The 57,671-nt window shown below is 60.4% G+C and carries 49 protein-coding genes and 2 pseudogenes (1 of these 51 cut by a window edge); 10 read left to right on the top strand and 41 right to left on the bottom strand.

Annotation, left to right across the window (positions count from 1 at the left end):
- Positions 1–651: 651 nt before the first annotated feature.
- The 6 genes from QRQ56_RS34460 to QRQ56_RS34435 all read right to left on the bottom strand — a co-directional run bounded on the left by QRQ56_RS34460 (position 652) and on the right by QRQ56_RS34435 (position 8,530).
- Positions 652–1,866 (bottom strand): ABC transporter substrate-binding protein, encoded by a 1,215-nt coding sequence (locus QRQ56_RS34460; RefSeq protein ID WP_438745907.1) that lies wholly within the window; start codon positions 1,864–1,866, stop codon positions 652–654.
- An 18-nt stretch (positions 1,867–1,884) separates the two neighbouring features.
- On the bottom strand, positions 1,885–4,206 hold the full coding sequence (locus tag QRQ56_RS34455) for an FAD-dependent oxidoreductase (protein WP_438745905.1): 2,322 nt from the start codon (positions 4,204–4,206) through the stop codon (positions 1,885–1,887).
- Positions 4,207–4,660: 454 nt separating this feature from the next.
- Complete coding sequence (locus tag QRQ56_RS34450) at positions 4,661–5,137, bottom strand: flavin reductase family protein (protein WP_438745928.1); 477 nt, start codon at positions 5,135–5,137, stop codon at positions 4,661–4,663.
- 88 nt (positions 5,138–5,225) lie between these two features.
- The gene (locus QRQ56_RS34445) at positions 5,226–6,341 is read right to left on the bottom strand and encodes an NADH:flavin oxidoreductase (protein WP_438745903.1); all 1,116 of its coding nucleotides are present in this window, start codon (positions 6,339–6,341) and stop codon (positions 5,226–5,228) included.
- 37 nt (positions 6,342–6,378) lie between these two features.
- Positions 6,379–7,326, bottom strand: coding sequence for an NAD(P)H-dependent flavin oxidoreductase (locus QRQ56_RS34440; protein ID WP_438745901.1), 948 nt, complete (start codon positions 7,324–7,326; stop codon positions 6,379–6,381).
- A 19-nt stretch (positions 7,327–7,345) separates the two neighbouring features.
- Positions 7,346–8,530 carry an acyl-CoA dehydrogenase family protein gene (locus tag QRQ56_RS34435; RefSeq protein WP_438745900.1) on the bottom strand — a complete coding sequence of 395 codons (1,185 nt, stop codon included), beginning with the start codon at positions 8,528–8,530 and terminating at the stop codon, positions 7,346–7,348.
- Positions 8,531–9,868: 1,338 nt separating this feature from the next.
- On the opposite strand from QRQ56_RS34435, the gene QRQ56_RS34430 reads away from it, so the two are divergent.
- Positions 9,869–10,072: a hypothetical protein gene (locus QRQ56_RS34430; RefSeq protein ID WP_438745899.1), complete on the top strand. Its 204-nt coding sequence runs from the start codon at positions 9,869–9,871 to the stop codon at positions 10,070–10,072.
- A gap of 237 nt (positions 10,073–10,309) precedes the next feature.
- On the opposite strand, the gene QRQ56_RS34425 is transcribed toward QRQ56_RS34430, so the two are convergent.
- Together QRQ56_RS34425 and QRQ56_RS34420 are read right to left on the bottom strand one after the other, a co-directional pair.
- Positions 10,310–10,654, bottom strand: coding sequence for a hypothetical protein (locus tag QRQ56_RS34425; RefSeq protein ID WP_438745926.1), 345 nt, complete (start codon positions 10,652–10,654; stop codon positions 10,310–10,312).
- 19 nt (positions 10,655–10,673) lie between these two features.
- The gene (locus QRQ56_RS34420) at positions 10,674–11,426 is read right to left on the bottom strand and encodes a hypothetical protein (protein WP_438745898.1); all 753 of its coding nucleotides are present in this window, start codon (positions 11,424–11,426) and stop codon (positions 10,674–10,676) included.
- A 395-nt stretch (positions 11,427–11,821) separates the two neighbouring features.
- On the opposite strand from QRQ56_RS34420, the pseudogene QRQ56_RS34415 reads away from it, so the two are divergent.
- A pseudogene (locus QRQ56_RS34415) lies at positions 11,822–12,952 on the top strand (transposase); the annotation flags it as partial.
- A 307-nt stretch (positions 12,953–13,259) separates the two neighbouring features.
- The gene (locus QRQ56_RS34410; RefSeq protein WP_438745896.1) at positions 13,260–13,988 is read left to right on the top strand and encodes an IS5 family transposase; all 729 of its coding nucleotides are present in this window, start codon (positions 13,260–13,262) and stop codon (positions 13,986–13,988) included.
- A gap of 302 nt (positions 13,989–14,290) precedes the next feature.
- Here the strand turns inward: QRQ56_RS34410 and QRQ56_RS34405 are convergent, their stop codons facing one another.
- From QRQ56_RS34405 to QRQ56_RS34365, 9 genes are all read right to left on the bottom strand, one after another.
- The gene (locus QRQ56_RS34405) at positions 14,291–14,809 is read right to left on the bottom strand and encodes a PaaI family thioesterase (RefSeq protein WP_438745894.1); all 519 of its coding nucleotides are present in this window, start codon (positions 14,807–14,809) and stop codon (positions 14,291–14,293) included.
- A 380-nt stretch (positions 14,810–15,189) separates the two neighbouring features.
- A complete protein-coding gene (locus QRQ56_RS34400) occupies positions 15,190–16,191 on the bottom strand; it encodes an AraC family transcriptional regulator ligand-binding domain-containing protein (RefSeq protein ID WP_438745892.1) in 1,002 nt (333 codons plus the stop codon).
- Between the two features lie 1,002 nt (positions 16,192–17,193).
- Entirely contained in the window at positions 17,194–18,750 is a 1,557-nt protein-coding gene (locus QRQ56_RS34395; protein WP_438745890.1) for a class I adenylate-forming enzyme family protein, read from the bottom strand.
- 10 nt (positions 18,751–18,760) lie between these two features.
- Positions 18,761–19,177 (bottom strand): Zn-ribbon domain-containing OB-fold protein, encoded by a 417-nt coding sequence (locus QRQ56_RS34390; protein WP_438745888.1) that lies wholly within the window; start codon positions 19,175–19,177, stop codon positions 18,761–18,763.
- A 1-nt stretch (position 19,178) separates the two neighbouring features.
- A complete protein-coding gene (locus tag QRQ56_RS34385) occupies positions 19,179–20,351 on the bottom strand; it encodes a thiolase family protein (protein WP_438745887.1) in 1,173 nt (390 codons plus the stop codon).
- 2 nt (positions 20,352–20,353) lie between these two features.
- Entirely contained in the window at positions 20,354–21,148 is a 795-nt protein-coding gene (locus QRQ56_RS34380; RefSeq protein WP_438745885.1) for an enoyl-CoA hydratase/isomerase family protein, read from the bottom strand.
- A 21-nt stretch (positions 21,149–21,169) separates the two neighbouring features.
- A complete protein-coding gene (locus QRQ56_RS34375; RefSeq protein ID WP_438745884.1) occupies positions 21,170–21,931 on the bottom strand; it encodes an ABC transporter ATP-binding protein in 762 nt (253 codons plus the stop codon).
- Positions 21,928–22,785 (bottom strand): ABC transporter permease, encoded by an 858-nt coding sequence (locus QRQ56_RS34370; protein WP_438745882.1) that lies wholly within the window; start codon positions 22,783–22,785, stop codon positions 21,928–21,930. The genes QRQ56_RS34375 and QRQ56_RS34370 overlap by 4 nt, the downstream gene beginning before the upstream one ends.
- A gap of 21 nt (positions 22,786–22,806) precedes the next feature.
- On the bottom strand, positions 22,807–23,796 hold the full coding sequence (locus tag QRQ56_RS34365; RefSeq protein ID WP_438745880.1) for an ABC transporter substrate-binding protein: 990 nt from the start codon (positions 23,794–23,796) through the stop codon (positions 22,807–22,809).
- Between the two features lie 209 nt (positions 23,797–24,005).
- Here QRQ56_RS34365 and QRQ56_RS34360 point away from each other — a divergent pair, with 209 nt between their 5' ends.
- Positions 24,006–24,962, top strand: a complete 957-nt coding sequence (locus QRQ56_RS34360; protein WP_438745879.1) for a LysR family transcriptional regulator — start codon at positions 24,006–24,008, stop codon at positions 24,960–24,962.
- A 2-nt stretch (positions 24,963–24,964) separates the two neighbouring features.
- On the opposite strand, the gene QRQ56_RS34355 is transcribed toward QRQ56_RS34360, so the two are convergent.
- The 9 genes from QRQ56_RS34355 to QRQ56_RS34315 form a co-directional block, all read right to left on the bottom strand.
- Complete coding sequence (locus tag QRQ56_RS34355) at positions 24,965–26,419, bottom strand: aldehyde dehydrogenase family protein (RefSeq protein WP_438745877.1); 1,455 nt, start codon at positions 26,417–26,419, stop codon at positions 24,965–24,967.
- 93 nt (positions 26,420–26,512) lie between these two features.
- A complete protein-coding gene (locus QRQ56_RS34350; protein ID WP_438745875.1) occupies positions 26,513–27,319 on the bottom strand; it encodes an enoyl-CoA hydratase/isomerase family protein in 807 nt (268 codons plus the stop codon).
- A gap of 30 nt (positions 27,320–27,349) precedes the next feature.
- Positions 27,350–28,894, bottom strand: a complete 1,545-nt coding sequence (locus tag QRQ56_RS34345; RefSeq protein ID WP_438745874.1) for an AMP-binding protein — start codon at positions 28,892–28,894, stop codon at positions 27,350–27,352.
- The gene (locus QRQ56_RS34340) at positions 28,887–29,405 is read right to left on the bottom strand and encodes a (2Fe-2S)-binding protein (RefSeq protein WP_438745873.1); all 519 of its coding nucleotides are present in this window, start codon (positions 29,403–29,405) and stop codon (positions 28,887–28,889) included. Before QRQ56_RS34340 ends, QRQ56_RS34345 begins: the two co-directional genes overlap by 8 nt.
- Entirely contained in the window at positions 29,402–30,217 is an 816-nt protein-coding gene (locus QRQ56_RS34335; protein WP_438745872.1) for an FAD binding domain-containing protein, read from the bottom strand. Before QRQ56_RS34335 ends, QRQ56_RS34340 begins: the two co-directional genes overlap by 4 nt.
- A complete protein-coding gene (locus QRQ56_RS34330; protein WP_438745870.1) occupies positions 30,214–33,228 on the bottom strand; it encodes a xanthine dehydrogenase family protein molybdopterin-binding subunit in 3,015 nt (1,004 codons plus the stop codon). Before QRQ56_RS34330 ends, QRQ56_RS34335 begins: the two co-directional genes overlap by 4 nt.
- A 143-nt stretch (positions 33,229–33,371) precedes the next feature.
- Positions 33,372–34,211, bottom strand: coding sequence for a helix-turn-helix transcriptional regulator (locus QRQ56_RS34325; protein ID WP_438745868.1), 840 nt, complete (start codon positions 34,209–34,211; stop codon positions 33,372–33,374).
- Positions 34,212–34,334: 123 nt separating this feature from the next.
- Positions 34,335–35,756: a UbiD family decarboxylase gene (locus QRQ56_RS34320; protein ID WP_438745867.1), complete on the bottom strand. Its 1,422-nt coding sequence runs from the start codon at positions 35,754–35,756 to the stop codon at positions 34,335–34,337.
- A 23-nt stretch (positions 35,757–35,779) separates the two neighbouring features.
- A complete protein-coding gene (locus QRQ56_RS34315) occupies positions 35,780–36,400 on the bottom strand; it encodes a UbiX family flavin prenyltransferase (protein WP_438745866.1) in 621 nt (206 codons plus the stop codon).
- A 158-nt stretch (positions 36,401–36,558) separates the two neighbouring features.
- Between QRQ56_RS34315 and QRQ56_RS34310 the strand changes: the two genes are divergently transcribed.
- Both QRQ56_RS34310 and QRQ56_RS34305 read left to right on the top strand, forming a co-directional pair.
- Positions 36,559–37,533: a LysR family transcriptional regulator gene (locus QRQ56_RS34310; RefSeq protein ID WP_438745924.1), complete on the top strand. Its 975-nt coding sequence runs from the start codon at positions 36,559–36,561 to the stop codon at positions 37,531–37,533.
- Positions 37,534–37,990: 457 nt separating this feature from the next.
- Entirely contained in the window at positions 37,991–39,031 is a 1,041-nt protein-coding gene (locus QRQ56_RS34305) for a Bug family tripartite tricarboxylate transporter substrate binding protein (protein ID WP_438745865.1), read from the top strand.
- Positions 39,032–39,479: 448 nt separating this feature from the next.
- Here the strand turns inward: QRQ56_RS34305 and QRQ56_RS34300 are convergent, their stop codons facing one another.
- The 14 genes from QRQ56_RS34300 to QRQ56_RS34235 all read right to left on the bottom strand — a co-directional run bounded on the left by QRQ56_RS34300 (position 39,480) and on the right by QRQ56_RS34235 (position 52,847).
- Complete coding sequence (locus tag QRQ56_RS34300) at positions 39,480–40,652, bottom strand: LPD7 domain-containing protein (RefSeq protein ID WP_438745863.1); 1,173 nt, start codon at positions 40,650–40,652, stop codon at positions 39,480–39,482.
- A complete protein-coding gene (locus tag QRQ56_RS34295) occupies positions 40,636–42,564 on the bottom strand; it encodes a type IV secretory system conjugative DNA transfer family protein (protein WP_438745861.1) in 1,929 nt (642 codons plus the stop codon). Before QRQ56_RS34295 ends, QRQ56_RS34300 begins: the two co-directional genes overlap by 17 nt.
- On the bottom strand, positions 42,548–43,579 hold the full coding sequence (virB11, locus tag QRQ56_RS34290) for a P-type DNA transfer ATPase VirB11 (protein WP_438745860.1): 1,032 nt from the start codon (positions 43,577–43,579) through the stop codon (positions 42,548–42,550). Before virB11 ends, QRQ56_RS34295 begins: the two co-directional genes overlap by 17 nt.
- Positions 43,576–44,721, bottom strand: a complete 1,146-nt coding sequence (virB10, locus tag QRQ56_RS34285; protein ID WP_438745858.1) for a type IV secretion system protein VirB10 — start codon at positions 44,719–44,721, stop codon at positions 43,576–43,578. Before virB10 ends, virB11 begins: the two co-directional genes overlap by 4 nt.
- 10 nt (positions 44,722–44,731) lie before the next feature.
- Complete coding sequence (virB9, locus tag QRQ56_RS34280) at positions 44,732–45,583, bottom strand: P-type conjugative transfer protein VirB9 (protein ID WP_438745856.1); 852 nt, start codon at positions 45,581–45,583, stop codon at positions 44,732–44,734.
- Entirely contained in the window at positions 45,580–46,251 is a 672-nt protein-coding gene (locus tag QRQ56_RS34275; RefSeq protein ID WP_438745855.1) for a virB8 family protein, read from the bottom strand. The genes virB9 and QRQ56_RS34275 overlap by 4 nt, the downstream gene beginning before the upstream one ends.
- 324 nt (positions 46,252–46,575) lie before the next feature.
- A complete protein-coding gene (locus QRQ56_RS34270) occupies positions 46,576–47,562 on the bottom strand; it encodes a type IV secretion system protein (protein ID WP_438745854.1) in 987 nt (328 codons plus the stop codon).
- A gap of 11 nt (positions 47,563–47,573) precedes the next feature.
- Positions 47,574–47,816 (bottom strand): EexN family lipoprotein, encoded by a 243-nt coding sequence (locus tag QRQ56_RS34265; protein ID WP_438745852.1) that lies wholly within the window; start codon positions 47,814–47,816, stop codon positions 47,574–47,576.
- Positions 47,813–48,535: a P-type DNA transfer protein VirB5 gene (gene virB5, locus QRQ56_RS34260; protein ID WP_438745850.1), complete on the bottom strand. Its 723-nt coding sequence runs from the start codon at positions 48,533–48,535 to the stop codon at positions 47,813–47,815. Before virB5 ends, QRQ56_RS34265 begins: the two co-directional genes overlap by 4 nt.
- Entirely contained in the window at positions 48,532–50,898 is a 2,367-nt protein-coding gene (locus QRQ56_RS34255) for a VirB4 family type IV secretion/conjugal transfer ATPase (RefSeq protein ID WP_438745848.1), read from the bottom strand. The genes virB5 and QRQ56_RS34255 overlap by 4 nt, the downstream gene beginning before the upstream one ends.
- On the bottom strand, positions 50,891–51,229 hold the full coding sequence (locus QRQ56_RS34250; protein WP_438745847.1) for a type IV secretion system protein VirB3: 339 nt from the start codon (positions 51,227–51,229) through the stop codon (positions 50,891–50,893). The genes QRQ56_RS34255 and QRQ56_RS34250 overlap by 8 nt, the downstream gene beginning before the upstream one ends.
- A complete protein-coding gene (locus tag QRQ56_RS34245; RefSeq protein ID WP_438745846.1) occupies positions 51,229–51,525 on the bottom strand; it encodes a TrbC/VirB2 family protein in 297 nt (98 codons plus the stop codon). Before QRQ56_RS34245 ends, QRQ56_RS34250 begins: the two co-directional genes overlap by 1 nt.
- A gap of 73 nt (positions 51,526–51,598) precedes the next feature.
- Positions 51,599–52,168: a type IV secretion protein gene (locus QRQ56_RS34240; protein ID WP_438745845.1), complete on the bottom strand. Its 570-nt coding sequence runs from the start codon at positions 52,166–52,168 to the stop codon at positions 51,599–51,601.
- 43 nt (positions 52,169–52,211) lie between these two features.
- Positions 52,212–52,847, bottom strand: a complete 636-nt coding sequence (locus tag QRQ56_RS34235; RefSeq protein WP_438745844.1) for an acyl-homoserine-lactone synthase — start codon at positions 52,845–52,847, stop codon at positions 52,212–52,214.
- 97 nt (positions 52,848–52,944) lie between these two features.
- On the opposite strand from QRQ56_RS34235, the gene QRQ56_RS34230 reads away from it, so the two are divergent.
- Positions 52,945–53,769: an autoinducer binding domain-containing protein gene (locus QRQ56_RS34230; RefSeq protein ID WP_438745923.1), complete on the top strand. Its 825-nt coding sequence runs from the start codon at positions 52,945–52,947 to the stop codon at positions 53,767–53,769.
- Between the two features lie 478 nt (positions 53,770–54,247).
- On the opposite strand, the pseudogene QRQ56_RS34225 reads toward QRQ56_RS34230, so the two are convergent.
- Positions 54,248–54,487 (bottom strand): annotated as a pseudogene (locus tag QRQ56_RS34225) (methyl-accepting chemotaxis protein); the annotation flags it as partial.
- Between the two features lie 251 nt (positions 54,488–54,738).
- Between QRQ56_RS34225 and QRQ56_RS34220 the strand changes: the two are divergent.
- The 3 genes from QRQ56_RS34220 to QRQ56_RS34210 form a co-directional block, all read left to right on the top strand.
- Entirely contained in the window at positions 54,739–55,665 is a 927-nt protein-coding gene (locus QRQ56_RS34220) for a DUF3991 and toprim domain-containing protein (RefSeq protein WP_438745842.1), read from the top strand.
- Positions 55,666–56,543: 878 nt separating this feature from the next.
- The gene (locus QRQ56_RS34215; RefSeq protein WP_438745841.1) at positions 56,544–57,131 is read left to right on the top strand and encodes a hypothetical protein; all 588 of its coding nucleotides are present in this window, start codon (positions 56,544–56,546) and stop codon (positions 57,129–57,131) included.
- Between the two features lie 290 nt (positions 57,132–57,421).
- On the top strand, positions 57,422–57,671 hold the 5' end (the start) of the coding sequence (locus QRQ56_RS34210; RefSeq protein WP_438745839.1) for an ArdC family protein. 677 nt of this gene lie beyond the right edge of the window; the window shows 250 of its 927 coding nt (coding positions 1–250); the start codon lies at positions 57,422–57,424; its stop codon lies off the right edge, out of view.

The raw sequence follows: 57,671 nt of genomic DNA, 5'->3' as shown, positions 1-57,671 counted from the left end.
AACTTTAATAGCTTATTCCGTTGTCCAAGTCGCGCGGAATACGCGGCAGAGGCCAAGTGGCTCGTTCTTCTTGGATGGCGTCCTGACGGCGCCAAGTTACGACAACGCCGTAGTGGCGAGGGTTGATAGGTCCGTACGTTCTCATTCAGCTGATGAACGGCTTCGGCGCGGTGGAGTCCCGCCGAAATTGCCAAGCCAGTGCGATCGATTGGCTGAAGCCAGCAACATTAGGAAGAGCGCGCGACGGGCCTGGTATTTAGCGGCGGACCTGCTGCCTTCGGAGCCCTGCATGACGGCGTAGCCCTCGATCGTGCAGAGGTACCACCGGCACGTCCGGCCGCGCTTCGTCAGGCGAGTTTCAAAAAGGGGGAGTTGCTCCGGCATCGTGTCGCGTGTTTCTGCTTTAAAGCGATGATTCAGAATGGTGTTTCATTCCTCTGGACGGGGCGGGCCTCACGAATGTGGGTAGCCGTTCAGATCGACAAACGATGCATGATCGAGCATCGTTGCCCCCGCCCGGAACGCCAATCGCCGTCTCGATCCAGGCGAAGCAGCTGCGACAGTGTGTGTCAACACAAATGTGGATTGCAAAAAAAAGAGTCGATTCTGCCCACCAAAGTGAATGCGGGAGTTTTGTAGCGAAATGTTCGATTAGTCGCCAACCTCGCCATCGAGAATGTCTCCAAACATTTCCCAATGATCACCGGTCAGGCGCTGCATTTGAAACTGCTCGACCGGGAAGAAATCCGTGGGACTCGTGTTGATCTTAATCCCTGGCAAAAAAATATCGTTCTCGAGATTCTTCAGGTTTGCCGCTTGGCGCATTAGATTCTCTCGCGTTAGATCGTCGCCGCACTGCTGTATCGTATGCACGAGTGTCTGCACCACGCCGTAAGCGTACAGGGCCGAGCCATTTGTCTTATCTGCGTCGGGCAAATACTTGTCCATGAATTCTGTGAACCTCTTGATACCCGGGTCATTCTTCCATCGATGATCCGTCGCGTCCTTCGCGTAATTCGACGATAGAAGCCCTTGTGCGTTTTCGAGGCCCGCCGCTTTGATGGCGCTGAGCGAGGAGCTAATGTAGCTGATAATGTGCACGGGGTTCCAACCAAGCTCGGCGACCTTTTTAATGCTCTGCGCGCCGAATTTCGGTGTCGTCATGCTCACAAGTACGCCCACATTGGCGGCCTTCAGTTTGACGATGTGGGTGTCGATCGTTGGTTCAGTAATTTCGTAGCTGTTTTCTGCGACGATCAGCGAGGCATGGCTTCCGAGCCCGTCCTTCAATCCTTTCAGAAGATCTTTTCCGAAATCATCGTTCTGATACAGAACGCCAATTTTGACCCCGGGATGGTCTTTCAATAGATATTTGGCATAAGCCCGACCCTCGCTTTGGTAGTTCGGTTGCCATCCGATCGTCCAAGGAAAGTTCTTTGGATCGCCCCACTTCGTTGCGCCGGTTGCGATGAATATCTGTGGCACCTTTCTACTGTTCATATATTTATGAATAGCCGAATTTGACGATGTGCCGACCGAATTGAAAATCGCGAAGACCTCGTCGCTTTCCACCAACTTGCGCGCCTGTTCCACGGCCTTGGGAGGACTGAAGCTGTCATCATACGAAATGAAATTGATCCGGCGCCCGTTGATGCCACCCTGGTCGTTAATCATCTTGAAATACGCGGCGTGAACCTGTCCGATGATTCCATAGATCGATGCCGGACCGCTATAAGGAGAAATATTGCCTATCTTGATTTCGGTATCATTCGCGCCGGCATCGTATTTGCCCTGCGCGACAACCGTCTGCGATGTACATACGAGCGCCACAGCGGCAATAAATCTGAATGTGTGGAAGGATCTCATCGAATATTCTCCCAGTGCTTAGGAATGCACAGCAATCGGGTCTTCCAGGGGTCCGAACTCGGTAACGCCCTGCTGCAGAATGCGCCTTGACCAGCGGTTAAGGGCCAGCAGGAACTGTTTCGTCTCCGGAAGGAAAGGAAACAGGGGATAGATGTGAACCGAGTCATCGACGAGTTCGACGGTGACATCGACACCTTGCGCCTGCGCGCGTTGGTGTATCCTATAGGTGTCGTCGAAAAGGGCCTCGTTCGTGGCTGCGGTCAGAAACAACGGCGGCAGCAGACGAAAATCGCCGAACAGTGGCGAGACGAGAGGGTCGCGTGGCTCGTGACCTTGGAAGTAAGATGCCGCAAGGAATGTCAGGCTGTCTCGGTTTGCGGCCGGATCTTTGCCGTCCGTAAGCCGAAGGCTTTCACCACTTAACGTCATGTCGGCAAAGGGACAAACTGCCAGCATGCCTGCGGGGAGCGAGTCGCCGGCCGACCGGAGCGCCATCGCAAGGGCGATTGCAAGGCCGCCCCCCGACGATTCGCCGCTTAGGATGATGCGTTTCGGGGAAATACCTTCGCGGAGCAGGCCTCGATATGCATCGACCGCGTCGTCGAGGGCGGCCGGATAGGGATTCTCAGGCGCGAGCCGATAATCAACTGTAAAACATTCGCCATCGACAGCCTCTGCAATGCGCCCGGCATATTGCCGCGAACTTTCGGCCGAGCCGACAACATAACCTCCACCGTGGAAATGAAGGACGACGGGTCCCGATTTCGAACCGCGTGAGCTGACGCGGATCGTTCGCACGCCATTAAGTTCCTTTCCGGCGCTTTGGATATCTTTGCCCGGTGGAAAGTTCGTAGAAAGGAACCTTTCGTAGGCCTTCCTCAAGCCGTCGTAGCCTTGAGCGGCGTCCTCCGGCGTGAGTGCATTTTTCCAGAGATCGTAGGCCCGACAGCTTTCCGGACGGGAGAGACGGAACCCCTCCTTCACCGCCGACAGGCCAAACACCTCACCCGTCGGCTGATTGACCGCCTTCAGGACGTCGTATTTCCAGCCGAGCCCCCAGCTTGTCTCCGCTAGAGGATCGATACGCGACATGCCTTTCCAGCGGCCGTTTCGTACGCGGATGCGCTCGCGGTCGGACTCGTGCACCAGCTTGACCATCGCGCGTGCGCCGGCCTGAATCCGCGTGGTGCGCGGCCGACGGCGGGCCTCGTACTCAAGCAGGGCTTTCGGAACGTCGTTCGATCTGGACAGTACGGTGGCGATCGTCCAGGCGTCTTCCATTCCCTGGCATGCCCCCTGCGCCAGGTAAGGCACCATGGGATGCGCAGCGTCGCCGAGCAGCGTGATCCGCCCGTTTGTCCATCTTTCGATCGGGTCGCGGTAGTACATTCCTGTAATAAAGGCGGTATCGATCTGATCCAGAAGCTGCTTTAATCGTGGTTCAGCGGCGGAGAACGATCGCCTAAACTCCTCGATGTTGCCGCCCTCTTCCCACGATTCGCGCTGCACTTCCGTGTCCGGAACGGACGCTAGGACGCTGTATAGTTTCTGCGGCCGAACCCAGTACGATACGATCGTGCGGCCCGGACCGGTCCAATTGTGTCCGCGCTCCGGCAGATCGACGGATGAAAGGCGATCGCCCGGAATGAGTGCGCGCCACATCAGAATATTGGCGGCTTGGGCTGGCTTGTGCCCCCACAGTTTCTCGCGAACCAGCGAATGAATGCCATCTGCGCCAACAATGGCGTCGGCTTCTAGAACTTCGCCAGTAACGAGTTTGACCCATGCCAAATCCGCGGTCTGCCCGAGTTCCTCACAACGAGCTCCGAAGCGCAGCACCCCGGCCGGAAGCCCTTTAGCAAGCAGGTCGATCAAGTCAGCGCGGTGCAGGTTGTATAGCGGCGCACCGTAACGCAATGCAGCCTCTTCACCGAGCGGCGTTGCAAACAGCATTCGGCCAGTTTCGAAGTCGTTGGTATCCCAGGCCTGCGGAATGACGCCGACGGCGCGCATCTTGTCCTCAAGTCCCAGCTCGCGCATTACCAGTGTGCCGTTTGCTCCGATCTGAATCCCCGCCCCGATTTCGCGGAAATGCTGGGCCTGTTCGACGACGGCGACATCGATGCCCTTTCTCAAAAGCGCTAACGCTGAGGTCAAGCCGGCAATGCCGGCACCAACAACAATGACTTTCATCCGCTCCCCGCCGATTTTTGGATCCGCGCTATCGTTCAGCGTGGCATCGCCTTTAACGATCGAACCGCATAATCGTGGTGCGACGACCGTCCTTGATTCCGTATTTCGTTCCTGAAAGCCCAACATTAAGAGGGCAGTTTCGGCCAAACTGAAGGCCGTTGCGGCCAGGATCAGCTTGAAAGTTAAGGGTTTTGCCGTTGAACCACGCTCACTCAGGAGCTCTCAGTAGTAGGCCGCAGCTATGTCCCCCGACTATTAAGACTCTGACCGGCAGCAAAGACTGTATCGGCTCGCTATCTCGCCTTCCGTAAGACCGGAAGGGTACTGCCAGGTCTCGTCACCGTCCTAGCGATTCAGGCAGCGCGCATGACCATGCCAACCAACGCAATTCGCTAGGCTGGACGAAGCCGAAGTAGGGCGTCATGCAGCAAGTCGTCCCTGCCCGCTCGTGGTTGGCAATCATACTCGGCAGCAAGACCATGATGTCTTGTGCGGAGTCCACAGCTATCGGCGGAGCCGAGTTTGGAAGTCCTCGAACAGCAACCAGCAGGTCCGACGAATTGGAGGGCCAAATCGTTGGATATCGCCGTCAGGCAGCCGCTTAGGCGGCTCGTGGGTGGCTCGTGCAGTCCAGAGTAAAATAGCGGCCGTGCGCGTATAGAAGCGCCGCCCCCTCTGGCTGCACGCGCGTCGCCTTCACGACTCCTGCAAATATGGAGTGCGATGGAAATTCGTGTCTGCTTTCCAGAGCACAATCGAAGTTCGCTAGAGCTCCATCGAGTATCGGAGCCCCCGTGAACAGTTTGTTCCAAGTCCCCTCACCGAAGCGTGCTTCTCCGGCCAATCCAGTTCGGCCTGAAAACGTGTCTGCCAATCGGATCTGTTCTGCGGAAAGGAAGTTGAGGCTGAAAGAGCCAACGTCCAGGATGGCCTGATGAGCACTCGAGCTTCGATTTATGCAGATCGACACCATTGCTGGTTTGTCAGAAAGTGCGCATGCAGCCGTGGCCGTAAGTCCTGTGCGGAAGCCAACGTCTCCACAAGCCACAATCGAGACAGTGGAGACCTGGTTGCGCATCGCAGTTCGGAAGTCCTCCGGAGCGATAGCACGATCGAAACCAGTCGGATATGACATTCGCTCCTCCAGACGGAATAGAACACATTGCTCAAAAGAGATCGGAGAGCATGTCTTTTTCGAAAGACTTCAATTTGCCGGACGTTCCCTTGCGAAGTTGCGCGGGCCAGTCTGGGTTGGCGACGAGCGCGCGACCGATTGCGACCAAGTCAAATTCATCCTGAGATAGCCGGTCGAGGAGGTCATCGATATTCGCTACGTCGGCAACACGACCGCCCAACGATGCAATGAAGTCGCTGCCGCTGCTTAGGCCGACGCCTCCAACTGTAATTGTGGGTTTACCCGTTAGGCGCCTGGTCCAGCCCGCTAGATTGAGCTTGGATCCGTCGAACTCAGGCTCATGATAGCGCCGGGTGGAACAGTGGAAAATGTCGATCCCGGCTTCCACGAGCGGGGAGAGAAACTGCTCCCATTCTTGCGGGGTATGGGCCAAACGCTGAGTGAAGTCCTGCTGCTTCCATTGCGAGACGCGGAGAATCAAGGGGAAATTCGGTCCGACAGCGGCCCGAGCTGCCTTGATGATTTCGGCTGCGAAGTTTGCTCTTCTGCGTAGATCTCCTCCCCAAGTATCCTGCCGGGTGTTTGTGCCTTCCCAGAAGAATTGATCAATCAGATAACCGTGCGCTCCATGAAATTCGACCGCGTCGAAGCCGATCTGTTGCGCTGCACGGGCTCCCTTGGCGAATGCATCAATTACGTCCGCAATTTCGCTCTCCGCCATGGGCGAACCCACGAGCTTTCCAGGTACATAAACTCCGGACGGCCCGACCGCTGGCAGGAGGTCGTTTTTGGGCCGTCCTTGGTTGCGCATCATGCCTACATGCCAAAGCTGCGGAGCGATCTTGCCTCCCGCCGCATGCACCGCTTTCACGACGTCTGACCAGCCAGCAAGCGACGCCTCGCCATGAAATGCCGGATGATCAGTTGATTGAGACGATGCATGGTGATCGATGGTGGTCCCCTCGGTGACGATCAAGCCGACACCTCCTTCGGCTCTTCGACGGTAGTACGCCGCCACCTTTTCTCCAGGAACGCCATTTGGAGAAAACGAGCGCGTCATCGGCGCCATTACGATGCGATTTGGCAAGCTGAGCTTCTCCGATACGAATGGTCGGAACAACATCTCAATTGAGCTTGTCACGGGCATAATCTCCTTTTAAGTGATCTTTAAGCTGTTCTTTGCGTCAGCCGTAGTTGCGTGGGAGGTCGCATGCTTGCAGATACTCTTGTCTCAAGCGGGTGACCAACTCGGCGACGGTCTCAACGCGACGCACAGATCCGACCCCATGGCCGGCCGACCAAACTGTTGTCCACCGAGCCCGCTGCTTGTCGATTAGCGTGCTGTCGCTGAAGTCCACTTTCGGATTCACGAGAAAATCGGTTGGATCGATGCCGGCTCGGACCAAGGTTGGCCGGAGCCAATTCGCCAGTACGTTCGTGACGGTGTTTGTGAGAACCAGATCGTCGATAGTCGAATCGATCAACATGCGCTTGTACTCTGGAGCGGCAAGACTCTCCTCGGTGGCGATGAATGCTGTCCCCATCACGGCCAGATTGGCACCAGCCGTCTCGACGGCTCTGATCTCGGCACCATTTGAGAGCCCCCCACCGAGGGCGATGGGACCATCGAAGAATTCTCTTACGGCGGACAACAGCGAAAAGCCGTTCATCCGCCCCGTGTGTCCACCGGCGCCTGCTGACACCAGGATCAATCCATCAACCCCGGCGTCGACCGCTTTTTTGGCAAAGGCGACCGAGTTTACGTCGGCGAGCACCTTTCCACCCCAAGCGTGCACGCGGTCGACGATCGGCTTCGGCCCGCCCAATGCCGTGATGACGACCGGCACGCCGGCGTGCTCCAAGACGCTCAATTCATCAGAGAGCCGTGGATTTGTCGGGTGTACGGCAAGATTTGCCGCCCAGGGGACCCCCGGTCGTCCGCTTAATTGCTCTGTAATCGTTGCAATCCACTCGGTGAGTATTTCGATGGTCCTGGCATTAGCGCATGGAAAACTTCCAAGAACTCCATTGGCGCATGCAGCGATCACGAGATCGGGCCCCGACACCAAGAACATCGGTGCCGCGATAAGAGGTAGCCTGAGTGCGCCTCTGTACTCGTCCAGTAATGCCAAGTGAGTTGTCCCCGTAGAGTTATAGCAGCTCAATATCGGTCGGAAGATCGAGCAACAGTCGACCAACAAGCTCGTATGTCCCTTGTCCGACCATCATGTGCTGACCGGCGACCTGGACATCCCGCAATCGTCGCTGAATGTCGGAGCTGCGATACACCGCCGTTCCGCCGGCGAGTTCGTAGATGATGTTCACGCACAGTTTAGCGGCTAGAACGGCCTGCGAGGTCGCCAGTCGCAGGTCACGACGATCTTCAGTCGATACCTCGCCGCGAAGCGCGCCTGCCCAAGCGGCGTCGATTGCTTCATAGAAAAATGCTCTACCTGCGCGCAAAGCAGCTTCAGCTTTTGCGATGCCAGATTGGGTGGATTGCTTCTCGGCAAGTACGCGCGTGGTTCCTTGTGGGACTTTCTTGCCCGCGAACTCCAAGAAGTCCTCGATTGTCGCCCTCGCGGCGCCTAACGCGACCGACGCAATGCCGATAGCCAAAATGCCGAAGTTCGGAAACAGGAAGATGGGGTGGCTGCTGCGGCGTTTGCCGAACCGTTTTATTGTCCGGACCGCGGGCACGAATACGTCGTTCACGGCATAGTCGGTCGAACCCGTGCCCTGCAATCCCATTACGTTCCAAGTATCCATAAACTCGACGTCGGCCGCGTCAAAAACTATCGTAAGGTGTTCCGGCTTGCCTCTTTCGTCCAATTGTATCGCATGGGCCTGATTCACAACGAACGCACCGCCAATTATCCAATGAGCATTGCGAGTGCCTGAACCCCATTGCCAACGGCCCCTGACCATATAGCCGTCGCAACCATCGCGGGTCACTGGCTTGGCGCGACCATTGGGAGCAAAAGCGCCCGCCGCAATTACACCCGGCTTCCGCAGAATCTGCTTGAATTCCTCGGTCTGCGCGCTCGCCAGTCCGAATGACGAGGTGATGCCGATGAAGACGCACCAAGCTGCAGACGCGTCTGCTTTCGCCAGTTGTTCGACGATCTCCGCGTAGACCCGTGGTGAAAGCTCCTCGCCGCCATACTCCGCCGGCGTACAAACCTGATACAGTCCATCGCGAGCCATCCGATCCGCGAGATCTTGGGGCAAATGCCGGAGCTGCTCGAATTCGAGATGTCGCTTGCGAATTTCGTCAGCATAACGGGCGGCAATAACCTTCAGATTGTCCACTTTACCGATCGATGTCTGCACCACGATACCCTCCGGATCGCATTTTCATTGGCGACCCAGCCTGTGCCGCGCTCGATATAATGCACGCTGCGGGGAGGCCGTTTCGGCCAAGAAGGAAGGCTGTTCCGGCAAGTAGCGCCGGAGCTTGTGAACCGTAGATGCGACGCAACGGGGCGCAGCCGACCACAATGCTTTCGGGCACGTCGGAAACTAACGTTGCCATGCAAGGGACCAATCCGCTTAACCGACATCCCGCTACTGTCGGCCCAGCAGCGACTCGTCCGCAATGCTGCTTCGATTGCTGCGGTTCGGACGGACCAGACTCCTCGGGTCGCGGCCGACGACGGGGGGATGCCAACCGGCTCCGGGCAGTTTATGTCACTTGCACAGAACAGGTGTTAATTGCCGTTCGCAATTCTCACCGTCCAACACCTTACGCGATAGGCTTTGCCGTAGTATCGAGCTAAACGCGTTTCCCGCTCGGATGAGCGGCGGCTCTGCGCGAAAATGCAGCCTCTCACCGAGCCATACATGAAGATCAATCGCCGAATAATGCCGGCCGGTGCCTCAAGACACGTCGTACCCAGCGAGCCACAGGGCAAGCCGCGCACGTGCCAAAGGAAGCTCATAGCGAGTAAAACCTCGGCAAGCCACAATCTTCCCCTCATAGAATCGCGGCCGCAAAGAAACAGTCGTGTAGGTGGCAGCAACGTCGATTGCGGCGGCGTCACCGGCGCCGCGCGCGTTGCGAACACTCGGAAGGGCCGCCCAAAACCCATCATGACAACTGTGAAAGCCAGGCCGGAAACGATGGCAATGATTAAGCCGTGGACTGCTAGGGCGTGTACTCATAATCGGCAATCGTGAGCGCGGCTTGACCCATGTCCGCTTTCCGGCGCTTTGCGGACTCAAACCGGACATCGCCTGAGGCCCGAAAAGGGCCACAAGCTGACATCGAGCGCATGGCGTTTTACTTTCCGCCCCAGCAGACGCAGACGAATGCGGCAACGGCTCCGGGCAAGCTTCCGAGAAAAATGGGTGGACCACGAAAGCCGAAGGGAAGCGGCACAAAGTAAAGGAGGCTGACCGAGAGCAAGCCTCCCAAGAATAAGCAAGCGACACTCCTCGACCAGAGCGGAAGTGATCGATTGATCATCTCTCGATCAAGGCAATAGACGAGAACGGCAAGAGGAAGTCCAAACAAGTAGATAAATGGCAGGCCTACGATCGTGCCGAGGAATAGCAAGCCGGGCTGTCCGAGCACCGCGCAAAGCACGACCCAGCCAATGAGGGGCGCCGCCGGCGCGAAGATATATTGTCGGCGGACTTGTGCAGCGTCCATCAGTCAGCACGAGGCGGTTCGTGGATATTCACTCGGTGACGCTGGCGACGAATGGCGCGGATACATTCGAAGCCGACGTAACCGAGCATCAAGAGGACAATGAGAGCTGGGACGAACTTTTCGGGATGAAGCGCGAGCTCGTGAATGAACACGCGGAAGGTGAACCAGAGCGCAAACGACGCGTCGTCAACTATCATCATGTCGTGTTCGTCCGGAGATCATAGCCGGCGCCCCTTATGGTTGTATTGGACCGACGCGTCAATCGGCGGTTCCGTCAGATGCTCAATTTTCGATGAACGCGGATCGTCGGCTATGGGTCAATCGCGTCGGTTTAGCCCTACCGTCTTGGCACACGCTCGGACCCGATGAGCAGACATCTTCAATGCGCGTTGCAAGGTCTGAAAAGGGCCATCATCGGACCTCAGCAGTTAAGCGCAATCCGAAAAACGATTGGGAGGTTTTCAAGTCATGCTGCCGGGCATGAAACAGCGGACGCGCGGATGGCCGTCGATGTGGTGTCTCCAGACCATTGTGCGGCCGAAACGGTTTGGTTGTGTGATCACTGCGCCGTCAGGTACGATCACCCATTCATCGTCAATGAGGACGCGGTAACGCCCACGACTGGACTCCCAGTCCGCATCGGACACTATATATCCGTCGGCATCGGTACAGCACTTTCCAAATTCGCTCTGCAAGCTTTCGAACCACTGCTTCAGTGGCGAACTCGCGTAATAGCCGTGATCATGCGCGAGAGCCGCGGTGGCGAGCAACATCAGACCAATCAGGCCCGTGGCTGATCTCTTCATGACCATACCGTTATCTCCACTAGGGCGGGAGTGCTACAGCCTCCTCAATCTGATCAGCGGGCACGGCTTGATCGGACCGCACGAATACAAAGCGCGAAGTCGCCGATATTTCTGCGTCGACTCTGCCATCTTGGCCAATCAAGATAAGTCCAGCTCCGCCATTGGCAACGTTTAGAATAACCTGCTCGCCGTTCCACGTCGTGATCGGCTCCATCCCAATAATCAGAAATTCCCCGATGGGTTGGTCGAAATATTGAAGCCTCAATTGTGGGCCGATCTCTGCTGCCGCGAGCCAAAACCCCAACTCCTTGGCGCGCGCATAAATTGCGGCCAAAGTCACGAAATCGGTGCTAAAGCCGAGCTCAACTGCCGATACGATAACAAGCTCCACCTCTTTTCTCGTCGAACTGACGACAAAGGCTGGTCGTGCGAGAATTTCCGCAGCGAGCCCTCCGATGCCGCAGCCCGTTGCATTCAACGCGCCTTGAAGGGCGAACGCATTTGCAAAGCTTCCTAATGTGATCGTCTTCCACGCCGGGACATCGGCGGCTGATCTAACTAAAACTCGCGGCGCACTCGCTGAATGAGACCTCTGAAGCTTTAATTGGTTCTGCAAGACATCTCGCGCGCTGCATTGAGCGCTAGCTTCGCTCAATTGCAATATGAACGTCGCGCCGAGCACTGCGATAACGAGACGAGGCCCACAGTGCCCTCTCATCGACAACGTTTGCGGCGCGCGGCAATCGACCTTCTGTTGGAAAATGCGGTTCATGGCTACCTCTTTTTGCGCGAGGCGAGCAGAACGATCACACAATCACTTTCAATATTGATCGGCCGGTCCGCTTCGCAGCGGACCTCATAATTTTGGTGCTACTTCGGCTCCGAAGGTTCAACCGCGAACATGCGGAATTGTGCGCGGCCATCGTGACGCGGCAACTATGCTGACAGATTTGCGCGAAGCGCGGCAGCATGGGGTAGACACCGCCTGGATACAAAGCGCGTAGAACCAAGCCCGTGCGGGCCTGCATCTGGCTACAAGGTAGCGGGCAGAGATTGGTCGAAAGAGACAAACTTCCGCTTCGGGTCGATTTTGTTGCAGAAGTCGGTTGAGACAAGTCACGAAGCGTGATTCCGTTGTGCTGACGCGAATCTCGGTGAGGTCGATCCATGATGGGCCGTCTGAAGAGTGACCAAGGTCAACTGTTCTACGAGTTTCATCTTGGCAACGCGGTACCTGAAGATCATCTGGTGCGGAAGATCGATGCTGCTCTCGATCTGTCCTGGCTTCGCGGCGAACTAGCATCTCACTATTCGTCGATGGGGCGACCGTCGATTGATCCGGAACTGATGATCCGGATGCTGGTCGTGGGGTATGTCTTTGCAATCCGCTCGGAACGGCTGATCTGCCGTGAAGTGCAGGTGAACCTCGCCTATCGCTGGTTCTGCAAGCTCGGTATCGAGGACGCTGTCCCGGATCATTCGGCGTTCTCGCGCGCCCGCAACGAGCGCTTCCGCGATGGAGATGTTCTCCGCCGCGTGTTCGAACGGACTGTCGAGGCGTGCATTGCCGCCGGTCTGGTTGGCGGCGAAGGATTTGCAGTCGATGCGAGCCTGATTGCGGCTGACGCGAACAAGCAGCGCCCGATCGCCGGTCAGGACTGGCGCAGGGATCGCGATCCGACCAGGTCTAGCCGCGCGGTGAAGGAGTATTTGGCAACCCTCGACGATCCGGCGTGGGGCGCCGCCAGCGATGTCGTCCCGAAGTTTGTCTCGCCGTCCGATCCGGCAGCGCAGTGGACCGGCGCTCACAAGGGGCCGGCATTCTTCGCGTACTCCGACAACTATCTCATCGACGTGAAGTTCGGCGTCATCGTTGATGTCGAGGCCTCCCGCGCCATTCGCCAGGCCGAGGTCGGTGCAGCAAAGACCATGATCGAACGGAGCGAGCAACGCTTCGGTCTCAAGCCAGAGCGACTTGTCGGGGATACTGCTTACGGAGCGGCTCCGATGCTGAACTGGCTGGTCGAGGAGAAGGGCATCGCGCCGCATATCCCTGTGTTCGATAAATCGAAGCGGGATGATGGCACTTTCTCGCGGAGCGACTTTCGATATGACCCGACCGGCGACGTTTACCACTGCCCGGGTGGTAAGCGGCTTGGGACGAGCGGTACCGTGCACGAGGGCAAGACTCTTCTGTATCGTGCAAGCAAGCTCGACTGCGATGTATGCCCGCTCAAACCGCAGTGCTGCCCAAAGGAACCATCACGCAAGATCCCGCGCGATATCCATGAGCATGCGACAATCCAATCTATCTCGCACGACGCCAGCGCTACTTTGAGGGATTGCGCCTGGCCGGCGTGCCGGACGGGTGATTTGCAAAAGAAGGTTATTTTTTCGGCCCTCACGGTGCGGGATCCAGGTCCAGGCGGCAAGGACTGCACGAACGGCCCTGGTCAGGCGTCGCCGTAAAGGTCGGCTTCGGGTCATTCGCGTCGCTTTTGACATATCTGCAGCATGTCCGCTATCCGGCCCATCTCGGACCTTAATGGACGTTGCGAACTCTGGGATAGGCGTGATTCGAGCTCCCGAACCGGAGCCTCGAATCATGAGATATGAACTCACAGACTTTGAGTGGACCGCCATCAGACCGTTCCTCCTGAACAAGCCACGCGGTGTGCCGAGGGTCAACGACCGACGTGTCCTCAATGGCATCTTCTGGATATTGCGGTCAGGCGCACCATGGCGCGATCTGCCGGAGGATTTTGGGCCTTACACGACCTGCTACAACCGGTTCGTTCGTTGGCGAAGGGCTTGCATCTGGGACTTGATCATGGAGGCCCTCGCCGAAGCCCATGACGGCGCCGTCCAGATGATCGACACTTCCGTTGTCCGCGTCCATCAGCACGGCGGTTGCGCGGGAGGCGGCGAATCAAGACTGATGGGCCGGTCGAGGGGCGGACTAACGACCAAAATACATGCCTGCGTAGATAGCAACGGATTGCCCGTCCGCCTTGAACTGACGACCGGTGAGGCCCATGATAACCGGCTCGTCACCAACCTCCTGTCTGATTTGAAATCAGGCGCGATGTTGCGCGCTGATCGAGGATATGACGCAGACTGGATCAGAGCATTCGCCGGTGAACACGGTGCGTGGGCCAACATTCCTCCGAAGCGAAATCGCAAAGACCCTATCTGCTTTAGTCCATACCTGTACCGCGCGCGCAACTTGGTTGAGCGGTTCTTCAACAGGATCAAGCAGTGTCGGCGTGTTGCGACCAGGTATGACAAACTCGCGGCAAACTATCTCGCCTTCATCAAACTTGCATCAATCTGAATTTGGCTAGGCGCTTATGAGTCCACGCCCTAGATCGTGAGCATCGGTGCGTGATTTGCGTCCGCTCGCAGGCGCGATGGCGGCCGCAATACCGCCGCCTATGCCACCCGCAGCAAGCGGTCTGCATCAAGATCACGAACGGAGAACCAAAAGCCAAGCCTCCGAGCGCTGCCGTCCCGATCTTGCCTGCCCTAAAAGGCGTCAAATGTATTCGCGGCATTTTGCGAACACATGACCAGTATTGTTGGCCAGGCAAGCCGCGCTAAAGGCCCTATCGTGGCAATTCGAGAAGCAGCCAGGGATCATTGCTCAGCCGCTTCGGCCTTACGTCTCGCGGGGCTCTCATAAATCAAAAGTGTGGACGTCGCAGACGCACAAAGTCGTCCCCTTCCGTCAGTGAGAGTGGCTTCCGCAAAAGCAGCCCTGCCACCCATCGAGATCACACGGCCATCCGCGCGGACCGTCCCGCTCTTTTGAGTGAGGGCGCGCTGAAAGGCAACTTTCAATTCGAGGGTCGTATAGGTTTGACCGATCCGCAGCCTGGAATGCACAGCGATGCCGCAAGCGCTGTCGAGCAATGTCGCGGCATAGCCGCCGTGAACAGTGCCAATTGGGTTGTATACAGAATGATCTGGTGAGCCCTCGAATACGACCTGGCCCCGCTCAAGCTTTGTCAGCTCCAATTTCAATGTTTGCAGCATCGGGGCTCTGATGCCATGGGCGCGCATCGTCAAAAGCTGCTCGTATCCATCCAGTTCTGACAGGGTCGTCAACAGGTCGGAACTAACGTCGTTGGTCGTCGGAGTATGGCTCTCGCTCACTTCGGCCTCCGCATATCTACTTGGATGTCTAAATATTTCGCCACAGCTGATCGAGCCAGCTGGAAAGTGCTCCATTGGGTCTCATCGCTCAACGAGTATCTTACCGCTTAGCCGCAGTCGTTACCGATAAGATCCGGATCCAGAAGCGTCCCAAGACGCGCCGCACGCTCGATATAATGCAATGCTGCTTGGGGCCATTCCGGCCAAGGAGGAAGGCCATTTCGGCAAGTGACGGCAGCCGGGCTCGTGAGCGGAATGAAAGACTTGCGATGTATGCCGCGAGCGTCCGGGACGTCCTGAACTGCAACCGCCGTTCCACCCGTTACTCGAGCCTTGCACGTGCTGCCGGGTTCCGCAGCCGGGTTCCGGGGCGGACAGGCTCAAATGGGTCGTTGGCGCCGGCGCAGGTTGCCCGGAAGAGTCTCTCTCAAATAACTATCGGGCGTTATGCCCGTCCAGCGTCGAAAGGCACGCCTAAAAGTGGAGGCATCGCAATACCCGAGCAGTTCGGCGACATCGCGAACTGGCATCTCTAGTAGGTAAGCACGAGAAAGTTCGGTCCGCAGCTCTGCCAACAGTGCGGTAAAGCTCCAACCCATCTTCGACAACCTTCTCCGAAGAGAGCGTTCCGATACATTGAGGGCCGCTGCGACTTCTGAAGCGCGCAAGGATTGATCGCGCGCGAGCGATAGAATTTCTGCTACACGATCAGGCAATCCTTCTTCCGACGCAATACTGGCAAGTACATTCTCGGCCAAGCGGCCATGTGCCCGGGAATACGTTGAAAAGGTACCAGAGAGTGGCGCATCGATCGCCGCTTGCGGCAGGATCAATCTGTTCCGACCGGCCTTGAACGTCACGGGAATCCCGATTTCCGCACGATAAGAAGCAACGTCCGTTGGAGCATAGTCCAGTTCAAGTCGCACTCCTGCAAGGTCAGCGCCTAGCTGTGAAAGAGTCTGCAGATTGCTGGCGAAGAAGAGGTCCGGGACGAAGTTCGTAAAGCCTTTCAAGCGGATCGGGTGCTTGTACTCGAAAATTATGTTTGACCGTCCTGTGCTCAGGATAGCCGGATTTGGCGGATGAGACTGAAATATCCGCATATACTTGATACTTGTCTGCAGCACATGGCGGGCGGTTGGCGCGCTTACGATCGCGTAACTCAATGGACCGAACCCATTTATCCGGACCTTCTTGCCAATTCGCAGCCCTAATAAATCATCACCTGTCGCACCTTTGGCGAACAGAGCCAGTCGGTAGAGACGTCCTTGGCGATCGAGTGTCTTAAAGGCAAGTTCATTCGTCACCGGCCGATGATCGATGCCGAGGGTTTCAAGGTGCTTAACGAGCACGGGTTCGAAGGCAAGCCGTTTGATAGTCAACTTGACGACCGATCGGTTGGAAAGCTGGGAATGTTGCTGGCATCTACCTTTCGTCGCGAGGCGACAAGCGAGGGCCTTGCACGACTCCTGTAGCTGACGTGTCAGAGTCACCTGGCATAGAGGGGTTCTCCACTAGCTTCAACTATCAGTCGGTTAACGGGGCAGTTTCGGCCAGATAGGGGGGCTGTTTCGGCCAACTGGCTTTGCGGCCACTCTCTGCCGGCCCGCCCAATGCGCCGCGCTGGGGTCGTAGAAGAACACATGCCGCGGCGCTGCAGGATGCTGGCCCAGCTTTGGCCACTGATCCTGACCGCGGTGAATGGAAACATTGTGGACGCCGGTGTTGAGATTACGGGCAATTGGCAACCCGGCCGCGATATAGGGACTGCTTTCGCGTTTATTGTGGTGGGGATCGGAAGCTAGCGGAGTAATTCCAGGTCCTCCTCGTGGATGACCTTCCGAACCGGACGGCTCTCGACCTCAAGGGTTCGCAATGGCTTGCGGGCGGCGACGAGAACTCCCGGTATCCATCGGGTTGCGCTGACCCCTAGGGGGTCGGAGACCCAATAGCGGACAGCCAACTGACTGGGGTCTACGGGAATCTCGCGTCCATCGGGATGCACAAGCAGCACGGCACGGTCGCGGTCGAATCGCGCGGCCACCCTAGCCGGTTCATCAGCGCGGCCAAACGCGAGCCGGTCGCGTTTGGCTAGGTAGGCCAGCAAAGCGCATAGATCGGATGGAAGGTTCGTCCCTTCCTTTGCCAAGTGTTCCTTCCGCATATGACTGGTCGTTCCTGAGACCTTGGTGAGACGTCAAGGAGCGATTTCGCGCAGTGTGGGCGGACGGCGCTTCAGTGCACCGAACGCTGCCCTCAGAGGGCGAAAGGTAAGAAGCGGTGGATGGTTGGGTAGATTTTCGTACAACTAACCCTGACTTTCCGTTAGAAATACGCCTGCGCCTGTGTAACTTGTTCGGATGTCCTTTTCTGTAGTCGAGGCGCTAGCCGTTCGTTTCCAGCGAGCCGACGCTGTCGGCGGCGTTGACTGCTTGATCCCGCAAAGATCGTTTGAGCACCTTCCCGAGAGAATTCCGGGGTAACGCGTCGACGATGAATACGTACTTGGGCTTCTTATATCCGGCGACCAAGCTGCGCACATGTTCGACGACTGAGGACGGCGTCGGGCTTGTTCCGGGACATCGCTCGATAAAAGCCGCAACCGCCTCTCCGAAGACGGCATCGGGCACGCCGATAACGGCGGCGTCGGCGACCTCCGGATTCTGCAGCAGGGCCTGCTCGACTTCTTTGGTATAGATATTGAAGCCGCCGCTGAGGACCATATCCTTCTTGCGATCGACGATATAGAGGTAGCCGTCGTCGTCCGCCTTGGCGACATCGCCCGTATGAATCCACCCGTCCTTGATGGTATTCGCCGTCTCGTCGGGCCGATTGTAGTAGCCTCGCATCACGGAATACCGGCCCGGCTGCCCTACGCGCACGAGTAGTTCGCCGGGCTGACCGGTCTTCACCTCGACACCTGCATCATCGACGATCCGAACCTCGACGCCGGGCGTTGGCCGGCCGATCGATGAGGCATGATCGAACTGCTCCTCATGCGACAGCGAGGTCACGCCTCCTACCTCCGTCATCGCGAAAAACGACACCAGCCGCACGTCCGGCAGCAGCGCTAGAAATTGCCTCTTCAATTCGACCGGGAACGCTTCGCCGGTCACGACGATGCGCCTTAGCGATGCGCAGCGCGAAGGATCGTCTTTGATCTCAGGAAGCAGCATACGGCATACCGTCGGGACCATGCCGACGACGGTGATCCGCTCTTTCGCGATTGTGTCGACGCTCTCGCGCGGATCAAACTTCTTCATGACGACGAGCGTACCGCCGAGCGTCAGCGAATTGGCGAGCCGCGCGAAACCGGTGCGATGAGCGAGCGGCGTAGTGACAAGATAGCGGTCGTCGCTCGATATTCCCCATTCGACGGCGTTTATGAAACAATGCTGAACAACAACATTCGAGTGCGTTATGATCGCTCCCTTCGGTTTTCCCGTTGTCCCTGAAGTGTACATGATGATTGCGTCGTCGGACTCGATCGACAGCCACGGGAGCCGTTCGGGTTCCGCCTTTCTAAGGTCGGAATACTCGAGTGCGCCCTCGACGGCCCGCCCTATGGTGACCCAGATCGCATCCGGATTTGCCTGCAGCACGTCGGAGATAGACGAGCCATTCGCTTCGAACACAATCGCAGCGGGCTGGCAGTCGGCACAGATATGCTGGAGTTCGTGAGGCGTTAGCCGCGTCGTGACGGGGACTACGAGTGCGCCTAACAAGAATGCGGCATAGAACAATTCAACGATTTCAACCCCGTTCGGAAGATATACGACAATTCGGTCGCCGGGACCAACGCCTTGTGTCCGAAGACCACTCGCGACGCTGCGGATTCTACGGTCGAGATCCTGGTAGGTAATCCGATCGTTACCGCAGATCAAAGCAATCCGGTCAGGATGGCGCACGGCTTGCGCGCCAAGGATGGTTTCCAGGCGCATGTCGGATGCCTCAGACCACGTTAAATGCTGGATATTGCACTTCCTCGGAAAGCCGATCCCACGCCACTTCCACCCGCTGTCCGATTTTGACCGTGTCCACGTCCTTGTTCAGGATGTTGCCGAGGATACGCACGCCTTCGTCGAGCTGGATGGTTGCAACGGAAAGGGGAAGCCGTCCCTCTAGACCCGGGCCGGGAACGCGGATCACGGTACAGGCATAGATCGTGCCCTTACCCGCGACCTCTCTCCATTCCAAATTGCGACTGCCGGTGAATATGCTGACCGGGCGCGGATAGTGCTGAAACTGTCCGGTGTCCTTGCAGTACTGCAGCACCAGTTTGCCTGCCTTGGCTCCATCCCAGAACGGCTTGGTGTCAACGTAAACCGAAGGCTTCGGGACGGGACGTCCAGTCTTTTCATCAGCCATTTTATGCCTCCAAAATCATAGCGGCGCTGGTACCCCAGTTCCGCGCATAGGGAATCACGCCGATGCCGGTCACCAGCGCGTTCTTCGGATTGGCCACTTGGCGTCCGCCGCCTTCCCCAAACAACTGTCGAACGGCCTCGGCCAGATTGAGGCCCCCGCTGGCAAGTCCGGGCTGACCGCCCGAGATCTGGCCTCCTCCGGTGTTAAGCGGCAGCGTTCCCTTATGCGAGAGATCAGTATCGAGGGTAAAGTCGCTGCCCTGCCCACGCTTGCAGAAGCCGAAATCCTCGAACTTCATCATGACAGCAATGGTGAAGTCGTCATAAGGCTGGAACATGCGAATGTCCTTCGCCGTCAGGCCTGACTGCTTGAAGACCTTCGGCGCTATCGCCGAGAAGCCGGTCTCGGTGATCTCCGAGAGCGGCTTACTGCCATTGAAATTCGTTACCTCGGCGTAGGCTGTTGGAAATGCCATTTTGGTGATCCCGAGGCTACGAGCCTTCTCCTCGGTCGTTACGAGAAACGCATTCGCCCCGTCGCAAAACATGACGCAGTCGAGGAGACGCAGCGGATCCGCAATAACGCGCGATTTTTCATAGTCTGCCATCGTAATCGGCGTCTTGAACTTTGCGTAGGCGTTCTCGTTGTGGAGAGCATGTTCTCGCTGCGTAATCGCTATCTTTCCCAGCGCTTCCGCCTTTATTCCGAACTGATGGTCATACCTGCTCATCAGAAGCCCGAAGGTCGCCGGCGGGCCTTGAACGCCGGGCGGATCCTGGAATTCGGAACGGTAGGCTCCGTAGTTTGCACGCCACGCCGTGCTTGGAGCGTCCGCGGACAGAACGACGACGACCTCGCAATGTCCGTCGCGAATGGCGGATGCAGCGCGGGCAACGCCGCCGGTCGCCGAGCAGCCGCCGGTTCCGCCGTAGTTCAGCCAGGTCGGCGTAAGGCCCAATGCCTCAGTCATGTAGACGGCGAAGAACGGATTTGGACACTCGCTCAGCGGAGTCGTCACGGAGAGGCCGTCGATGACATCTTTTGAAATGCCGGTTGCGGCGATGAGCTTGGCCAAGGCCTCGCCTCCAAGGTCGAACGCGCTGCGTCCGGTCTTGAAGTCGATCGCCGTCTCCGAATAACCGGCGATTACGATGTCGCGTTTCTTCGAAGTCATTGTCACTCTCCGCGGAATGCTGGTGACCGCTTTTCCCGAAAAGCCGTCAGCCCCTCGTCGCGATCCTTGGTGAAGTAAAGTAGGAAGGAAGCGTCACCTTCGGCATCAAAGCCGTCCGCAAGCGACATGTCGATGCCACGGTCGATCACGGACTTCGTCATCATCACCGGGATCGGCGCGTTGTCGCTGATGCTTTTGGCGATTTCGCGAGCCTTTTCCAGCGCCTTCCCGTGCTCGGTGACGTGATTGAGGATACCGTAGCGCTCGGCCTCGGCCGCGGTGATCCGCCTGCCGGTCCACATCAATTCCTTCGCGAGCGGCTTCCCTATCAATCGTGGGAGCGTCTGGGTGCCGCCGCCACCGGGCATCATGCCGAGCTTGATTTCCGGCAAACCGAACTTTGCGTTAGCGCCGGCGACAATGATGTCTCCGACCAGTGCGAGTTCCAGACCGCCGCCCAACGCAAATCCTTCGATAGCGGCTATAAGCGGCTTGGTGAAACCGCCGATATCCTTGAAGAGCCGATTCACCTTTCGGGTCCTCTTCCGGAATCGGTAGAAATCAAAATAGCCGTTTTCTTCAATCTGGAACTCGCTGGTGTCGATGCCCGTGCAAAATGCCTTGTCGCTGCCAAGCAAAATGACCGCGCGTACGCTCCTGTCGTGCTCGACTTCATTGAGTATCGCGAGGATCTCGTCGGCCGTCTGTTCGCGAAGCGAATTCAGCTTGTCAGGCCGGTTGATCGTGATTTCGACCCAGCCGTTTTCCCGGTTGAGAATGACATCCTGGTAGCTCATGTCTCTTCGTCTCCGATGATTTCAATGTTCGGTCTGTGATTCACCGCCCATCGCCGATGCGATCTGAGCGTGAAGTTCGGCGATCTTGCGTGGGTCACCCCTCGCTTCGTCGCTGATCTGAACCTCGAGCGCGACCCTGGCTGGAGGGCTCAACACGAGCGCGCGGTCGGCCATTTCGAGTGCGTCGTCAATCCGGTGCGTAATCAGCAAGCAGGTCTTTCGAAATTCGCGCGCTATCTGCAAGAAGTCGCGGCGCAACGTTTTCGACGTGACATGGTCGAGCTGGCTGAACGACTCGTCGAGGAACACAATTTCGGGATCGATAGCGAGCGCGCGGGCAAGCGATACGCGCTGACGCATGCCTCCCGAAAGCTCATGGACGTATTTGTCGTCCGCGCCGTCAAGACGGACTCGCGCAAGCCACTCTCTGGCGCACGCCCGTGCATGTGACCTGGGTTTTCCCAGAATGAGCAGTCCCAGCTCGACGTTCTCGACTGCCGTCCGCCACGGCAAGAGCCTGTCGGTCTGGAAGCTGACCGAAAGCCGCCCCTTGAGCGCTTTGAAAGACGCGTAGGGATCGAAGCCGGCCACCCGGATCTGGCCGGAGTTCGGGCATGTGGTACCCATGATCAAATTCAGGACCGTGCTTTTTCCGGCACCAGTCTGGCCGAGAAGAACGACGATTTCACCGCGGCGGACACTCATCGAAAGGTTATCGACCGCTAGGTAGTTGCCGAACGTCTTGGTAACGTCGCGGACTTCAATGAGAGTTTCCTCGCTCATCTTACCGTCGCCTCCGCACGCCATCTCAGGGAAATCTTTTCGAGTCCGTTCACGAATGCCTGCAACAGCAGGTTCAGGATCACGAGGAAGAAGGTCCATGCCAGCACTTGATCGATCCGAAATGTCGACTGGGCGAGGTTCATCCGCGCGCCGATGCCGACCGCGGATGCAACGAGTTCGGCGAAAATCACCATGCGGATCGCATAGCCGATCACCGATTTCGTGGTGAGGAAGATGTAGGCCACGATGTGCGGGAGAATGAGATAGCGAAGCACCTGCCAACGCGACGGACGGAAGCTCTCGATCATGTCGACGAGCTCCTTTGGCAACGCACGCACGCCTTCGTAGACATTGAGGGCATAGAACGGCAGCAGGATGACGAGGAGAATGAAGAAGATTCGCGACTCCGGATTTTTGAACCAGAATACCGCGATCAGCATCCACGAGAGCGCGGGAATTCCGGTATCGATAACCACGATGGCCTTGAGATATGGGCGCACGGAAGGAAACATTCCCATCGCGAGACCGATCAATACCCCCGCAACCATCGCAATCACGACGGAAATGGCGAGACGGACGAGTGTGACGGCAACGTGGTAGGGATCAGAAAAGAACAGCTCCCGTGCCGCGTTCCAGACGGTCACCGGCGACGGCATGATGTAGTCCGGCACGAAGCGGCTGGTGATTTCCATCGCGACAAGAAGGACAATGACAACAACGCACGTCGCGAAAATATCGCGTCGGCCCTCCGGATTCTTCCGCGCTGCGGCCACTCCGGCCAGCGGCTTAACGAGTTCCGCAGCGACGGAGCGCTCCGGACGCGAGGTTCGATCGGCTTCCACCGCAATGGACATCGGTCTTTCTGTCATGTCTGGTCAGGAGGCAAAGAAGTTTTGATCGACTGGCTTGGTCAGCAGGCCGTTGCGCGCTAGAAACTCGCTCGCTAGAAGTATCGACGATCTCGAAAGGTCATCGCTCATAGGCCGGTAATTGAATGCGAGCCGCTTCGAACTCATGGCTTCCTTGAGCGTATCTGGCGCAATGCCAGTCTTGGTGCCGAACAAATCGACAGCCTTCGTCGTATTCGCGTTGATGCCGCTGAGGCATTCTTCGAAGACCTTGCTGACCTTCGCTGCGATGCCAGGATTGGCGTCGGCTAATTCCTTCCGGATCGCCACGCCAAAATACGGTAGCTCCAGCCCGCCCGAGAGCCGCTTGTAGAGGTCGCCCGCCTTCAGGATCACACGTAAGTCAGGCTTCTTTATCAGACCGGTCGTTATGTTTGGCTCCCACGACAAGGCCGCGTCAGCTCGATTTGCCATCAGCAGTGTCACCGACGCGGCAGGATTGTCGACGTTCTGGATCGTCGCCTCTTTTTCGATGTCGAATGCGAACGCCTCGTTAATGAGGGCTTTGACCATGCGATAGGTACCTGTCGACTGCAGGGCCGCGATCGTCTTGCCTTTGAGCTGAGACACGTTGTCGACGCCGCCCTTGGGAGCCAACAGGGCGATCATGTTGGCGTCGGTGATCGTACAGAGGTACTTGATGGGCACGCCGGCCTGGTAGCGGGCTGCGAAGGTATCCCAACTCCCAATGCAGACGTCGTAGTTTCCAGCGACGAAGTCGTTGTAGTAGGTCGATACGGCCGTATACGGAGCCGGATCGGGAAAGGAGAGACCGTTCTTGCTGCCGAGGTCGTTGGCGAGAATGTACTGGACCGGCAGTACGGTAAAACCTGGCTGCAGCGATGCCCATCGCATCCGAATATCCGCCGCTGCCAGCGCGTGCCGGATGGATGATGGCAACGCAAATGAGCTCGCGGCCGCAGCGGCGAGTAAGTTTCGCCTAGAAAGGTGCGCCATTATCTCCTCCCGGATCGGTGCGTGGACCGCGTCTTTTTTGCTTTTTGGCTTCGCTGCGCCCCGGTCCGGAAGACCAAATCCAATCTCGGTCCGAACCTTAAATTGACCCTACGCTTGCCAAAGTCGGGACGATAGCGCATTTTCGACGCCGTACCGTTCCATATATGGGACGAACCGGAATGGGATCCCGGGTGGAAGGGATGCAGGCTATGACCAGAAAATTGGACCTTAACGCGCTCCTGCTGTTTTTCGAGGTCGTCAATGCCCGCAGCATCAGCAGCGCGTCGAGAAAGCTCGATATTCCTAAATCCACAGTCAGCCGTAAGCTGATGTTTCTGGAAGATCAGCTCGGAGCCGTCCTCTTTAAAAAGGGAGGCCGCAAGCTCGCAGTGACCGACATCGGCCAAGCTCTCTACGAGCACTGCGAACGCATAGCCGCCGAGATAGAGGAAGCGGGTCTCGGAACAACGCGAATGCAAACCGAGCTGCGGGGAATGCTCCGGGTCAGCATGCCTGTGGATTTCGGCACTGGCTGGCTAAGCAGCGCAATCGCCGCATTCGCGGTCAGTTATCCCGACATCCACCTCGTGATTGACGCCAACAGCCGGTGGATCGACGTATCGGTCGAACCCTACGATGTGGCCGTGCAATTGGGCACTCTTCCCGAGAAGCACGGCGGCATCCGCCACCTGGCAAGCATTACGCGCGGCGTTTATGCGAGCCCATCGTTCCTGGAAAGAAGAGGCGTTCCCCTCAGCGTCGACGATTTCGAACGCTTCGATTGCATTGTGACCGAACATCAGCGCGCCGAAGGCGTCTGGAATTTCCGCAGCGGACTTGGTGTCAAGGTGATCGACGTTGTCGGACGGATCTCAGTGAATCACATCGGAGTGGCACGCGAACTCGTAATCGGTGGAGTCGGACTTGGCATTCTTCCGAACATCATGTGTCAGAACGATGTAAGAGCCAAACGACTGGTGCGCGTGCTCACTGACTGGGAGAGTCCGTCACTGCAGGTCAGTGCGACATTTCTTGGCAAGCGCAAGGAGTCGCGACGCCTGCGCGCTTTTCTCGATTTTATGGAGCGCAAGCTTAAGATCGAAGGAAGCGCCGGCCAACCGTTGTCGACCATGCAAGGGGGCGCGGCTGAGCTGCCAAGGACTTGACGCTACACCACACCGCAATTCTGATAGACGTGCTTGATCTCGACGAAATCGTTCAGCGCCTCATAACCATGAAGGCGGCCTAGTCCACTGCGGCGGTAGCCGCCCGTCTCGGCTTCGGCAAACAGCTTGTTGTGGTCGTTGATCCAGACAGTACCATTCCGCAGGGCGCGAGCCACTCGCATCGCGCGTGCGCCGTCATTGGTCCATACGCTGGCTGAGAGGCCATATTCACTGTGATTAGCCCGAACGACAGCCTCCTTTTCGTCTTCAAACTTCTCAATCACCACCAACGGGCCGAAGATTTCCTCTTGGACGAAGAATGCAGCTGTGTCGCGGTGCGCGACAAGGGTCGGCGTCAAAAAGAACCCTCGAGAACAATCACCGTCTGGCCGTCCCCCGCGAAGAACGACTTCATCGGCAAGCTCGACGGCTTCCGCAATCCGTTTGGTGACGCTCTCCAGAGAGGCCGCATCGATTAAAGGTCCCATCTCGACCGTTGGGTCTATTCCGGTCCCGACCTTGACACGTGCAAGCGCGGAACAGAGCGTTGCCTTCATATCTTCGTAACGCGAAGCATGGACCAGCACGCGCCGGGCCGCGGTGCACTGTTGCCCGGCGATGATCGTTGCTGCCGCAGCGAGCTTCGGGGCGACGTCCGCCACGTCCGCATCTTCAAATACAAGGCAGGCGGACTTCCCGCCCAGCTCAAGCGACAACTTCTTCATGGACGGGGCCGCCGCGGCCATAATGCGCTGGCCCGTCGCGTTTGAACCGGTGAAGCTAATGACATCCACTTCGGGTGAGGTGACGAGATACTGCGCAACCTCATGCCGCTCTTCTGAGAGAAGATTGACAACTCCGTTGGGCAAGCCGCCGATTTCGTGGAGGCATTTTACAAGCTCGGCAGTAATCAATGCGGTTTGTGGCGCTGGCTTTATAACGACGGTACAGCCCGCGCAAAGGGCAGGCGTAAGTGCGCGAATCAAAAGCACGGCAGGCGCATTCCACGGGATGATGAGCCCGGCGACACCGGCCGGTTCCTTAAATAGGGTCGAATATGCACCTGGCTCGACTTCGAACACGTGGCCGGGAATGTAGCGCGTCAAGCCGGCGTAGTAGCGTATCTCCGATACGCTAGCGGCGATCTCGCCCCGCGAGTGCGCGAGCGGCTTTCCATTCTCCAATGTAAGGAGATGCGCCAATTGCTCGCCGCGGTTCTCCATCAGATCGGCCCATCGCAGCATCACAAGTTGCCGGAGCCGAGCATTCTGTGCCCACCCAGGACGGTCAAAGGCGCGGCGCGCCGCGGCAACTGCCGCTTCTGCGTCCGCCCGTCCGCTTGCTGGATAGCATCCCAATATCTGCTGGGTCGACGGGTCAATGCTCGGTACCGTCCGGCCGGATTGAGCAGGTTGCCAAAGACCGTCGACGAGATTGCGAGCCTGCATTGATATCATGAATTGCTGATCCTGGATGTTACCCGTGAGGCGCGCAGCACGACGTAACCCGGCGAGCGGCAGTCTTTCCGCCGGGTCACGTCCGTTCCTGGCTTATAGCCCCGTAAATTTCGGAGCACGTTTGGTGTTGAAAGCCTCGACACCTTCTTTGAAGTCCGCCGATTGGCGCAGACGGCTATAGCAATGGCCCTCAAGTTCGATCGCGATGGCCAGCGTCGAATCCTCGGTGTCGTTCAGGAGCTTCTTGGCCGTGCGCTGCGCCAAGGGCGAGAAGGTGCGAAGCTCGTCGACGAGTTTGTCGGTAGCCTTTTCGAGATCGGCATCGGGTACGCATTCGGTCGCAATGCCCCATTCCAGCGCTTGCTTCGCTGAGATACGTCTGGAGCGCATCACGATGTCCTTCGTGCGGGTGATGCCGACCATTTTCTGCAAGCGCGCCGAGCCGCCGGATCCGGGGATCTGGCCGAGCTTCTGCTCGGGTAGCGCGTATTGAGTGGTCTCCGACGCGATGCGGAAGTCGCAGGCCAGCGACAGCTCGAAGCCCACGCCGAAGCAATAGCCGCGGTTCGCGACGATCACGGGCTTGGCACAGCGCGCGGGCGCGGCGATGTTCCAGGCAAGCTTGGAGACGTGCTCGGGGCTCGCCTCCATGAAGCCGCCGATATTGCCGCCGCTGGAGAAGTGCTCGCCCTCGCCACGCACCACGATGACTCGCACGCGCGGATCCTCGTCCAGCGTCTCGAAGGTCAGGCGGAGCTGGTCGCGCTGCGGCATCGCCACGACATTGTAGGGCGGACGGCCCAGAATGATATCGGCCCGCTCATGCGCCTCGTCGATCTCGACCTTGAACCCGTCGAGCTTGGCGAGCCGGGGATCGACGAATGTATAGGGTGACCGCATCGGTGCTTTCCTTCTGTTAAAGAGTGATGATCAGGCGACGTCAGATGGCGGCACGCGCTCGGCCTCATATGCTCCGGCAACGAGCAGGCGCCGCAGCAACTTGCCGACCGGCGACCTGGGAATTGCGTCGACAAAGACGTAGCGGCGCGGCCGCTTGAAATTGGCAAGGCCCGAGGTGCGGCAGAACTGCTCCAGCTCGACCTCGGAGACCGCGCGATTGCGCTTGACGAAGGCGGCGACGATCTTGCCCCATTTTTCGTCGGCGACGCCGACCACCGCGACCTCGTCGACCCCGGGGTGCAGTGACAAGCAGCTCTCGATCTCGACCGGCGAGACGTTCTCGCCGCCGGTGATGATCATGTCGTCGACGCGGCCGGTGACGAAGAGGTCCCCGTCGGGATCGACGTAGCCGGTGTCGCCGGTAAAGTACCAGCCCTCGCGCAGCGACTTGGCGTCGGCTTCGGGACGCCGCCAGTAGCCTTCGAAGGACTCGTCGCCTTTGAGCGTCGCGATGATCTCGCCCTCCTCCCCGACCGCGGCAAGATCCGCAATCGAGCGCGCGCCGATGCGGACGACCTTGACGTGCTGGTTCAACCCCGCTTTGCCGGCCGAGCCGGGCTTTGCCGCCGCGTTCTGGTCGATCGTAAACGTGTAGATCTCGGAGCTGCCGTAATGGTTGACGAACAGGTTTGGCTTGAACGCCTCGTTCAGCTTCTTGAGCAGGCCATCGGTCATCGATGCGCCGGCGAAGCCGAGCTTGCGCACGCTGGAGACGTCGGTTTGGGCGAAGGCGTCGTGATGGACGAGGTCGTGATAGAGAGTCGGCACCAGATAGAGGTTGGTGATTTTGTCCTGCTCGATCAGCGCCAGCGCCTGTCGACTGTCGTAGCGCGGCAGGCAGATGAAGCTGCCGCCGATCAGCGACATCGCCAGCAGCGAGCGGACGCCCATGGTGTGATAGAGCGGCATGACGCCGAGGGTGCGCTCGCCGCGGCCGTAGAGGTTTTGCGCGACATGGGCGATCGCGGCGGCGCGCTCAGCGCGGTGCCTTCGCGGCACGCCCTTCGGCCGCGAGGTCGTGCCCGAGGTGTAGAGCATGATCGACCAGGCATCGGCGCCGACCCGCGGCTCGGCGTCCGGCGCGCCGTCCTTGATCAGATCGGCAAAGCTGGTCGCATTTCCCGTCCCGGGATCGACGGAGACGCGCAGCAGCTTGCCTGCCAGCGCCGAGCCCTGCACCGCCTCGGCGGAAATGTCCTGATAGACAATCGCGCAGGCTTCGGCGTTCTCGATGCAGTAATCGAGCTCGTCGGCCTTGGCGCGCCAGTTGATCGGCGTGATCACGAGGCCGGCGAACTGGCAGGCCCAGTGCAGCGTCGCGGCGTCCCAGCGGTTTTGCAGCAGCGTGACGACATGATCGCCGGGCTTAAGACCAAGGCGGTCGAGCGAGACCACCAGCGCGGAGATCTTGTCGTACCATTCCCGATAGGTCAGGCGGAGATCGCCGTCGACCAGGGCAATGGCATGGGGATCGCGCGCGACGCTGGCCATGAAGCTGCTGGCGAGATCAAGCATCTGACGTCTCTTTTTTCGATGAAGCAAGCTCTGCGGCGGCTTCAAGCGCCGCCTGGATGATCGGGGTGTAGCCGGTGCAGCGGCAGATATGCCCGCTGAGGAGATCGCGGATCTCGGCCTCGGTCGACGCCGGGTTACCGGCGAGATAATGGTCGAGCGACATCAAGATGCCGGCGGTGCAGAAACCGCACTGGAGCGCGTGGTGGCGGCGAAACGCCTGCTGCAGCACGCCGAGCCGATCGGCTGAGGGCGCGAGCCCTTCGACTGTCCTGAGATCGCAACCATCGACCTGTGCGGCGAGCGTCAGGCAGGACCGCGTCAGCATGCCGTCGACGACGACGGTGCAGGCGCCGCAGACGCCGTGCTCGCAGCCGACATGGGTGCCGGTTGCACCGAGCTGGTGACGCAGGAAATCGGAGAGCAGCATGCGCGGCTCGGCCTCGCCCTCGACGGGTTTGCCGTTGAGCGAGAAACGAACTGCATGGCGCTGATCTGCCTTGAGACGTGTCATTGCAGCACCTCGCTGATCAGATCGCGGCCGATCGTGCGCACGAGGTCGCGGCGGTAGCGCGCGGTGGCGTGGACGTCGTCGCGGGCGCCAAGCTCGTACGCGAAGGCGTTCAGGGCATCGTCGAGCGCACTGCCCTCCAGACGCGGCCAGTCACGGGCGGTCGGCACGTCGGCGACGCCGCCGACAGCGAGACGCACGCCCGTCGGAGTTTTCATTGCCGCGCAGGCAACGATCGCGAAATCGCCGTGACGGCGGGCGACCTCGCGAAAGGCGACGCGCGCTCCGTTGATCACGGGCAGCGAGATGCCTTCGATGAGCTCATCGTCGTCGCGCGCGGTGAGCATCATGCCGGCGAAAAACTCCTTGGCTGCGACACGGCGGCGACGCTTTGCGCTGCGCAACAACACTTCGCCACCGAGCGCGACCAGCACGAGTGGCATCTCGGCGCTGGGATCGGCATGCGCAAGCGAGCCGCAGATGGTGCCGCGGCTGCGGGTCTGCATGTGCCCGACCCAGGGCAACGCCAGCGCCACCAGCGGCAGCGCCTCGGCAAGCTCCGGCCAAGCCAGCAGATCGGCCTGGCGTACGCCGGCGCCGATCACGACAGCATCGCCCTTCCGCTCGATCCGGCGAAGTTCCTTGAGCCGCATGATGTCGATCAGCAGCTTTGGCCTGGCGAGCCGCATGTTGAGCATCGCCATCAACGATTGGCCGCCGGCGAGCACGCGGGCGTCGCCGCCTTGCTGGGCCAGTCCGTGGAGGACGTCGCCGATGCTCTCGGCACGCAGATAGTCGAATGCTGGCGGTTTCATCGGTGCCCCCCGAACAGGCCGGCCGCCACCTTCGCCAGCAGCGCCGACAGCGAAATGCCGCCGTCCGACGATCCGCCCCCGCCGGCCTTTAGCGCGAGCGCAGTGAAGAACTGGCCGATGATCACGCGCGTCGCACCATCCAGCAGACGGCCGCCGATGCTCGCGACCTTGCCGCCGATGGCGGCGTCATAGCTGTAAGTCAGCTTGGTGCCGCCGCTGCCGTCGGGCGCGAGCGTGATGCGCCCCTCCGCACTGCCGAAGCCGAGCGCGCCGGTAGCGCCGCCGCGCAGGGTCACCGCACGCGGCGGATCGAGATCGAACAGCTCGACATCGGCGCGATAGCGCCCGGAGACGGGGCCGATGCCGAGCGTCACGTCGGCGCGGAAATGCGTGTTCGTGATCTTGTCGACGCGCTGGCAGCCGGGAATGACGGATTGCAGCGTGGCGGGATCGAGCAGCATCGCCCAGACCTGTTCGGGCGCTGCCTTCACCGAGGCCTGCCCCTCGCCGCGCAGCCGCCGGTCGCCTTCACGCACGGGCGCAGCGGTCGCACTACCTGCCGGCGGCGGCGGCTCGGCGCCACGCACGAGCTCGGCCAGCCGCGCGGGCACCATTGGCAGCGTGAAATCGGCAACACCGAGCGCGTCCGCGACCGCGTTGGCAAGGCAGACCGGCGTCGACATGCAATTGCCCTCGCCGACGCCTTTTGCGCCGAGCGGCGTGAACGGCGACGGCGTCTCTATGTGGAAGATTTCGGGCTCCGGCACCTCTGTAGTGGTCGGCAGCAGATAGTCGGCCAGCGTTCCCGTCAGGAAGCTGCCGTCCTCGGCATAGGCATATTCCTCATAGAGCGCGGCGCCGAGCGCCTGGGCAAAGCCGCCGCGAATCTGGCCGTTGACCATGCCGGGATGCAAGATGGTGCCGCAATCGTGCATGGTGACGTAGCGGTCGATCCGCGTCTCCAGCGTGACGGGGTCGATCTCGACGCTGCAGAAGTCGAAGATGAAACCGTGGCAGAGCGAGGAGTTGATGCGGTCGTCCTCGTCGGGCGGCGTCAGCTCCGGCGGCGTCCAGAACACCGTCTCGCGGATGGTCTGGCCGGCATCGTCAGGCAGCGAGCCCGGCGACCAGTGGCTGAGGGCTGCGACGCGCGAGAACGCGATCCGGTTCTCCGGATTGTGCTTTGAGCCGACGAAGCCCTTTGCGAACACGATGTCCGCGGCTTCGACATTGAGCTGACTGGCGGCGATGCGAGCGAGACGGCCGGCGACGCGCTCGGCCGCGAGCTTTGCGGTGCCGGCGACTGCCGCGGCAAAACGGCTGGCGTAATTGCCCGACGCGATCGACCAGGCGTCCTTGGCCGTGTCGATCTCGGCGTTGACGCGAATGTCCTTTGGCTGGAGCCCAAAGACATCGGCCACGACCTGCGACAGCACCGTGCGATGGCCCTGCCCCTGCGGCACGGAGGCGACATGAACGGTCACGCTGCCGACCGGATCGAGCCCGACCGTTGCCGTCGCCTGCGCGCCGTTCTTCGGCCCGGCCTTGCGGCGCTCGGCCGCCGTCAGCACGGTCGTGATGTAGCCCATGTTGGAGACGCTGGGCTCGACCACGGCCGCAAAGCCGATGCCGTAGAGGCGACCCTGCGCCCGCGCCGCGTCGCGCTTCACCTGCAGTTCGGCGAGACGGCCCTGCGCGACCGCACGCGCGACTGCTTCCTGATAGTTGCCGGAATCGAGCAGTGCGCCCGTCGCGGTGCGATAGGGAAACGCGCCTGAAACAATCAGATTGCGCTTGATCAGGGCGAGCGGATCGAGGCCAAGGGCGATTGCGATCCGCTGAACCAATCGCTCCAGCGCGAAATACACCTGGGGTCCGCCAAAGCCGCGGTTGAGGCCGGTTGGCGTCTTGTTGGTGACGACGACGCGGTTGCGGATCTTGACGTGGCGGATGTCGTAGGCGCCGGTCATATTGCCGTGCATGCGGTAGAGTGTCGCCGGCTCGGGCGCGCGCAGATGCGCGCCGCAATCCTCGACCTGGTCCCAGTCGAGCGCGAGGATCTTTCCGTCGGCTGCGACCGCCGCCGCCAAGGTCGTCGCGCGGTTGGTCGCCGACACCGAAGCCGTGAGATGCTCGAGCCGATCCTCGATCCATTTCACCGGCCGGCCCGTGATGCGCGCCGCAGCCGCGATCAGCACGATGTAGGGAAACACGCCCTGCTTGACGCCAAAGCTGCCGCCGGAGTCCGGCGGCGTGCGCAGCCGCAACCTATTGCCCGGCACTTTCAGCGCGCGTGCAATGACCGTGTGGATGCTGAACGGACCCTGGAAATTGGCGAGCACCTCGTACGCATCCTCGCCGGCATCATGCGAGGCAACGACGCCGTAGGTCTCGATTGGCGTGCAGGAGTTGCGGGGATAGCGGATATCGATGGAGAAGCGATGCGCCGCCTCCGCAAAAGCCTTCTCGGGATCGCCGTAGCGGAAGGCACGTTCACTGGCGAGATTGCCGAGAAAGCCGTCATGCAGCACGGGCGCCCCCGAAGCGAGCGCGCCGAGCGGATCGACCACGGCACCGCGCGGGCGATAGTCGACGTTGATCAGCTCCGCCGCATCTTCGGCGCGCGCGCGGTCGGTGGCCACGACCACGGCCACGGGCTCGCCGACATAGCGCACACGGTCCATTGCAATGGGCCAGCATTCGACCGGCGCCTTCACGCCGACGACGAGGGTTGTTGTAACCGCCTTGACGTCTTCGCCGGTCAGAACCGCAGCGACGCCCGGCAGACGTTTCGCGGCTTCAACATCGATCGAAAGGATATCGGCATGCGCGTGCGGCGAGCGCAAAATCGTTGCGTGCAGCGTGCCGGGCGCAACGCCGAGATCGTCGATGAAGCGGCCGCGACCAGAGAGCAGCGCGGCGTCCTCGACGCGCTCGATCGAACGCCCTACCCACGGCCTGTCGTCCCTCTGATCGACTGAATTCGCGGATTGAACCGCAGCCTGCACCATGTCCCGGCAACCCTCCCGACGCGCTCTTTGACGCGACGGTGCCAGATGTCAGGACTGGGGATGCGGGGGCCATACCGCCCGCTCTCACGACTTACCAAATCGTCTCATTCGCGCCTGTGCAGCGCAATATCAGCCCGCAGGAATCAACCCGCAAGGCGCGAGACGTTGCGAAATTCGCGCGGACTGACGCCGGCATGATCGCGGAAGAAGCGCGTGAAATGCGCGGGCTCCGGAAAACCAAACCGCTCGCTGAGTTCGCCGAGCGGCGTGTCCTCGCGCATCACGGCATCCAGCGCGCGCTCGATGCGGACGACGTTGAGATAGAGCTTTGGCGAGACGCCGAGCGAGGTCTCGAACAGGCGGAAGAATTGCGCGCGCGACAGGCCGGCCCCCTTCACGAACTGATCGACGTTGGCGTAGGAATCCTGTACCCGCATCGCGTCCATCGCGCGGCGGATGCGCCAGTCGCAGCTCACCGCGCTCATGCCGCGGATCGAGGTCGGAAAGCTGCGCCAGGGCGTGAAGCGCTCGATCACCGCGATCATCAGGTCGGACAGCGTCTGCTCGTGGGTGCGCACCGCATCCGGATTCGCCATCATTTCGGCCGCCAGATGCAGCGTCAGCTGACGGATCCGCGGCGACACCTCTCCAGACGGCCGCTCGAAAAAGCCCGGCGCACCGCTCGCGGCCCAGCCGGGGCGGAACTCCTTCAGCCATTCCGGCTCGATATAGAGCGCCATGATGAGGGTGCGCGGCCGATTGGCGTCATGCACGTAGGCGTGCGGCTTCCAGCCGTCGACGAGCACCGCGGCGGTGTCCGTCAGCGGCGTGACGTGGTCGCCGACCAGAAACTGGGTATCGGCGCCTTCGACCTTGAGCAGGACGTGACAGTGATGATGGGCGTGGCGGACCAGCGAACGGTCCATATCGAGCAGGGCGACCCTGCCGAAAGCGCCATGAGCGATGCGCAGGGCCGTCGACATCAGTTCCGTCCTCCCGGCATTGCGCCGCAAAATGATTGGTCGTTGGCGCGGCACTATAGGCAGCACCGGCTTCATATTCCAACCGCGCAAAAAGACGCAAGTTGCAGTTGGGCGGTAAGCGGCTCATGCACGCGTCTCCGCAAGAAGCCGCGCGACCGCGGCGCCGGGATCAGCTTGCAAGACGGTGGCGAGATCGACGTCCTCCTCGCCCTTGACACGGATGCGCTTGAAGGCGAGCTCGGGCGCGCTGACCGGCGCGGTCGCATCGAGGCCCATTTTGGCGCTGATGCCGTTGTCGGTGGTCGGATCGAGCTTCGAGCCGAGTGCGCCTGAGACGACCACGAGGTCGCGGTCGGCCTGGAAGCGCGTTGCCACCGCCCATTCGATCTCCTCGGACGAGGAGATGTCGACATCCTTGTCCACCACGATGACCTGCTTGATGTCGTAATGCGCGCCGAACGCACACATCATAATGTTCTTGGGCTCGCCGTCATTGGCCTTGTCGATCTTGATGGCGAGGTGATAGCGGCAGGTGCCGCCGCGCGTGAGGCGGACGTCGAGCACATTGGGGAAGCTGCGGCGCAGATGCTGGAGCAGCGTCGCCTCGCGCGGCACGCCGCCGAGGATCAGATGCTCGAAGCCGCCGCCAACGATGGTGTGGAAGATCGGATACTTGCGATGCGTGATCGCGTCGATCTCGATCACTTCGCGATTGGCGCGCGGGCCGTAATATTGAGGAAATTCGCCGAACGGCCCTTCCGGCTCGCGCACGCCTTGCAGAATGCGTCCTTCGATCACGATTTCGGCGTGCGCGGGAACGCGGACCGAATTGCTGCGGCACTTGACGACGTCCACGGGCGAGCCGAGCAGCGCGCCGGCGATGCCCATCTCATCCTCGTCCAGCGCGGCGATCGCCTGTGAAGCCAGCATCAAGGCCGGATGCGCGCCAATGACAATCGCGATCTCCAGCGCCTGGTCCAGCTCTTCGGCGAGGCGATAGTAAGAGAAGGTGTGCCGAGGCAACAGCAGCACGCCGATGCGGTTCTTGCCGGAGATCTGGCAGCGGTGGATCGAGACGTTCTGAACGCCTGTCCTGGGGTTGCGGGCGATCAACAAGCCCGCCGTAATGTAGGGCCCGCTGTCGCGCTCGTTATGCTTGGGCACCGGGAGTTGGCGCAGCAGGTCGACGTCTTCGTGCACGACCTCCTGCACCGGTCCACTCGGCACCTCACGTGTCGGCAGCGGATGGCTCGCGGCGGCCAGGAACCGCGGGAGCAACTGGTCCTCGGTCACTCCGATGGACTCGGCGACCCAGTCGCGGCCGGCAAAGAGATTGGCGACCACGGGAATCTCATGTCCGTCGGGGCGCGGAAACAGCACGGCGCTGTCGCACTCCAGCCGCTTGGCGATTGCGGCGAGCTCGTCTGCAAGCCCAATGCCCTCGCGCGCGATGGCGAGCTTGCCACGCTCGGCGAGGCAGGCGAGCCAGGTGCGCAGATCGGCGGGCGTCTTCGCAGCTGTCCTGGTTGGGGTTTGCATTTGCATGTGACTTTTCCTTAGGTCTCAGATCAGGGCGCGATCTTGCGCAGCGGCGACGAGCGGCGCTTGAGCGCCTCGTCCTCGCCCCACCGGCGCACCACGCCGATATCGATGTCGAAGAGATCGAGCACGCGGCCGACGGTGTGCTCGACCATGTCGTCGAGATTTTCCGGCTTGGCATAGAAGGCCGGCACCGGGGGCGCGATGATCGCGCCCATCTCGGACAGCGCCGTCATCGTCCTGAGATGCCCGGTGTGCAGCGGCGTCTCCCGCACCATCAGCACCAGCCGGCGGCGCTCCTTGAGCACGACGTCGGCGGCACGGGTCAAGAGCGTCGTGGTCACGCCCGAGGCGATCTCGGACATCGAGCGCATCGAGCACGGCGCCACGATCATGCCGGCGGTACGGAACGAGCCGCTCGAGATCGCCGAGGCCATGTCGTCGATCGCATGGCAGACATTGGCAAGCTCCCTCACCTCCGCGATCTTCAAATCCGTCTCATAGGCAAAGGTCAGCTCGGCCGTCTTCGACATCACTAGATGCGTTTCGACGCCGGCATTGCGCAAGAGCTGGAGCAGGCGCACGCCGTAGGTGACGCCGGAGGCGCCGGAAATGCCGATGATCATCCGCTTGGGCGTGGCGTCCTGCATACTTATGATTTCGCTCCCTGGGGCCATGCCCCTAGGCGACGAGACTAGGCAATCCCGTCCATCACCACAAATAATGATTGATTATATCGTGCATCATTTGGGATGATGGCGAGCGAGCTAGATCGCGAACCAAGGACACGCCCGTGGAACTCCGGCAGATGCAATATTTCCTGTGCCTGGCCGAGGAGAAGAACGTCACCCGGGCCGCGCGCCAGCTCAATATCGTGCAGCCGGCGCTGAGCATGCAGATCGCCAAGCTCGAGGCCGAGCTCGGCCAAAAACTGTTCGATCGCAGCGTCCAGGGCATGACGCTGACCAGCGCCGGCGAGGCGCTGGTGCGGCTGACCGCGCCAATCGTGCGCGATGCCGAGTATGCGCGGCAGGAGATGGCCCAGCTCGGCGGGCGCATCTCGGGCCGCGTCTCGGTCGGCCTCATCACCTCGGTGGCGCAAAGCACGATGGCGAGCTCGTCAGCGACTGTTGCGAGCCGCTATCCCGAGATCACACTGTCGGCCTGTGAGGGCTACACCGAGACGCTGGTCGACTGGGTGAACACCGGCCAGCTCGATTTCGCCCTGATCAACGTGCCGCGTCGAAAGACGCCGCTCGCAGCGCATCACATCATGGACGAGGAGATGGTGCTCGCCTGCCGCAAGGACAGCCCGATCAGGCCGCCCGCAAAGCTGCGCTTCGACCACATCGCGAAATTCGATCTGGTGCTGCCCTCGAAGCGCCACGGCCTGCGGCTGATCCTGGACGAGCACGCCGCCGCAATCGGCATCGACCTGCGGTCGCGGCTGGAGATCGACACCCTGCCCGCCCTCTGCGACGTGATCGCGACCACCGATTTCGCGACGGTGCTGCCGACCATTGCGCTCCGGCAATCGCTTGCGAGCGGCGCCATCCGGGCACATCGCTTCGACGAGCAGAGGATCGTGCGCTCGATTGCCTGGGTGCACCATCCGCGGCGAGCCGTGTCGGTTGCGGCCAAGGCGGTGCTGGATGTTATCAGTCACGATCTCGCGCAGGCTGCAACCGCGGCGAGAGATCTCGTGGAGCCGTATTCCGACGGCAAAAGCTCACCCTCCGACAAGGAAAGTCGGAAGCCGCGGAGGCGAGACGTTTTGAAGTGATTTCGATCTCACCGGCTTTGAGGCGTCGTCCTGTTCCGCGATGAAACACGTTCGGCATTATCGCAGCTCTCCGCAACAATTTGCAAGCGGTCGTGCGCTCGACATGCTCGAAACCGCCGATATCGCGGATGAGAGGCGGTGCTTGATGCGATAAGTCTTGGCGAGGCGCGAATGATCGCACGCAGCGCGGGCTGCGCCCATTTCTCGACCGCTAAAGGCCGAAATGCTGCGCCTCGCTGCAAACGGTGGCGCACTCGTCCTCAAACAGGATGTCGCGCGCCCCAGCGCAAAATGAGACGGGTTGGTAAGTTTTGAGACCAGCCGGCATGACGGCCGCATTCACGAGTTAACTAAGGTTCAAGCGCAGAAAATCGCGGCCTCGCGCTTATCTCGGAAGACTGTTGTCCGGACCGGTTCAGGGCTCGCAGAACGAGACAGTCGGGAGATCAAGTCCGAGATGACAAGGTTCGGTCGCAGCAAGATCAGGGACGGCGCTCAGTTGCAGAGCGGAGGACTTCGCCTCAACCGGAGATCACTGCTTTCGCTCGGCGGTGGCGCCCTGCTCGCCGCCAGCGGACTGCGTCCCGCACAAGCACTGGACTATCCGACCCGGCCGATTCAGGTTCTCGTGCCCTTTGCCGGGGGCAGCGCCAGCGATGTCATCACCCGCATCCTGCTCAACCGCATGTCGACGTCACTCGGACAGGCCTTCGTCGTCGACAATCGCCCCGGCGCCGGCGGCAATATCGGCACTGCGGCCGCGGCGCATGCTGCTCCGGACGGTTACACCTTGCTGACAGGCACGTCCGGGCCGCTGGCCGCGAACAAGTCGCTCTACAAGGAGCTTCCCTACGATCCGTTGAAGGATCTCGCCCCCATCGGCCTGTTCGCGACGCTGCCGAACGTCATCGTGATCAATTCGAGACTGTCGCCAAAATCGCTTAACGAGCTGATTGACTACGCCAAGGCCCATCCTCGCGAGTTGAACTACGGGACCGTCGGCATCGGTTCGTCCCAGCACCTCGCCGCCACTTATTTCGAGCAGCTCACAGGCACCGAGCTCACGCACGTTCCCTATCGCAATATCGCCGCGTACACGCCGGACTTCATCGCGGGTCAGGTCCCGCTCGGCTTCCAACTCCTGCCGAACGTCATCAGCTTGATCAAAAGCGGCGATGCTCGGGCGCTCGCGGTTGCCAGCGATAAGCGCATGTCCGCGCTGCCCGATGTTCCGACCGCGGCCGAGGCCGGCCTGACGAACTACGCGAGCGCTGCGTGGCTAGCGCTGCTCGCGCCCGCGAGCACAAGCCAGCCAGTGATCGACAAGCTCTATGCCGCGACGGTCGAAGCCGTGAACGATCCGAAAGTGCGTGCCCTTTTCGTCGAGCAGGGCGCCGAGCCGCTCGTGATGGATCCGCAGGAGCTGAAGAATTTTATAGCCTCGGAAACCGCGAAATGGGCAGGGATTATCAAGAAGATCGGCATCGAGCCGATGTAACTCCTAGGCTTTTGGCCCGCTTGGCGAACGGCGAAAGGCCAGCTCGGCCCGTGGGCGACTCCAAGTTAGCTGATGACCCAGCGCTCGGTATGCAGCACCGCTCTCTGTGGTTCACGCTCCGCCGGACATCAAGCGATCCGGCACCGGCGTGCGGCAGGGCAGCCAATATCGCGTGAGTGCCGAGACTATCGTAGGGCAAACACGCCGACGTGGACACCCTGACTTCCCTTACCCGCTGATGGAAGTGTCAGCCGACCCACGCTTCCAATATTCCGTTGTCGCGCCAAATGATCCTGTGCCTCATGCGCGCAAGTCGGGGTATTTGGCGGAGAAAAAAGAGGACCGGGAAATGCTATCGAAGTGTGTCAAGTCATTGTCCGGGCTTAAGCGCGGTGGCGTCAGCCGCCTACCGGTCGGACTCTTGGCTGCGCGACGGATGATTGAGCGCTTAGCGCTCTCGCTCGCGCAATCTGGTACGTTCGCCGCTTTGGTTCTGGAGAGGTCCCTCCTTCGGGCGGGCGGATTGTTCATGGCGGTCGCGGACAGGCTCAATGACTGTCGCTCGCGCAAACGATTGCCCGTTTTCCAGATGCTGGGCTATGCGCTCCTTCGCGAAGGCCATAATGCTCTGGCGAGCATTCTCATCGTTCGGAAGAGCGCGTTCGACAACCTTGTTGATGGCGACAATCTGGGATTGGACCGCGAGCAGGTTGGAATCATGCACTGCTGCAGGTCGGTCTGCACCGCGTTCCTCCACCGTCACATTCCATATGTTGCGCCACATCTGGCGCCGTTCAACACTAGCGATACCTGTCTCGGGGTCGACGGACTTGATCGCCCTGATGACGGGTTCAACGCCATCCCTTCGCAGAGAGATACGGTCGCCCGGCGTCGCGCCACTATCTGCGACGTCCGGCACAACGCCGACGCCCCACACTTGATGTCGCCGGCCATCATCCAGTTCGATGGCCGCATAAGTTGACGGCTCCGCGTCGGGGCGGTTGCGATACGGGCCAAAACCGACCTCCATCAGACGTCCGGAAACGCCCTTGTCGTAATCGAGCGTATCCGCCTGCACTGACCTGTCGGAGGCCGAGCGGGCCTTGGCATCATTGGTCCGGGCGTGGGCTCGATCCGATGCGGTTCGTCGGTCAGCGAGCGCCTGGCGATCAAGCTCGTTTGGCTGATAGCCCTGTACCTCCATTCCGCGCGCGCTGGCCTCGAGCCATGCCTCGCGCCGGAACTCGACGGAACCACGGACGTGCAGTGCTTCCCACTGGCGATGGTGTGCGACGCTGACCATGTCCCGGATCACTTCGGCGGCAGCTATGCGGGTGACCAGGCGATCGCCAGTAACCTTGAACGCGAGGTACTCTTTCCGCTCGTCGGCATAGAGCCGCGCTTCGCGGTCGGATCCATCCTTCTCGGAGCCACTGGCCAACACGTAATATTTCCGGCGGATACGGTCTGGGAACGCACTATCGGCGACCTCCGCGGATGAAGGCTGGTTGGCGGCTGTCGCCCTGGACTCGTCTTCCCCCTTTTCTCCGGCGGAAGCGCGCCCCGCGCGACGTTGCCGCTCCAGGCTGAATTCCTCGCTCGCGTCATGCCTGTCGTTCATGATGCCCACCCTTCTGCTTGCGGCCGCTCCGCCGGGTCGGCGGAACGACCTGAGCGTCGATGTACTTCAGGGTCCAGGCTTTCAGGTCTTCTTCGGAGAGACCTTCAAGGTCGACATCTACGTTACCGAAATCGAAACTGGCATCGTCAGGAATCGTTGATGGATTGGCCACCTCCTCGTCGGTCATCGGTCGAGATCGGAATATCGCACGAAGTTCAGCGACTTCGGAGCGAAGCTCTTTGATTTCAGCGTCGATCAACGCATTCGAAAGCGTCCTCGGCATCGCCTGAACCGGCGCCGGCAACAGTCGTTGCAGAAAGGCCTTATCTTTGTAGTAGATGAGCTTATCGGCGATCAGCGGTGGAATCGCAGTGCCCAGGATGAATGCCTTGGACCTTGGCAGAAGCTTCAGCTCCTGGGGCAGCATCAGAGCGCGCCGATGTTCCGATACCGTTTGACTCGTTGATCGTGCTGAGAAGCCTTTTGGTCCACTGTGGCTGCGCGCCTTGACCGTATCATAGCCAATACGTTCTGAAAGCTCGTTTGCGACGTCTTGCTCCTTCGGAGCGAACACGACCTCAACAGCATGGTTTGTCATGAAGTTGCGGGCGACGTCGGCGCCGTAGATCGCGCGAAGCTGCGCCGGGCTCTGGACGACGGTCAGAAGCCGGATCCCGTACCCAGCAACGAATGCGACCGATTTCGCCAAAACGTTGACATTGCCGAGCGCTGGGAATTCGTCAAGCAAGAGCAGAATCTTGCGATTGAGCTTCGGGTTATGTTCCGGCAGCTCACGGGTGTTGAGATCAACGACCTGCTGAAAAAACAGGTTCAGAAGAGGTGCCATGCGCTCGAGATTGTCGGGCGTGACGCCGAGATAGATTGACATCGGTTGTTGCCGCAGCTCGCGCAAATCGAAATCATTGGCTGATGTCGCGGTATCGATGCGAGGGTTGAGCCACAGGCCAAGTCTTGCTGTCACGGTCTTGCGCACCGAGTTCATGGTGTTTTCGGAAGCCGCAAGGAAGTCGTTCAAAGCGGTGATGCAGGAGCGTGACAAAGGGGAGCTGCTCGATCGTCGTGCAGCGATGATCTTCTCAAAATGCGATTTGAGATCGGGCACAGCGGAGAGCTGGTGCAGGATCTCGCCGATGGTCAGAGGTAGCCCAGGGGTTTCCGCAATGTAACCTCCGATCGCCACAAATGCTGTCCGCGCCGCTTCAAACCAGAATGGATCGCCGCGGCTCTCGGCCGGAAACAGCATGACCGCGATGCGCTGTAGATCATCATAGAGGTCGGCGGGATCGCTACGCACGTAGCCGAGCGGGTTGTACCTTGCAGTCCATCCGTTTTCGTCGAGTGGGTCGAACAGGTGGACTGTTTGCCCGTGGGCAGCGCGGAAGCCCGCCGATTTTTGCCAGTTCTCCTTCTTGACATCGAGCACGACAACCGAATCCGCCCAATTCAGCAGGTTCGGAATGACATAGCCGACCCCTTTGCCGGCCCGGGTCGGTGCATAGACCAAAACGTGTTCCGATCCACCGAAGCAAAGCATCGCACCGTCCTTGCGGCCGAGCAGAATGCCCTCCTTCGACCGGAGACCCGCACCCTTGATCTCGCGCTCGGACGCGAAACGTGCCTTGCCGTGAAGCGGCAAGGGACGCTGCCGGAGGAGGATACCGAGCAGGCCGAAGACCGCGATCGTGCCGGCGAGAGTTGAGAGCGTCAGCCAGCGGTCGAACCGTGGATCGGTGCCGTAGCGGGGCCAGCCGCTCGCGATCTCGAACCAATGAAATCCGCCGTCGTGAACTCTGAGCCCGAGCAGTAGCACGTTTGAGGCGACCAGCAGAAAGAGCGCCCCGGCGCAAAGCGCGAGCGCTGTGCCACGCGCGGCTTTAACGGGCGTGATCACGTTTGCGTATCGGATCATAGTAGATCTCAGAGATGCGATAGCGACCATCACGCTTTTGCATTTGAACGACGACATCGACCAGGTGCAGCAGCAGCGAACGGATGTCGTCGCGATGAAGGTCTCGTCCTTCGGCACTCTCTTTCACCAAAAGGGTCAACTGTTCGAAGGCAAGCCGCGCGCTATCGGCGTGAACCGTCGTGATCGATCCCGGATGCCCCGAATTGACGTTCCTGAGATAGAAGAAGGCCGTGCCGTCCCGCAGTTCCTGCAACAGGATCCGGTCTGGCCTCATGCGTAGCGTCGATTCCAGAAGCTGGCGGGGGCCGATCTTGGCAACGCCCTGCCCGTCTTTGGCATAGAGCAGCCGGACGGAATTCTCGTGGGGGATAACCAGCTCGATGGTGTCTTCAATAGTGATCAGCCGTTCATGCGCTGGGATCGCCGCAATCAATGCTTTGGAGAGGGTCGTCTTTCCCGATCCGGTCGCTCCCGAGATGAGAATGTTGCGGCGTGTCTTTACGGCAAGCTCCAGGAATTCACGCCAGAGGCCGGCTTCCTTCAGAGCGAGCAATCGATGCTCATCAGGATGAAGTTCGTCACCGGCTAATCGGACCTCGTCAAATAATCTTGTCCGCTCAAGAGCGGCCAAGTTCATGGTGAGTTTCGACGGCTTGCGAATCGTGAGACTGACCTGACCGGCCGGGACGGCCGGCGGCACCACGATCTGGCAGCGCTCTTCGCCGATCAGACTTGTCGACACCACGGGAAATTCGGGTCCGATGTCCTGGCGCGTATGTCCGGCAGCCGCTGTTGCGAGGTGTGAAAGGTAGGCATATGTGAGAGCTGCTTCCGTGTGGCAGGTCCAGCCCTCGGGACCTTCCACGAAGACTTCACCGGGACGGTTGATGACGATCTCGGTCAGGGACTCGTCAGCCAGATATCGGTTCAGCGGCTCGAGATAACGAGTCAGGACTAAACGACCGCCAATCTGCTCGGTCGATGCGATCTGCGTCATTCCGTGACCTCGGCGGGCCCGACGGCAGCGCCACCGACGGTGCGGTCGAAGATTTGGCTGCGCGTCTCAATTCGCTTCAGTTGATAGACCGACGAGAAATCAAGGTCCCGCGCGACAAAGATATTGACCAATTCGCCCTGGTTCTTGTTCAGCGTGGGTGGAATGTTGATCGATTGTTCGACGGCAATGCTGGCGGCAGTATTTGCTGAGCCAGTAGTATTGTTGATCTGAATCGAGCTGTCCTGGAGCTGCTGTCGCCCAATCGAACCGGCATCGCCCACGATCGACAGCAGCAGTGCTGATCCAAATCGCTCCCAGAAATGCGTGTCGATATCGCCGTCAAAGCCGGCCCGACCGAGCGCATCCGTGGCCGGTGAGGCGAGCGCGACGATGACGCCCGTCGGTGTCTTGGCCCGCGACCACAGCACGAACATGCGTTTCGATCCGCGCCTGACATTGCCGCGGTATTCGCCGACCACCTGAGTACCCTTCTCCATGAGCACCACATTCCCGGAATCGGAGATGACATCGCGCATCACGACGCAGGACACGAAGCCCGCGACGTCTGACGACATGGCCGTCTCCAGCACACATGGGATCGACGTGCCCTGTGTGACCAGGAGGTTGCGGTTGGGAAGCCGTGCGGCGCGGACGCCTTCGATCGCCGTAGGCTTGAGCTTGTCGGCAAGCTCATTCGGCGGCTCGGCCCGTCCGAAAGCATAGGGATCGGCAGCACCAGTCTCCATCGGGCCGCTGCGGGCTAAACGGCCGGCGGAGATGGGCCGGTTATAGGCCAGGACCGGCGCACGGCGCGCGCTTTCGAGCATCTGATCTAGTACGGGCGGGGCAATGGTTGGTGGGGCCGCGGTGGGTGCAGCCGGGACGGAAGCTGTGGTCAGTGGTGCGGCCGATGCTTCCGTGGCCGGCTCGAACGCCGCGGCTTGGCGGATCATCAGCTTGCGCGCGGACTCAGCTACCGGCTTATCGCCCTTCCACGTGCTCCATATGATGAGAAAGGCGAATGCGGTGAGCCCGAGTGCGCCAAACCCGCGCTTGAGCATCGTCGCCCGCATGTGGTCGGCACGGCCGACCGGCGTGATGCCGCGATCGCCATCGATTGTTTCGTTGTTGAGCTCGGTCATTTGGGTCGGCCTATCGTGGCTTTACGGTTGGAGCTGACTTCCTGGCCCGCCGCTCGATCGAGGGGCTCGTGGTGTTGGTGCCGGGATTGATCCCCACCGGGTCGAACGCTTCATTGAAAATGCACAGCACCACGGCACCTTTGCGCAGCCGAAACTCGCGGGCCGTTGCATGGACGACGACCAGTTCGCCGCGGACGTCCTTGGGCACCAGACTTTCCGAGCCGTCTGAATTGATCAGGTAGATGGCGGGGACTTCGCGGTTGCCTGCAAAGCGAAATGTTGTCTCCTTGCCGTCGTCGAAGACGGCTTCGGGCTCGAGATCGACGGACCCCTGGGCCGAGAACCGCCAGTTCCGCGCACCGTAGGCATGATGAAGGTCAAAGGTCTGGTCGATCAGGGCCCCTTCCCGCTCAGCGCTCCGGGCAGTGGCCTCCGCGCGCCGTCGTTCAACTTCATCGCCAGGATAAGCAAAGCGAACGACGAAGTAGCTGTCGGCCAGCGTGGTCTCGGCGATGGACAGCTCAAACTGGTAGGAGCGCTTTCGTCCGTCCGCGCGGGTGGTCACGACCTGCAGATTGGTGGGCGGATGCTTCTCGCGCGGTTTGAGAAACAGAATGGAGCCCGCCGGTGCAACCTCCCAGGCGACGGAATCTCCGATCGCGACATGGGCGACCTCTTCGTCGTCGCCAAACATCACCTGGGTCGAGGCCCGAATGACGCCGTTGACCCGGACCACGTTGGTTGGGTCATAGGTGACAGTGCGCACCCGGGCGTCATGCTGACCCGGTGACGGCTGTTGCAGCGCCAGGACTGGGTCTGCAAGTCCAAGTGACACGATGATCGGAAAGATGAGACGTTTCACGGCACGACCTCTGGATCGGCGCGATATTCTGAAACCTGAAAGCCGAGGGGATTGACCAGGCGATCGGCGGAGGACATCGGCGCATTGGCATAGGAAAACGTTAGCGTTGAAACCCAATGGGTGATGCGGGTCTCCTCACCCTTCCGGCTCTCTTTCATGAAGCGCACGGAGGCCACATTGTCGGCCAGCAGCGAAATCGCCTTGATCCTAACGGTGGCGACCCCGAATCGTCCCTGAATGACCTGGGGACTCTGAGGATTTGAGCCGCGGTACCACGCCGCGAAACGGGCCTGCTCGCCTGACCCCGAAAGCAGGGAAATCGTGCGGAAGTTCGTCTCCGCCTCGGGGTAGCTGTAACCCTCGCGCGCGCGGACGTAGCGTCCGAGAAAGTATTTTGTCACCGCCTCGTCGTAGCGCGCCGGTGTCGCGGTCAGCGCCGAAACCGTGTCGACGATGCCAGTGGCATTATCCACCCGAATGACGAAAGGCTCGACCGTCTTTAGAGGCGCGAGTGCTGCGACCGCCCCCACCGAGGCGATCGCCAATGCGCAAGCGGCTGCCGCGATGAACCATGCCGTTCGCCGCGAGCGGTGAGCCGACAGCAGCAGATCCTGTTCCCATCGACGCGCGTTCTCGAAATATGCCTTTAGGTCGTCGGTGCCGACCATCTCACGCCTCCTTGCCGCAGGGGTGGTAGGAGGCAGCGATGTCGATGTGGCTGCCGGAAGCCGAGGACCGTCCAGTTGGCTCCGACGAACCAGCATCCCCCTTCCGGATGAGCGGGTCCGAAGCGGATGGCAGAGGTGCTTGTTCCGGAGCCGCCAATGGCGTCCCGTTCTCCCAGTCCCACAGCGAACGATTGAGCGGCCGGCGGACCGAGCCGTCGCATGATGGCGGTGCCTTCGACCAGCTTGCGCAGCCGCCAAGCTGGCACGCTATCACGGAAACGACGAGCAATCTGAGAGGCACGCGTGAGAGATTCCGCTTCCGGTTCATGCGGCCGTGCTCCCGTGCGACCGGGTACGGCGGATGCTACCGCCCTGGCGGCTCGCGCGTAAGGCGGTCAGACCCTGGCTGGCCGACCACCGGGCGCCGGCATAGGCACCGCTGGCTGCCGCCGTGGCATTGGCAATCAGGGGGCTTGTCACCAGGCGGCTGGCGAGCGAAGCGCCGCCCCCGGCCAGTCCACCGGCGATGACCGGGAGCTGAAGTGATATGTAGCCGGATAGCCCGAGCACCGCGCTGATCGCAACGGCAGCCACGACCATCTCGCCTGCTGTTCCCGCGTTGTTGCCGAACCGGTCGATAAATCCCGTGACGGTCGTCAGCATGAGACCGACCAGAGCGACCACCAGGACCAACAGGATCACGAAGTTTGCGACTTGCCGGAGCCAGGCTTCCGTGAACGGCCTGGTCGCCTCAAAAAGAGCCATCGCGATGAAGACGGGGCCAAGGGCGATGACGACGCCAAGTCCCACCTTGGCATAGAGCAGGATCGCGAATTGCAGAAAGGAGCCAATCGCCACAAAGACAAGAAGAATGGCCGCAACCAGGGCGGGCGCGATGTTGGTCAGACCAGCTTGCTTATAGATCTTGTTGGCGACGCCGATACCTTTGGTAAGCAACTGATCGAATGGCGCGCCGGAACTGGTGTTCAGACCGGAGCCAGCCAAGGCATTGCCAATCTCTTTGGGAAAACTGTCGAAAAACAGACTCGTGACGTATTGCTGGAACGTGCTCGAATTGGTTGCAAGCAGGACGACAAGTACGATCCGCATGGCACGCCAAGCGAACTCCATGATAGGCTCGGAGATCGAGCCGCGCATGACAGCAAAGCCGTAGAGAACGACGTAAAGCGTCACGCCAACGCGTAGTGGACCGTCGATATACGAGGCCAGATTCGAGACCGATGTCGATACAAAGGCCGTGATTGGCTGCTCGAATTCCTTCAAGAAGGTGTCGAAGACATTTATTGCCATTGTGAAGATCCCTATTTTAGCGCGTCTTCCATCTCTTGAACGGTGCGTTTATTTCGCGCTTCATTCGCGTTGACGCAGTTCGGGGTGCTGCCGAAGTCTCCGGGATTCTCGCCACAGGCGTTGAGCGTGGCCTCAAGCTCGTTTTTGTGATCGAGATACCAGCCCACCGTCTTTGTTTCGATCTTGGGAGCCTCGTTACAGCCTGTCAGGAGCCCCGCTGCCGTGAGCAACAAGATGTAAGTTGTTCGTTTCATCGAAGCGCCGCCTGTATTTCATCAGTGAGCTGCTGGTCTTTTTCCCGCTCGCGCTGGCGATCCATATCCGTGCGCGCCTGCTGGATCATGGCGAGCCCCTGCATCCGCAGGACGTCGTTTTGCAGAAGAGCCTGTTCCGCCTGCAGGCGCGCCGACAGATCGAGGACCTCTTTGACGTCGGTTGCTGAGCTGATGCGTGTTCTGAGCTCTTCCAGCGCATCGATGCGCTGGGACGCCGTGTCGTAGACGGCTTGGCCGAGCGAGTGCTTCGCCCCGGTCTGGCGGGCGATACGGTCGAGTTCGCTCTGGTAATACGAGTTGCCGCTGTTGTCGGAATAGTAGCGGTTCTGTGAAAGATAATGATCGATCGCCTCGGCGAAGTTACCGCTCCCCTGCCCCGAGGTCAGGCGTTCGATGTCGGAAAACTGTTGCGGCAGCACCTTGCGGAACTGGGGCGTGTTGAGGAGCGCTCCGATGTCGTTGGCGTTCGTGAGCTTGTTGAAGCTGTCGTAAAGCTGCTTGGCCTGCTTGAGCTGGTCCTGGGCGACCGCGAGCTGCGAGGTCAGGGTATCGACCTGCTTCTTCATCTCCATCAATTGGTCGAGTTGCCGTGCAAAGACACTGGGGTCGAACACAATGTCGGCCGCAGCAGGCGAACCCGTCGCTGTCACCAGGAGGCACAGCAGGACGGCAACGGATCGATTGCGTTGACGGATCATTTGGCGGACTTTCGTTGTGCATGAAAAAGGGGCAGCCAGCGCGTCGGGTCATCGCCGGCTTCAGCGCGAATGCGGTCGAGCAATTCGACGGTCTCCGTGCGTCCCGACAGCACAGCCAGCGCGTCGTCGAAGCCACGGAGATCAAGCTCAGCCACGACCGAGTTGTGCCCCTGCTTGACCAGAAACCGATGACTCTCCGGGGTGAGCTCCTCCTTGATCAGGCGAAACTCCGCGTCGGTCAGATGGAAGCCGTCCACATAATCAGAGCGCGTGCCCCGCGCGTTAGGCAGAAATATCTGGGTCGGACATTGCTCGACGATGGTGTGCGCGATCGGGGACGCGAGCGCGTCGCGAGGCGATTGCGTACCGAAGACCATCAACGCATTCTGCTTGCGGATGGTCTTGAGCTTGTTGTTGGCAAGATCCCGGAAGGCGTCGTCACCGAGCGCCTTCCAGAATTCGTCGATGTCGATGATCAGCCGCCGGCCGTCGATCAGTTGCTCGACACGGTGAAACAGGTACATCATGAGCGGCGTGCGGACCGTCGGATGGTCCAGGAGACTGGTCATGTCAAAGCCAATGGACCGCGCGTGCAGTTGGATCTCGTCGTGCTCGCTGTCGAGCGCCCAGCCGAACGGTGCGCCCCGGCACCATTGCTCCAGTCGAGCGCCAATGCCCTCGCGATCCTGTTGGCCCAGAAACGTGCGCAGGGCTCCGAACGAACGTTCAGTCCGCCGCAGCTGCCCCAGAGCGCGCAAGCCGGAGTCGATCCGCTCTCCTTCCGTCACGGAGAGGGGACGGTTGCCTGGCGTGACGAGTTGCCGAACGAGTTGGCCAAGAAATGACAGATTTGCCGGCGTCAGCTCCATGGCCTTGAGAGGAGCGCAGCCGGTTGGAGTTCCGTTTCGAAGCGTCAGATACGTCCCGCCGGCAGCCCGGACAAAGACCTCAGCGCCGCGATCCTTATCGAAAAAGACGTAACTTGCGCCGAGCCGTTCGGCCTGTGAGAGCAGGAAGTTCTGAACGACAGTTTTGCCCGATCCCGACGGTCCGCAGATGAACGTGTTGCCGAGATCGCCGTGGTGAAACGAGAAATAGAAGGGCGATCCCGATGCGGTTTTGAGCATAGCAACAGCGGGCCCCCAATGGTTGCCGGTCGCCTTGCCCGTGGGATAGGTGTGGAACGGTGAAAACGCCGCGAAATTGCGCGAGCTGATAGCGCCAGAGCGCGCCCGGTACTTGAACAGGCCGGGAAGCTGAGCCCAATAAGCCCCCTCGAGTCCCAGATCCTCTCGGGCGACAACGGCGCCTGCATCCGCCAGGGAGCGGCGGGCCACGCTCATCTGGTTCTGCAGCTGCGCAGGTGTGTCGGCATAGATCAGAAACGACAGATGGTGGTCGCCAAACACAAATCGATTGGACTCGAGATCGTCGAGCGCGTCCGAAAGTTCGTCGATTTGCGAAGCCGCTGGATCCTGCGCGGACACCAGCTGGTTCTGTTTCCGTGTCAGGACCGTCTTGGCGTCTGCCTTCGACAGGAACGCAAAGGACTGCGTGAGGATCAGTTCAAAAGGCGCAGAAAGCAGCGAATTGAGCAAGCCCGGCCGGGTGGACGCAGGATATTCTTTGAGCCCTAACATGCCCGCGAAGCGCGACCCGCCGGCGCCTCGGATCTCGAGGGATTCGCGGCCGAAGATGATGCGGTTTGAGTAAAGCGCAGGTCCGATTGGTCCCTGTGGCAAAGGCATCGGCATCCAATCGCTGGATGCGATGCCGTGGAGCAGCTCCATAGGCTCGGAGAAAACGATGCCATCGCGCTCGATCAGTCCAGCCACACGACTGCCATAGCGCTCGAGGGCCGCGGCGACATCGCGCGTCGCATCGTTCAGTCGCTTCAGGGCATCATGATCGACTTCGGTAGCATCTCGGGCGGCTCGGCCGAGACGCTTGAAGAACTCGGTCGCGACATCAGTTGTCCCGCGCCCCGGATGAAACACCAGCGTCAAGTAGAGATCATTGCGGAACAGGGCTTCCGTCCGAAGCCGCTCTCGGTATTCGGCGTTGAGATCGGCGGCAAAGGGCGAGCGGAAGGCACCCCCCGGGTAGATATCCGTGTGCCGGCGCACCAGATGGGTCCATAACGCCAGCCGGGGATCGGCAATGTTGCGTAATGTCAGGTTCAACTTGGCATGCAAGTCGTTGAGATCGGCTGTCCCGGCCGTCTCGAACGAAATGCCCTCGATACGGATCACCGTAAGTAGGGCCCGGGTCGTGAGGCTGATGACGGTATTCGTGACATGGCGACCATAGGGCAAGTAAGTGCTGGGCTCGATTTCCCGAGCCTTCACGGCTGACTTACGCATAGCCAAGATCCCTCGCCTGATGCCGGCGGATGAGCCTAAGCGGCGTGCAGGATGATCCGCCCCAGAGTGTAGAGTTCCGGGCGCGGCCGCGTGTCTCCAGCCAGGCAAGCAGAATTCTGAACATGTTGGGATCACGCTGGCAGATGACCCGGCAGAGCCCATGGATCGGGAGCGCGATTAGGGCGTAGACTATACTTCCCGCCGCGAGAAAGAGGATGCAGGAAAACATGACGTTGAATGCCATCGCTTCCACAGTGACGCCGGCGATCATAGCGGGACGGGTGCACGCCAGGAACAACGTGTCTTCCGTCAGATGTGCGGCCTCGATCATCAGTGACCACCAGTCAAGGTCGAGACCACTTCGGAGGCGCCGAACGTAATGGCGACGCCGAGCACCACGTAGGCGGCCTTACGCAGATCCAGATAACCGAACATCCAGGCTATGCCGACGATGATTACCGCGAGCGTGGCCAGCAGGCGGGCAACGTTGCCGGTGAGCATGTTGACGATGTTTTGCAGCACGCCTTCAATATTTGCTGTCTGCGCCATTGCGGGCTCAACGAGGGCCATACTGAGAACGGTGGCCATAGCCAGCAGGGCGCTAGAATTCTTAAGACGAGAAACCATGATATGAGCTCCAATTGCAGTGTTTGTTGGAAAGGTTGAGGTGCCCGACGCCGGTTGCGGTGAAGCGACGCATTCAGCGTTTGTAGACGAGCGCTGACTCGCCGATCCCCGCGCGATAGACGTCCCAACGTGGCGCGGCGCTGGGCTCTGCCGATGTGCCCATAGTCCCTATGTCAGCGCCCGGAAGGGGAGTAATCGTGGCGGATGCAGCCGGTTTGGTGGGAAGCTTCGTTGTGGTAGCCTCGGCGCTGAAGCTGGCTATGACGCTGGCGACCGCCTGGTCGTGATTGGAGTTCGTTGCTTCGGCTGCTCGCAATCGCGCCTCGAACAATCTGCTCAAGCCGGCGATGTGCTTGCAGGCATCAAACGTCGTGGTGACCGTGAGGCCCGCTTCCCGCATATCCTTGACGTCGAGTTGAGCAAGGCCGGTTCGGGTGGCTCGGCCGCTCGACATGGCCTCTGTAGCAAGTTCAATGGCCTCGCCGCGGTCGGACGCCTGAATTGGGAGCGGTTTGGGTTGAGCAATGGTGATGAGCAGCGGTTCAAAGGCGCTTGCCTTCTTTACGATCGCAGTCAACGGCTGAATGTAGCCTGCCGTTGGCGTGCACCGTTCGATCATTGCCGCGAAAGCTGTCGGATCCATTCTGGAACCTCTAAGGGATATCGGACGAAAGGGGCCGCGACGGCTATGCTGCGAGCGCGATGCTCGATGGCGCGATGATCGTGCGTTCCTGGATCTTCCCCGCTTCTTGAACCGCCCGGAATGCGGCTTCGGCAACGGGCAACAGGCCGGCGACCGCCTTGGTGTTGCCGATTTCCTGGGGAGAGCCGAGACGGTTCAAGTGCCACCCTGCTCGTCGCAGGATTCGTTCCATCCGCAAGTCCGTGACAGTTGCGATTGCTTTTAGGTCGTGCTGGAGACTCCATTCGATCATGGCAGCGAAGAGAAGAAATGTTGCGCTCTTCAGGCCGTTCGTAGTTTGATTTCCTATCGACTGCGTGTCGACGCAGAATCTTGAGCTCTCCCAGATCGTGGCGCTGTTCGGTGCGCCCCTGCCGTCCAACAACATCGGAAACGTGTTGGCCAACATGTTGGGTCCGGTGGTAGGCAGGAGCCGAACGCAGCCAACCACGCTCCGTTGATTGATGACCAACAGATATGTGGGTGCGAGAGCATCGTATTGATCAATCTCGAGTCCGTCCGATACCGATACGTCCCAATCCAGGCGCTCCCTGAAGACGCGTCGACGGAGGCGGTGCATTCCGAACGCCAGATCAGAATGCTTCAAAAGAGCAGAGCGCGAAAACGCGAGGACTTTCATTTTGGTTTCCAAAGCTACGAATCATTAACTTGGAAGCCAACAAAGCAGCGGCGATCACGATGTTGATCTGTCAGTTCTGACAGGGGCGCGCTTGGAAGTGTTTCGCCCAAAAGCTGCCGCAACCGCGCAATACATCTCTACACGTAATACGGGAACAGCCCGTCGCGATCGCACAAAAGACTTAAACAGAGGCGCGATGAAAAACGTTGAGAGAGCGTGCAATGAGTTCTTTGATTGCCTTCACACTGCTATCACGGAGGACGATTTCCGACGCGTGGCGGAGCGGACTACGCATGCTTTAGGCTTTCGCTGGTTCGCCTATATAGAGCGCAATGCAAACGGCACGAGCCTGATCTCCTCGTATCCAAAACGTTGGACTGATCATTATTTCAAAGAGGGATACGACAGGATCGATCCCGTTCTTCAAAGACCGCGGGTGAATAACCGCATTGCGTTTTGGGATGGGCGTGACGCGTCAAGTGCGAACTCTCCAAAACAGCGTCGAATGTTCGACGATGCGATGAGTGTCGGAATTCGGACAGGTTTAACGATCAGAATTCCCAGCGGGAAGAATCAGCTTGCCGCATTTACGTTGGCGGTTGACGACCGCAGTCTCGAGCTCGATAGCTTCATCGAGACCTCGCGAGATGCTCTTCATATGATGAGTCTCACCTATCATGCTCATGTCAGCGCCAGGATCGATCTGGCTAACTCCCACGGCCGGAGGGACATCGCTCTCAGCCAGCGTGAGCGTCAGTGTCTCGCCTGGGCATCTGACGGCAAGACCATGCAGGATATCGCCGATCTGCTTGGCGTTAGTCCTCGCGGCGTGAAGTTCCACCTGGACAATGCCAGACGGAATCTTTCTGCCCTGACCCTTCCACATGCCGTCGCGCTCGCCCTCCGGCAAGGGTTGCTCTGAGTGTCCCAGGTCAAACCCTTAGGCCACTTCGCGCAGTTCAATATCCCTATATCCACCATTTTACGGCCCTTTAGCGCTTGAGAGCGGACAACGGGTTGCCGAAAGAGGGTGAGTGGCCAAATCAACTTAGGAAATTTGGGCGGCGCCCTTGCGGGCCGGGCTGGCGCTTTCGCCGAAGCCCGCAAGCGGTTTTCCCCCCTCGCGGGCGTCCATCCCTGACACGTAAAGAGGTACGCGGAGGTATGTCGCTATCTAACTCGCAGCTCAGCTGGCCGTCTCGGCGCTCAGCTGCCCGTTCGACGAAGAGCAGTTTGAACCGCCGGCGACTGACCGTCAGGTCAGTCGGCGATTGGCGTCGGGCACGGCCTCCTGCAACGTCGCATTCCCCTAAAACAATTCTAAGAGCCGGTGGGGCGGGGTTTGCGGGAGCGGCTTGGGGTCGCAGCATCTAGGCAACGGCCGCCCGGCGACCTTGTTGTCATGCAACCCGTATTGTCCTCAAGAATTGTCCAACCTCCTCCTGAAGCTTGCGGCTCTCCTGCGATAGCGACTGGGCTGCAGAAAGAACGCTGCCTGATGCGGCACCCGTTTGGTTGGCGCCGCTCTCGACCTCGACGATATTCGTACTCACTTCGGATGTACCCCGCGAAGCCTGCTGGATATTGCGCGAGATTTCCTGGGTCGCGGCACCTTGTTCTTCCACCGCGGCCGCAATGAGCGGGGGAGGCCCCAGCCCCACGACCGTAGTCCCCGCCTCATTGACGCCGGATAACCGGTGTGCCGCTGGCGCCATGCCGGCGGCAAGGGAGGCTCCGCCGCAATCGGAATCCCATGTGCTGAATGGCTGCCAGTGCGCCCTTGCCTCCGGCAAGGCTTCGCGGCCGGCAGCTCCTATTCCGCGCTACGCGGACGAGAAGTCAACTGAAGAAAGGGACCGGGTGAATGTTGAGCGCGCTCGGAGCGAGAACAATGGAAAAGAAGGACATTGAAGAGTTGCGCAGCAAGGTGGCTTGCGCCGCCGTGCTCGAGAACGAGGGGTGGAAAATCGACTTGAAGGAAAGTACCCGGCGGGCGCTCAAATACCGGTGCGGTGCCGACATCATCATTGTCATCCACGAAGGGCGCGGCTGGTTCGATCCGTTGTCGTCTGCCAAAGGGGATGTCTTCGATCTCGCAGAGCATCTTGGCGCGAGCGGATTTGCTGTAGCCTGCGATCGCGTCGCTGCGCTTGTCGGTTTCGTTGTGACCGCGCCGGTCTGGAAGCAATCACCCAAACCGTCAGCGACGGCATCCATCGTCAGCCGATGGGCTCGCCGGCGAGCGCCAAGGCCTGGCTCGGCGACTTGGAACTATCTCGCCGAGCAGCGTGGCATTCCCGACACCATTATCGCTGCTGCGGTTGCTCAAGGCCGGCTGAGGGAGGGCCCGCAAGGTAGCATGTGGGCGGCACATGACGATCTTGCCGGCCACATCATTGGTTGGGAAGAGCGTGGTCCGCACTGGCGCGCTTTCGCTACCGCCGGGACCAAAGAACTTTTTCGTTTCGGGTCGACGGCCGCCGAGCGGATTTGCATCACCGAGGCTGCAATCGATGCCATGAGCCTGGCCGCCATCGAGGTCCAGCGCTCTCACACGCTGTATGTCAGTACTGGTGGTGGCTGGTCGCCGGCCACGGAGCAAGCCATCCGCAGCTTGGCTGCGCGCGAGAATGTTCGGCTTGTGGCAGCGACCGATAACAATCGGCAAGGTGACGTCTACGCTGAGCGTATTCGCAGAATTGCCGGCGAAACTGGCGTTGAATGTACACGATCACGACCCCAAGCCGTTGACTGGAACGAAGATCTAAGAGGTCTGCTCGCCGGTACGGTCGAGGGATTGCTTGCGGCCAATCAATGATGACTATGATGTCCGAGGGGAAGTCGGTCGTGTGTCGCGTGAGGCCCGAGCAGGCGGATAAATTCCGAGCGGACGGATAAAGGAAAAGCGCAAGAGAGAGAGGCGGGAAATCCAAATGGAGAAATGACGTGCCGCATGCCCGGCCGGCGCGTTTGCTTCTTCGGGACGCCATCGGCATTGCGGCCCCTTGCTGGCTTTCACGGCGGTGGGCATGGAGACCGTGCAAGCCGAGACAGAGCGCGATCTCGGCGTCATCGAGTGCCAATCGCTAGGCGCCGAGCGGATGACGAACACCGATCGCCGAAACACCGGCCGCGCGGCCGAAGCGCATCGAGCTGGACGAACGCGGATGAGCGGCTGTTTCAGCAGCACGTCGTCGAGCTTGCCCTGGCCGGTCGCGACGATATCGACGCGCTCACGCAAAAGCTCGATCGGCAGGAGACGGCGATCGCCGAGTTTCGGAGGCGCAATTGCGATTGCATTGCGTGGGCGTGAGAACGAACGGCGTCCAAGCGCAAGCGGAGCACCCGAAGGCTCGTTGCCGAGGTGAAACGGCCGGCGGGTTTGGCGCGACCTCCCGATTTTGACTGCAGGCTGACCCTGGGCCGTCACTCCCTCGGTTGTGCTGCGGTCTGAACCGTCCGCGGTCCGCCTCAAGGGCAAGTCGCGAAGCGATCGGGCGGCCGCCGTCTCGCGATGGGGGTCGCGTCCTTCGCAGGCCTGAAGGCCCGCTCGGCCTTTGGCCCGCCCATGCTCGCCCTGGCAGCCGCCGCCCCCTGAAGCGGCCCGCTAGTGCCGGTTCTGGTCGACCGCATCCGAGGGAGCAACGGCCAAGGGCCTGACCGCTTCCCAAGGTGAAACCGAGAAAGGATCTCATCATGACCAAGACCGCCCGCTCCCATCGCGCCACCGCCCGCGTCATTCCGCTCCGCCGCGGCGCGACGCTCGAAATGGTTCGCCTCGCCTGCCCCGACTCCGCGCAGACGTTGCGCATCTCCGAGAGCTTCGGACTTGCGGTCCTCGACAGCGACGGCATCCGTGACCTGCACGAGCGACTCGTGGTCGAGACCGCGGGTGCGCTCAAGGACGGGCTCAGCGAGCGTGCGATGGAAATCCACCTTCAGCGCATCGTCGGCGCCTACGTTGGTTCGGCGCACGGCGCCGGCCAGTTCTACTCCCGCGCCGTGACCGAGGCGCGCGAAGCCACCGCCAAGCTCGCCAACGACGCACGCGACGAAGACCTCGACGGCCCCGTCGGCTTCGACAGCCAAGCGCAGCGCAAGCGCGAATTCGCGGCCGACATGGGGCTCCAGGCGCACGCGCTCCGCATGGCGGCCGAGGGTGCCGTCGCCGCCTACGAGCAGGTCATCGGCGAAGCCTGGAAGCCCTTCGAGCGGCAGGTCGAGCACGCCGGCGAAACTGTCACCAAGAAGGCCGCCGCGGCCCAGATAGCGGCCTTCGAATAGTCCTCAAGGCGGGGCTTCGGCCCCGCCTTCCACATGTTGCCGCTGTGAAGGCTGGTCGCGAGACCGGCCATTTTTTCGTGTCGCCGGCAAAGGCAACAAGAAAAACGTAGCGTCGCGCCAGCGTGGCCCCTCCCGGTCGGTGGTCCTTGCGGCGGATACGGCGCCCGCGCAACGGCTGCGCCGTCCTCCGCTGCGCTGCGGCCCGGTCGGGTGCGCGAGCGCCTGGTGCCGCCGCGGCGGACCCCGTGAGGGGCCGCGGCAGGCGCGGCCTCCGAACGGAGGTCATTGAAATGAACAGGAACGAAGGAAAGCCGCGCGCCGACATCTACGCGCGCATCACCGATCGCATCGTCGCGGATCTGGAGCGCGGCGTACGGCCGTGGGTTAGGCCGTGGAACGCGGCCAATACGGCTGGGCGCATCACACGGCCGCTGCGCCACAACGGGATGCCTTATCAGGGCATCAACGTCGTGCTGCTGTGGTCGGAAGCCGTGTCGCGCGGCTTCACGTCGCCGATGTGGATGACATTCAAGCAATCTC

The organism is Bradyrhizobium sp. U531 (genome assembly GCF_051710265.1).
GTDB lineage: Bacteria > Pseudomonadota > Alphaproteobacteria > Rhizobiales > Xanthobacteraceae > Bradyrhizobium.
Note: the sequence above shows the minus strand (reverse complement) of the source record. Positions and strands in the feature narration are given on the sequence as shown.

Bases quoted from the DNA above. Each gene is read 5' to 3' on its own strand.
- QRQ56_RS34330 (WP_438745870.1), bottom strand. From the start codon at position 33,228: ATGGTGCAGGCTGCGGTTCAATCCGCGAATTCAGTCGATCAGAGGGAC.
- QRQ56_RS34460 (WP_438745907.1), bottom strand. From the start codon at position 1,866: ATGAGATCCTTCCACACATTCAGATTTATTGCCGCTGTGGCGCTCGTA.
- QRQ56_RS34370 (WP_438745882.1), bottom strand. From the start codon at position 22,785: ATGTCCATTGCGGTGGAAGCCGATCGAACCTCGCGTCCGGAGCGCTCC.
- QRQ56_RS34305 (WP_438745865.1), top strand. From the start codon at position 37,991: ATGACAAGGTTCGGTCGCAGCAAGATCAGGGACGGCGCTCAGTTGCAG.
- QRQ56_RS34350 (WP_438745875.1), bottom strand. From the start codon at position 27,319: ATGCGGTCACCCTATACATTCGTCGATCCCCGGCTCGCCAAGCTCGAC.
- QRQ56_RS34235 (WP_438745844.1), bottom strand. From the start codon at position 52,847: ATGAAAGTCCTCGCGTTTTCGCGCTCTGCTCTTTTGAAGCATTCTGAT.
- QRQ56_RS34420 (WP_438745898.1), bottom strand. From the start codon at position 11,426: ATGAACCGCATTTTCCAACAGAAGGTCGATTGCCGCGCGCCGCAAACG.
- QRQ56_RS34385 (WP_438745887.1), bottom strand. From the start codon at position 20,351: ATGACTTCGAAGAAACGCGACATCGTAATCGCCGGTTATTCGGAGACG.
- QRQ56_RS34360 (WP_438745879.1), top strand. From the start codon at position 24,006: ATGACCAGAAAATTGGACCTTAACGCGCTCCTGCTGTTTTTCGAGGTC.
- QRQ56_RS34265 (WP_438745852.1), bottom strand. From the start codon at position 47,816: ATGAAACGAACAACTTACATCTTGTTGCTCACGGCAGCGGGGCTCCTG.
- QRQ56_RS34215 (WP_438745841.1), top strand. From the start codon at position 56,544: ATGACCAAGACCGCCCGCTCCCATCGCGCCACCGCCCGCGTCATTCCG.
- QRQ56_RS34380 (WP_438745885.1), bottom strand. From the start codon at position 21,148: ATGAGCTACCAGGATGTCATTCTCAACCGGGAAAACGGCTGGGTCGAA.
- virB10 (WP_438745858.1), bottom strand. From the start codon at position 44,721: ATGACCGAGCTCAACAACGAAACAATCGATGGCGATCGCGGCATCACG.
- virB5 (WP_438745850.1), bottom strand. From the start codon at position 48,535: ATGATCCGTCAACGCAATCGATCCGTTGCCGTCCTGCTGTGCCTCCTG.
- QRQ56_RS34410 (WP_438745896.1), top strand. From the start codon at position 13,260: ATGAGATATGAACTCACAGACTTTGAGTGGACCGCCATCAGACCGTTC.
- QRQ56_RS34255 (WP_438745848.1), bottom strand. From the start codon at position 50,898: ATGCGTAAGTCAGCCGTGAAGGCTCGGGAAATCGAGCCCAGCACTTAC.
- QRQ56_RS34390 (WP_438745888.1), bottom strand. From the start codon at position 19,177: ATGGCTGATGAAAAGACTGGACGTCCCGTCCCGAAGCCTTCGGTTTAC.
- QRQ56_RS34220 (WP_438745842.1), top strand. From the start codon at position 54,739: ATGGAAAAGAAGGACATTGAAGAGTTGCGCAGCAAGGTGGCTTGCGCC.
- QRQ56_RS34445 (WP_438745903.1), bottom strand. From the start codon at position 6,341: ATGCCCGTGACAAGCTCAATTGAGATGTTGTTCCGACCATTCGTATCG.
- QRQ56_RS34325 (WP_438745868.1), bottom strand. From the start codon at position 34,211: ATGTCGACGGCCCTGCGCATCGCTCATGGCGCTTTCGGCAGGGTCGCC.
- QRQ56_RS34355 (WP_438745877.1), bottom strand. From the start codon at position 26,419: ATGATATCAATGCAGGCTCGCAATCTCGTCGACGGTCTTTGGCAACCT.
- QRQ56_RS34425 (WP_438745926.1), bottom strand. From the start codon at position 10,654: ATGAAGAGATCAGCCACGGGCCTGATTGGTCTGATGTTGCTCGCCACC.
- QRQ56_RS34365 (WP_438745880.1), bottom strand. From the start codon at position 23,796: ATGGCGCACCTTTCTAGGCGAAACTTACTCGCCGCTGCGGCCGCGAGC.
- QRQ56_RS34340 (WP_438745873.1), bottom strand. From the start codon at position 29,405: ATGACACGTCTCAAGGCAGATCAGCGCCATGCAGTTCGTTTCTCGCTC.
- QRQ56_RS34250 (WP_438745847.1), bottom strand. From the start codon at position 51,229: ATGATCGAGGCCGCACATCTGACGGAAGACACGTTGTTCCTGGCGTGC.
- virB11 (WP_438745860.1), bottom strand. From the start codon at position 43,579: ATGACGCAGATCGCATCGACCGAGCAGATTGGCGGTCGTTTAGTCCTG.
- QRQ56_RS34335 (WP_438745872.1), bottom strand. From the start codon at position 30,217: ATGAAACCGCCAGCATTCGACTATCTGCGTGCCGAGAGCATCGGCGAC.
- QRQ56_RS34275 (WP_438745855.1), bottom strand. From the start codon at position 46,251: ATGGTCGGCACCGACGACCTAAAGGCATATTTCGAGAACGCGCGTCGA.
- QRQ56_RS34315 (WP_438745866.1), bottom strand. From the start codon at position 36,400: ATGCAGGACGCCACGCCCAAGCGGATGATCATCGGCATTTCCGGCGCC.
- QRQ56_RS34320 (WP_438745867.1), bottom strand. From the start codon at position 35,756: ATGCAAATGCAAACCCCAACCAGGACAGCTGCGAAGACGCCCGCCGAT.
- QRQ56_RS34345 (WP_438745874.1), bottom strand. From the start codon at position 28,894: ATGCTTGATCTCGCCAGCAGCTTCATGGCCAGCGTCGCGCGCGATCCC.
- QRQ56_RS34245 (WP_438745846.1), bottom strand. From the start codon at position 51,525: ATGGTTTCTCGTCTTAAGAATTCTAGCGCCCTGCTGGCTATGGCCACC.
- QRQ56_RS34310 (WP_438745924.1), top strand. From the start codon at position 36,559: ATGCAATATTTCCTGTGCCTGGCCGAGGAGAAGAACGTCACCCGGGCC.
- QRQ56_RS34375 (WP_438745884.1), bottom strand. From the start codon at position 21,931: ATGAGCGAGGAAACTCTCATTGAAGTCCGCGACGTTACCAAGACGTTC.
- QRQ56_RS34300 (WP_438745863.1), bottom strand. From the start codon at position 40,652: ATGAACGACAGGCATGACGCGAGCGAGGAATTCAGCCTGGAGCGGCAA.
- QRQ56_RS34395 (WP_438745890.1), bottom strand. From the start codon at position 18,750: ATGCGCCTGGAAACCATCCTTGGCGCGCAAGCCGTGCGCCATCCTGAC.
- QRQ56_RS34270 (WP_438745854.1), bottom strand. From the start codon at position 47,562: ATGGCAATAAATGTCTTCGACACCTTCTTGAAGGAATTCGAGCAGCCA.
- QRQ56_RS34240 (WP_438745845.1), bottom strand. From the start codon at position 52,168: ATGGATCCGACAGCTTTCGCGGCAATGATCGAACGGTGCACGCCAACG.
- QRQ56_RS34450 (WP_438745928.1), bottom strand. From the start codon at position 5,137: ATGCGCAACCAGGTCTCCACTGTCTCGATTGTGGCTTGTGGAGACGTT.